Origin of the sequence: Variovorax sp. V15 (assembly GCF_041154425.1) — a bacterium.
GTDB lineage: Bacteria > Pseudomonadota > Gammaproteobacteria > Burkholderiales > Burkholderiaceae_C > Variovorax > Variovorax guangxiensis.
In genome coordinates this window covers 6545503-6602787 of the sequence record NZ_AP028659.1, presented here as the reverse complement: position 1 = coordinate 6602787, position 57285 = coordinate 6545503, and the positions used below count along the sequence as shown (strand labels likewise).

The window sequence follows — 57285 nt, the reverse complement described above, 5'->3', positions numbered from 1 at the left end:
GAGCTGCACATACGTCATTTCGCTGATTGCGGCGGCGATGCGCTTCAGCGCGGGCGCGCGTAGCCCGACTCGATCCAGGCGCTCGCGCTGCTCGCCGTGAGCCTGAACCCGGGCGACACGCTCACGCTGGCGAGTTCGCTGTCGTCCGCATCGTCGAAGGCCGTGAGCGTGGCCGTGGGATTGTCCTCGTCGGGCACGATGGAAAGCGCCACGCGCACGCGCCGGTCGTCGCGCGCGGTGACGGTCACGCTCTTGTTGAGCGTGGCGTGCAGCTGCTGCTCGTGGCGGCGGATCACTTCGGCGGCGGTCTTCACCAGCGTGGAGAAGGCGGGCGCGTCGAGCGGCTTGGGGTTCTTCTTGTCGCGGCCCATGGTCCAGGGGCCGACGAGGGCGGGCTCGGGGTCGCCGTGGCGGGTCATCTCGACGGCCCAGCCGTCGTCTTCCTCGTTCTTGATGATGCGGGCGGTCCAGCGGTCGTCGCGCCAGAGGCGGTCTTCCTGCAGGGGGAGGATGTCGGAGTCTGTGGTGGGTTCGGTCATTCGGTTGCTGTCGTTCTGGCGCGAGGCATTTTCGCTTCGGTCCCGGCACTGTCGATATGGCGCGCGAGACCCTCTGCCAGCGCATCGAAGGCGGCGCGGCAGCGCGGGCTGCCGCGCAGGTCCTCGTGCATCGTGACCCAGGTGTCCAGCTTCAGCGATAAGGCGCGCGGCATCAGCCGGACCAGCCGGGGCTCGCGGCTGGCCAGCGCCACCTGGCAGATGCCGATGCCGGCACCAGCGCGGATCAGCGCCAGCTGCGTGAGATCGCTGTCGGTGCGCAGCGAGAAAGTGTCTCGCGTGAAGCCCGTGAGCGACTTGCCCGCGTTGCGCACGAAGGCCGTGGGCTGGTCGTACCCGATCAGCGAATGGGCGGCCAGCTCTTCGAGCTTGCGCGGCGTGCCGTGGCGTTCGAGATAGTCGCGATGCGCATGGAAGCCCAGCTCGATGTTGCCGATGCGGCGCGCCACCAGCTGTTCCTGCCTGGGGCGCACCATGCGCACGGCGATGTCGGCCTCGCGCCGCAGCAGGTCCTGCACGCGGTTGGTCGACACCAGCTCGACCTTCAGCGCCGGGTGCGTCTCGCGAAGCCCCGCGACGATGGACGGCAGCACTTCCGCGCAGACGACCTCGCTGGCCGATACGCGCACCACGCCGCGCACGCCTTCGCCCTGGCTGCTGGCGGCGCGCTCCAGCGAGGCGGCCGTGCTTTCCATGGCCTCCGCATGCGTGCGCAGCGCCAGCGCCACCTCGGTGGGCAGCAGCCCCGTCTGCGAACGCGTGAAGAGCACGGTGCCCAGAGCCTCCTCGAGCGCCGCCACGTGGCGCCCGACCGTGGGCTGGGTGATGCCGAGGGCGCGCGCCGCGCCCGAGAGCGAGCCCTCGCGCAGCACGCTCAGGAAAGTGCGGTAGAGCTCCCAGCCGATGTTCGAGGTCATACATAAATGTATGGCCGATAGCTCATGTTCGGCAATTCCAATAGAGCAGGCGCGGTTCCAGAATTCTTCCATCGGCAACAACTTCTGGAGCATTCCATGGCAAACGACACGGTCCTGGTTCTCGGCGCAACGGGCGGCATCGGCGGCGAAGTGGCCCGCCAGCTGCGCGATGCGGGCTGGCAGGTGCGCGCACTGAAGCGCGATACGCAGGAAGGAAAGCGCGACGGCATCACCTGGTTCGCAGGCGACGCGATGGACGAGCAGGCGGTGCGCCGCGCAGCCGCGGGCTGCTCGGTCATCGTGCATGCGGTCAACCCGCCGGGCTACCGCAACTGGTCGCAGCTGGTGCTGCCGATGCTCGACAACACCATCGCCGCCGCCAGGGCAGAAGGCGCGACCATCGTGCTGCCCGGCACGGTCTACAACTTCGGTCCCGACGCCTTCCCGCTGCTGTCCGAGGACTCGCCGCAGCGCCCGCTCACCCGCAAGGGCGCGATCCGCGTCGAGATGGAACGGCGCCTGGAAGAGGCCAGCCGCCAGGGCGCGCGCGTGCTGATCGTGCGCGCCGGCGATTTCTTCGGCCCGAAGGCGGGCAACAACTGGTTCTCGCAGGGGCTGGTGAAGGCGGGGCAGCCCGTGCGGGCCGTGAGCTATCCCGGCAGCCCCGGCGTCGGCCACCAGTGGTCTTACCTGCCCGACGTGGCGCGCACCATGGTCGAGCTGCTCGCACGCCGCGACAGGCTGGAGCGCTTCGCGCGCTTCCACATGGCCGGCCACTGGGACGCCGACGGCACGCGCATGAGCGATGCCATCCGCAAGGTGGTGGCGCGCCGTACCGGTGCCAGGGTCGGCGTGTCGGCCTTCCCGTGGTGGCTGCTGACGCTGGCCTCGCCCTTCGTCGTCACCTTCCGGGAGATGCGCGAGATGCGCTACCTCTGGCGCAAGCCTGTGGGCATGGACAACGCGAAGCTGGTGGCCTTCCTCGGCCGCGAGCCGCACACGCCGCTCGACGAGGCGGTGGAAGCTGCGCTCGACGGCATGGGCTGCCTGGCCACCGTGCCGGTGGCGGCCGCGGCCTGACCGGCGCCGCTCAGAACACCGACAGCCCCGTGCGCGCCACGAAGAGTTCGAGCGCCTTCATGCCCAGCAGCGAATTGCCGGTGGCGTCGAGCGCGGGCGACCACACGCACAGCGTGAGCCTGTCGGGCACCACGGCCACGATGCCGCCGCCCACGCCGCTCTTGCAGGGCAGGCCGATGGAGAAGGCCACGTCGCCCGCCGCGTCGTAGGTGCCGCAGGTGAGCATCAGCGCGTTGATGCGGCGCGTCTGCCGCTCGCCCGTGACCTCGGGCTCGCCGTCGAGCGGGTGCGCCCCGTCGCGGCACAGGAAGGCCGCGGCGCGCGCGAGCTGGCGGCAGCTCATGCGCAGCGCGCACTGGTGGAAGTAGGTGTCCAGCACGGTCTCGACGTCGTTGTCGATCTTGCCGAAGCTCTTCATGAAGTTGGCCAGCGCGATGTTGCGAAAGCCGGTGTCGGCCTCCGACTGCGCCACCTCGTCGTCGAAGGCGACGGGCTCGCCGCACAGGCTGCCCATGAGCGCGAGGATGTCGGCCTTCGCGCTGCCGCCCGCGGCCCTGGCCTGGCTCACCAGCCGGTCGGCCACCGCGATGGCGCCTGCATTGATGAAGGGGTTTCGCGGCTTGCCCTGTTCGTTCTCCAGTTGCACCAGCGAGTTGAACGGATTGCCCGAGGGCTCGCGGCCGATGCGCTCCCACAGAGCGTCGCCCATGCGCTGCATGGCGAGCGTGAGCGTGAAGAGTTTCGACACGCTCTGGATGGAGAAGGGCGTTTCGAAGTCGCCCGCGCCGGCTTCCTCGCCCTCGCAGGTGCGCAGCGCGATGCCGAACTGCCGCGCATCGACGCGCGCGAGCGCCGGGATGTAGCTCGCGACCTTGCCGCCCTGGCCGAGCTGGGGGCTCAGGGTGGCGACGATCTCGTCGAGGACGGGCTGGAACCAGGTGGCGGTGTTGCCGTTGCTGCTGCTCATGCGCTGCGTTGTACCGCAGGCCGCCGGTTCACCAGCACGATGCCCAGTGCCACGCCGACCAGCGCCACGATCAGCTGCGCCGTGAGCGGCTCCTTCAGCAGCGCCACGCCGAACACCAGCGCGAACAGCGGCGTGAGAAAGGTGAAGGACGACATCTGCGTGGCCGGGTAGTGCCGCAGCAGCCACATCCATGCGAGGTAGCTGGCGAAGGCGCCCACCACCGTCTGCAGGCCGATGGAGGTCCAGGCCCAGGCGGAATACGAGAAGCCCCAGTGCTCGCCCAGCACCAGCGAGAGCACCGGGCACGCCGCCGCCGTGACCGCCACCTGGTAGAACAGCGTCTTCTCCGCGCTGGCCGTGGCCAGGCGCGTGGTGCGCAGCGTGAGCGTGGTCAGGCCCCAGAGCATGCCGGCCGCCAGCGCCATGCCGTCGCCGATGAGCTGCGACGAGCTCATGTGGGCGAAGCCCTCGCTGAAGGCCAGCACCACGCCCGAGAACGCGATGAAAAGCCCCAGCCACTGGAAGCCGCGCAGCCGCTCCGCCGGCACCCAGCGCGGCAGCAGCAGCGACACCCAGAAGGGGGCGGTGTAGAGGAACACCGTGAGCCGCGATGCGCTGGTGTGCTGCAGCCCCAGGTAGATGCCGGCGAACTCGCCCGCGAACAGCATGCCCGCCAGAAGCCCGGGCCACAGCGTGCCGTCGCGCTCGAAGAGCGGCACGCGCCGCCACACGCACCACAGCCACAGCAGCACAGTGGCGCCGACCATGCGGATCGAGGCCTGCCACATCGGCGGCACCTCCGCCACGGTGGTCTTGATGAGGATCTGCTGCAGGCCCCAGAAGGCACAGCAGGCGATGAGCAGGCCGATGGCGAGGCCGTCGAGGTGGGTCTTGCGCTGGATCATTCGGATCGGGTCGTTCGCGGCGAGGAGCCGCCGGATTCATCCGATGATCGTATCGCGGCGGCGTGTTCGGCGTGCGCGCAAGGCTTCCCGGCCTCTATCTCGGCGGGGCCACCGGATAGGGCGGCTTGCCCCGCGTGCCCGTCATCAGGTCGGGCACCACGGTTTCCACGTCGGCCACCGCGCGCGCGGCGCGCTCCAGCTTCCTGGCGAGCGCCGCGTCCGGCACGCAGCCCTGCAGGTACACCCAGCGGCGCTGGATGATGACCCAGACGCTGCTTTTCTTCACCCCCGGCACGGCCAGCAGCGCGGCGCGCACCTTGGGTGCGAGCGGCTTGTCGTAGCGGTAGGCGTTGCTGTCGGCGCACTTGCCGGCCAGCCAGCAGGTGGTGCCGCGCTCCAGCCTCGAATGGGTCTGCAGGCGACGCTCTTGCGCCGTGTAGAACGGGCCCTCGGGCACGGCGCAGGCCGGCAGGCCCGAGGAGAGCTGGAAGAACGGGTCGTCGAACCAGTTCTGCTTGACCGGCCCGTTCGCTTCCTGCGCCGTGCCGGCCTGCGCGGCGAGCAGCAGGACAAGCAGGAGCGCAGGACGATGCGTCACAAGGGATGCTCCGTGTAGAAGCGACCGCCGTGGAAGAGCAGCGGCGATGCGCCCGCGTCGTGCGAGCAGCGCTCCACCTCGCCGACGAAGATCACGTGGTCGCCCTCGTCGTAGCGGCTGCGGTTGAAGCACTCGAAGCTGGCCGCCGCGCCCACGAGCACCGGCGCGCCGCCCAGGCCCTCGGTGAAGGCCACGTCGGCCCAGCGGTCGATGTTCTTGGTGGCGAAGCGCTCGGCCAGCGCCTTCTGGTTGGCCGCGAGGATGTTCACCGTGTAGTGCGAGCCGGCGCTGAGCGCGGGCATCGAGCCGGCCGCGCGCGACAGGCTCCACAGCACCAGCGGCGGCGTCAGCGACACCGAGTTGAAGGAGTTGGCCGTGAGGCCGACCAGCGTGCCGTTCGCCGCGCGCGCGGTCACGACGGTGACGCCGGTGGCGAACATGCCGAGGGCTTCACGGAACTCGTCGGACGAAAAGGAGGGCGGCTGGGCCCGGCGGGGAGTGGTCACTGAAAAAAGACGCAAAGGCTTGAAGGCGGAGGGCCATTTTGGCTCAGTGCCCGCCGGCCTGCCCGAGCGGGTCCATCAACTCGTCGACCAGCCGGGTATAGACGGCGGCCGCCGGCGAAGGCGTGCGCGCCGCCAGCGTGACGAGGCTGTAGTGCGTCTGCATGCGCTCCAGGCCCGCCACCGGCAGGGGAACAAGGGTGTCGGTGTCGTGGCCCGGCACGGGGGCGACCGGCGCGAGGATCACCGCGTCGGCGGTGAGCGCCAGGTGCCGCAGCGTGCCGGCGTCGTCGCAGGTCACGTTGAACACGCCGCGGTCGCCGCGCGGAGCGGCCCGGTCGAACTGCTGCGCCACCTCCGCCGGCAGGCGCGGGCCGGCGACGGGATACGCCATGAGCTTCTCGAGCGTCGTCGGCTGGGGCTTGAGCTTCAGCAGCGGGTGCTTTGCTCGCACGAAGAAAGACACCGGCAGGTTGGGCAGCCGCGAGAGCTTCAGCCCGGGCTGAAGCTTCGTCAGGTCTCGCGTGTCGGCGACGAACAGATCGAGCTCGCGGCGGTGCAGGCGCTCGCAGAGGGTGGCGGTATCGGCCACTTCCATGCGCATCTGCAGCTGCGGGTGGCGCTGCGTCATGAGCGACAGCGCCGCGCGGCCCAGCGTCCCGGCGGCGAAGGGGCCGAAGCCGACCGCGAGGCTGCCGATGGCAAGGCCTTCGAGCTGCAACACGTCACGCGCGATCTGCTGCGCGTCGGCCAGCAGCTCGCGGGCGCGCGCCAGCACCAGTTCGCCGGCCTGGGTGAAGCGCACGCTGCCGTAGGCGCGGTCGACCAGGCGCGCCTGCAGGTTCTCTTCGAGGTTCTCGATGCTGCGCGAAAGCGCCGGCTGCGAGAGATGCACCGCCTGGGCCGCGCGGCCGAAGCTGCCCTGGTCGGCGAGGGCGACGAGATGCTGGAGCTGGCGCAGCTGCATTTTGCGTTTTGCTTCAAAAGGAAGCGCATATTTTGCATTTGCCAATGGTTCTGGCGCTTCGCATCATTGCCGGATGAAATCTTCCTCGCCCGCTCCTTCTTCCTTCTCCGTTGCGCTCGTCGCCCTTGCATGCGCGCTGGGCGCGCCGTCGGCCTCCTTTGCGCAGACCGCGCCCAAGGCGCCCGAGCCCTCCACGCTGCAGGCCAACGCCGAGATGGCGAAGACGCTGCCCTTTGCCAACCGGCAGGACTTCGAGGACGCGATGCACGGCTTCGTCGGCACCGTGCCCGATGCGCTGGTGCCGGGCTCCGGCGCGCGCCCGGTGTGGAACATGAAGCCCTACGACTTCCTCAAGGCCGAGGCGCCGGCCGACACCGTAAATCCGAGCCTGTGGCGCCAGGCGCAGCTCAACGCGATCCACGGGCTCTTCAAGGTGACCGATCGCGTCTACCAGGTGCGCGGCTTCGATCTCGCGAACATGACCATCGTCGAAGGCGACAGCTCGCTGATCGTCATCGATCCGCTGCTGGCCGCCGAGACCGCGCGCGCCGCGCTCGAGCTCTACTACCAGCACCGTCCGCGCAAGCCGGTGGGAACGGTGATCTACACGCACGGCCATGCCGACCACTTCGGCGGCGTGAAGGGCGTGATCGACGAGGCCGACGTGAAGGCCGGCCGCGTGCAGGTGCTCGCGCCCTCGGGCTTCATGGAAACGGCGGTGGCCGAGAACATCCTCGCGGGCAACGCGATGAGCCGGCGCTCGCAGTACCAGTTCGGCACGCTGCTGCCGCCGGGCCCGCGCGGGCAGGTCGACACCGGCCTGGGCAAGGCGCTGGCGCGCGGCACCATGTCGCTGATCGCGCCCACGTCCACCATCGACAAGACCACGGAGGAGCGCACCATCGATGGCGTGCAGTTCGTCTTCAGGCTGGTGCCGGGCTCCGAGGCGCCGTCGGAAATGCTCATGTACCTGCCGCAGTTCCGCGTGCTCAACATGGCGGAGGACGTGACGCACAACATGCACAACCTCTACACCATCCGCGGCGCGGAGGTGCGCGACGGCAACCTGTGGTCGAAGTACATCGATGAGGCGCGCGTGGCCTTCGGCGGCAAGGCCGAGGTGCTGATCGCCCAGCACCACTGGCCCACCTTCGGGCAGGACCGCATCGTCGACCTGCTGAAGAAGCAGCGCGACATGTACAAGTTCATCAACGACCAGTCGCTGCGCCTGCTCAACCAGGGCTACACCGCGGCCGACATCGCCGAGACGCTGCGCATGCCCGCGAGCCTGGAGCAGGAATGGTCGGCGCGCGGCTACTACGGCACGCTGCGGCACAACGCCAAGGCCGTGTACCAGAAGTACCTGGGCTGGTACGACGCCAACCCCGCCAACCTGAACCCGCTGCCGCCTGTGGCCTATGCGAAGAAGACGGTCGAGTACATGGGCGGCGCCGACGCGGTGCTGGCGCGCGCCCGCGAAGATTTCAGGAAGGGCGAGTTCCGCTGGGTGGCCAGCGCGATGAGCCAGGTGGTGTACGCCGACCCCGCCAACCGCGCGGCCCGCGAACTGGGCGCCGACGCCCTGGAGCAGATGGGCTACCAGTCGGAGGCCGGCACCTGGCGCAGCGCCTATCTGGTGGGCGCGATGGAGCTGCGCAACGGCGTGCCGAAGATCGCAGCCGGCAACAGCGCCAACGCTGATTCGCTCAAGGCCGTGAGCAACGACCTGTTCTTCGACTTCCTCGGCGTGCGGCTGAACGCGGCCAGGGCCGAGGGCAGGAAGATGGCCATCAACTGGAACTTCACCGATTCGAACCAGCAGTTCGTGCTGACGCTGGAGAACTCCGCGCTCACGCACATCGCCGGGCAGCAGCCGGATGCCGACGCCACCGTGACGCTGAGCCGCGCCACGCTGGACGCGATCACACTGAAGGAAACCAGCTTCCCGGCGGCGGTGCTCGCGGGCAAGGTGAAGATCGACGGCGACCGCACGAAGCTGGCGGAGCTGATGTCGATGCTCGACACCTTCGAGCCGATGTTCCCGGTCGTCGAGCCCCGCGCTCAGCCGAAGAACCAATAGCAGACAGCGATGGCGGCCACCACGCCCGCCAGCTCGGCCAGCAGCGCGCACGACACCGCGTGCCGCGTGCGCTGGATGCCCACCGCGCCGAAGTACACCGCCAGCACGTAGAAGGTGGTCTCGGTGCTGCCCTGGATGGTGGCGGCCACCAGCGCGGGGAAGCTGTCGACGCCGTGGCTCTTCATGGTCTCGATCAGCATCGCGCGCGCCGCGCTGCCCGAGAAGGGCTTGACCAGCGCGGTGGGCATGGCGTCGACGAAACGCGCGTCGAAGCCCACCGCCGTCACCAGCCAGCGCAGGCCGTCCAATGCGAAGTCGAGCGCGCCCGAGGCGCGCAGCACGCCGATGGCGCACAGCATCGCCACCAAGTAGGGCAACAGGTTCTTCGCGATGTCGAAGCCTTCCTTCGCGCCCTCGATGAAGCATTCGTACACCTTGATGCGGCGGATGGCGCCCGCCAGCAGGAACACGACGATCACGCCGAACAGCGTCAGATTGCCCAGCAGCGACGACAGCGAGGCGATGGCCGTCGCCGACAGCGTGCCCAGCAGGGCCATGAATCCGCCCAGCAGCAGCGCGCCCGGCACCAGGTAGGCCAGCACCACCGGGTCCCACAGCCGCAGGCGCTGCGCCACCGCCACCGACAGCAGCCCGACCAGCGTGGAGGCGCTGGTGGCCAGCAGGATAGGCAGGAACACCAGCGTCGGGTCGCCCGCGCCCTGCTGCGCGCGGTACATGAAGATGGTGACCGGCAGCAGCGTCAGCGACGAGGCGTTGAGCACCAAAAAGAGGATCTGCGCGTTGGTGGCCGTTACCGGGTCGGGGTTCAGGCGCTGCAGCTCGCGCATCGCCTTCAGGCCGATGGGCGTGGCGGCGTTGTCCAGCCCCAGCGCGTTGGCCGCGAAGTTCATCGTGATCAGCCCGAGCGCCGGATGCCCCGCCGGCACGCCCGGCATGAGCCGCCGGAAGAGCGGCCCCAGCAGCCGCGCGAGCCAGCCCACCAGCCCCGCCGCCTCTGCGATGCGCAGGAAGCCCAGCCACAGCGTGAGCGTGCCGAACAGCAACACCATCACCTCGACCGCCAGCCGCGCCATCGCGAACAGGCTTTCGACCAGCGCCGCGAACACGGTCGGATCGCCCCCCACCAGCCAGCGCACCAGCGCCGCCAATGCCGCCACCCCGAAGAAACCAAGCCACAAGCCGTTGAGCACGCTTCTTTTCCTTTTGTTTCGCTTCGATGATAGGCCCGCCATCCGGGCCCGCCGCGAGCTACAGTTCGGCCCATGCGCGCCTCCACCGTCCGCCGATTCGCCGCTCTCGTCCTGGGCGCCGCCGCCCTCTGGCTGGCGGGTTGCGCGAGCCTGCCGCCGCCGCAGCCGCGCCCGGTGGTCACGGCTGTCACCGACGTGTCGCAGACAGAACTGGGGCAGCTGGCGGCCAAGGGCACGCCGGGCGGCTCGACCTCGCTTTCGGGCTTCCGGCTGCTGCCGGAGGCCGCCTTCGCCTTCGACGCGCGCATCTCGCTCGCGCGGCATGCCGAGAAGTCGCTCGACGTGCAGTACTACCTGATCCAGAAGGACGACGTCGGCCTGCTGTTCCTCAAGGAGCTGCGCGAGGCCGCGGCGCGCGGCGTGCGCGTGCGGCTGCTGGTGGACGACCTCTACACGGGCGGCGAGGACGAGGTGTTCAGCACGCTGTCGGCCTTCCCGAACATCGAGGTGCGGCTGTTCAACCCGCTGCCGTCGCGCGCGAGTTCGCTGGCCACGCGGCTGCTGTTCTCGCTGACCGATTTCGGCCGCATCAACCACCGCATGCACAACAAGCTGCTGGTGGCCGACAACAGCTTCGCGGTCTCGGGCGGCCGCAACATCGCCAATGAATACTTCATGCGCAGCACGGCGGCGAACTTCATCGACATGGACGTGCTGTCCAGCGGCCCGGTGGTGCGCCAGATGTCCGAGGGCTTCGACCGCTACTGGAACAGCGAGCACGTGCGCCCCATCGAGCAGATCGCGCCGCTGCGCATGCCCGTTGCGCAGGCGCAGAAGCGCTTCGACGAGATCGCGCGCACCGCGGTGCCCGACGTGGCCATGCACCAGCGCGACGTGCTCGACAAGTCGCCGGTGGGGCAGCAGCTCATCGCCGGCAACGTCGAGCGCTACTGGGCACCGTCGACGCTGTTCGTGGACGACCCCGAGAAGATCACGCGCAAGGCCGAGGCCGCCTATGAGGGCAGCGTGACCGAGGGGGCGCTGAGCGTCATCAATTCGGCCAGGCGCGAGGTGAAGATCGGCTCGCCGTACTTCATCCCGGGTGCGCGCGGCATGGCGATGATGAAGAAGGCCATCGAGCGCGGCGGGCGCATCACGGTGGTGACGAACTCGCTGGGCGCCACCGACGAGCCCCTGGCCTATGCGGGCTACGAGCGCTACCGCGCCGACATGCTGAAGATCGGCGTCACCATCTACGAGATCGCGCCCACGCTCACCGGCAAGTCGGGGCGTTTCGGCGACTTCGGCAAGTCGATCAGCCGGCTGCACGCCAAGCTGGCGATCGTCGACGACGAGCGCTTCTTCATCGGCTCGATGAATCTCGACCACCGCTCGGCCGCGGTCAATACCGAGATGGGGCTGGTCATCGACAGCCCCGAGCTGGTGAAGGACTACGACAGGCTCATGAGCGGCGAGCGCGTGAACCTCGGCTACCGGCTGCGGCTCGCGCCCAACGGCCGGCGCGTGCAGTGGCTGGAGTACGACGACGCCGGCGGCGACATCGTCCACGAGGACGAGCCCGGCGAATTCCTCTGGCTGCGCTTCAAGAACTGGCTGCTCCTGCCGATCGTGGGCGAAGAGCTGCTGTAGCGGTTCCTTCGTCGATGCGCGCCCGCGGCGCGCCTGCGGCCATGTAATACGGCTTGCACACTGGCCCTCTAGATTGCGGCGTCCCACGACACAACAACCAGAGGGATTCCCAGATGCGCACCACACTCACCGCGGCCCCCGCGCCGCGCGCCATGCGCGAACTGCGCTGGCTGGCCGGCCTGGCCTGCACCGCCATCCTGCTGCAGGGCTGCAACGGCGGCGGCAACAACCAGTCGATCGTCCTGGGGCCCCCGGCGGCCCCGGCACCCGCTCCGGCCCCAGCGCCGGCTCCCGCCCCCCAACCCGACGCCGCCTCGGCCGACGCCAACCTGCAGGCCACCTGGGTGGAGATCGGCGACAACAACGCGGCCATCGCGCGCGCAATCACCAGCTACGCCGCACCGTCGGCCGACACGACGGCCGACGCCAACGCCGTGTGCCCGCAGATCACGATCGACGGCAAGGTCACGCGCATGACCCTGCGCGTGGGCGCCGGCACCATGGCGCTGCGCACCACGGCCAGCGACCCGGCCGATTCGAAGCCTTCCGCCTTTCCCGTCTCGGCCTGCGAGACCACGCTGCCGGCCGACGCGAAGCAGGCCGCCATCGGCAGCCGCACGCTGCCGATGCCCAAGGCCGAGCCGCAACGTGTTCTGGTGCTGGCCGACACCGGCTGCCGCCTGAAGAAGGCCGACAAGGCCTACCAGCCCTGCAACGACAGCACCGTGTGGCCCTTCGCTCCGCTCGCGGCCACCGGCGCGGGCTTCAACCCCGACCTGGTGCTGCACATCGGCGACTACCACTACCGCGAGAACGCCTGCCCCGACGACATCGCCGGCTGCAAGGACAGCCCCTGGGGCTATGGCTGGGACACCTGGCAGGCCGACTTCTTCAAGCCGGCCGCGCCGCTGCTGGCCAAGGCGCCGTGGATCGTGGTGCGCGGCAACCACGAGGAATGCGCGCGCGGCGGCCAGGGCTGGATCCGCTTCCTCGATCCGCGCCCGTACTCCGACAAGCGCTCGTGCAACGACCCGGCCAACGACAGCACCGGCAACTATTCCGAGCCATACGCGGTGCAGCTGGGCACCGGCTCGCAGATCATCGTGTTCGACTCGGCCAAGGCCGGCAAGGCGGCGCTGGCGACGAACGATCCGCAGTTCATCGCCTACCAGAAGCAGTTCCAGACCGTCGCGACGCTGGCCGCCAAGCCTGGCATCACGACCACGATGTTCACCAACCACCACCCGATCCTGGCCTTCGCGCCGGTCGCGGGCCAGACCCCGGCGCCGGGCAACCTCGCGCTGCAGTCGGTGATGAGCAACCTCAACCCCAAGGCCTACTACCCGAGCGGCGTGCACGTCGCGCTGCACGGCCATGTGCACGACTTCCAGGCGCTGAACTTCGCCACCGACCATCCCGCGACGCTGGTGTCGGGCAACGGCGGCGACAACCTCGACGTGGCGCTGCCCGATCCGCTGGCACCCGGCACCACGCCCGCGCCGGACGTGACGGTCGACCGCATCACGCACCATGCCAGCTTCGGCTTCATGCTGATGGAGCGCAAGGCCTCGCCCGGCGTGGGCTGGACCTTCAAGGCCTACACCGTGGCCGGCAAGCTGCTCGCCACCTGCGTGCAGACCGGGCGCACGCTGGCTTGCGACAAGACGGGCTTCCTGACGCCGTGACGATGCGTGCTGCGCTGGCGATGGCGGCCGCCTGCCTGGGCTGGCCGGGCGTGACTGCCGCCGCCGCCACCACCGTGGAGATCAACCCGGGCGGCCCGCCGAGCGTGGTCGTCGAACGCATCGGCGCCACGCCCAAGGTCTCCGCGCGCATCGATCCCACCGAGGCCACCTTCAGGCCCGACCCGGCGCTGGCCGCGCTGGGCAAGCGCATCTTCTTCGACACGCGTCTCTCGCAGCCGCAGGGCACCTCGTGCGCGAGCTGCCACGATCCGCTGCGCGCCTTCACCTCGACGCTGAACGCGGCCTCGCTGGCAGGCCCGCGCACGCCGCAGGGCAGCCGGCCGGGGCGCTTCAGCGCGCGCACGGCGCCGTCGCTGCTGTACGTGCGCTACGTGCCGCGGCGGCACTTCTACCAGGACGACGACGCGCCCTTCGCCTCGCCCTTCGGTGGCCTCTTCGCCGACGGCCGCGCCGACACGCTGGCCGAGCAGGCGCGCGGCCCGCTGTTCGACCCCGACGAGATGAACAACGCCTCGCCGCAGAGCCTGCTGCGCAAGCTGCGCGGCACCGACCTGGCTCCCGCGATGTCGCTGGCCTTCGGGCCGCGCGTGCTGCGCGACCCGGAGCAAGCCGTGAAGGGCATCGGCCAGGCTTTGCAGGCCTACCTGCAGAGCGACGAAATGGCGCCCTTCAGCTCGCGCTTCGACGACTACCTGCGCAAGCGCACGCCGCTGAGCCCGCAGGAGATGCGCGGCCTCGCGCTGTTCAAGAACCCCGACAAGGGCAACTGCATGTCGTGCCACACGCTGTCGGACACGGCGAGCCGGCCCGAGCGTTCGCTCTTCACCGACTTCGGCTACGACGCCATCGCCGTGCCGCGCAACCTCTCGCTGCCGGCCAACCGCGATCCGCGCCGCTTCGACAACGGCCTGTGCCGCACCGCGGCGCAGCTGCGCTGGCCGGAGCCGAACCAGTGGTGCGGCTACTTCCGCACGCCGGGGCTGCGCAACGTAGCGGTGCGCCAGAGCTTCATGCACAACGGTGTGTTCACCACGCTGCGCGACGCGGTCGCGTTCTATGCCACGCGCTCCACCGACCCTGCGAAGTGGTACCACGGCAGGCCGACCTTCGACGACGTGCCCGCCGCCTACCGGGGCAACATCAACGTCAACTCCACGCCGATGAACCGTCGCCCCGGCACCACGCCCGCGCTGACCGACGAGGAGATCGACGAGATCAGCGCCTTCCTCGGCACCCTGACCGACGCACGCTATGTGGCGGCCATGCCGAAGCCGGCCATGAAGTAGCAGCCAAGGTCATCTCCGGCGCGGCAAGGTGCGTTACATTCCTCGCAAGAGTGTGAACTTTTGTCACAGACGCATTCATTTCCGGAGACTTCGACCATGACCGTTCCCGTGCCGCGCGAGTCGATTGCGCCGCTTTCCAACAGCCGTCGGCGTGCGCTGACCGGGCTGGCCGCCGCCACTGCCGCCGCCGGCCTCGGCTTTCCGGCGCTCGCGCAGAACCGGCCGCTGCGCGTGGGAACGACCTTCGACAACAGCAGCGTCGAGAAGGCCAACGGCCAGGGCCTGTACCAGGGCTCCAGCGCCTTCTTCAATGCGCTGAACAAGGCTGGCGGCATCAACGGCTCCAAGGTCGAGCTCGTGATGGCCGACGACACCTTCAAGCCCGACGTGGCCAAGGCCAACGCGCTGGCGTTCGAGAAGGACAGCTCCGTGCTCGCGCTGGTGCATCCCCTGGGCACGCGCCAGACGGCCGAGGTGATGGATGCGGTGCCCGGCATGGCCGTGGTGGGGCCCATCACCGGCACGATCTCGCTGCGCAAGAAGAACTCGCCCAACACCTTCTGGGTGCGCGCCAACTACGACCAGGAAGTCGAGAAGCTGGTGAGCACCGCCGCCGTGCTGGGCCAGAGCCGCATCGGCCTCGTGCATTCGAACGATCCGCTGGGGCAGTCGGTGCTGGCCGCCTTCAAGGCCGCGCTGGCGAAGGCGAAGCTGGAGCCGGCGGTGATCGCGACCACGCCCAACACGACCAGCATGGAAGTGGGCCCCGCCGCCGAAGCCATCGCCAAGGCCAAGCCTCAGGTGGTGGTGGTCGGTCTGGCCGGCACGGCGCCGGTGTTCCTGAAGGCGTTGCGCGAGGCGGGCAACAGCAGCTCGGCCTACGGCCTCTCCATCACGGCCAGCGCGCTGTCGGCCATGGGCGACCTGGCCAAGGGCCTGGGCTTCGTGATCGTGGTGCCCTCGCCGTACTCGACCAAGTTCGAGATCGTGCGCCGCTACCAGGCCGACATGGTGGCCAACGGCGTCAAGGACTTCTCGCTCACCAGCCTGGAGGGCTACCTGAACGCGGCGGTGCTCGCAGAGGGCATGCGCCGCGCGGGCGGCTCGCTCACCCGCGCATCGGTGATGTCGGGGCTCGCGAGCATCGAGAACTTCGACCTGGGCGGCGTGAAGATCAACTACGGGCGCACCAACCGCGAAGGCGGCCAGTTCGTGGACGTGGCCGTCATCGGCAGCCGCGGCCAGATGCTCAGCTAGGCCGCCGGGCGTGAAAGCGGGAACGGACAGCCGAACGCAGAAGGAATACAAAAACTACGCAGAAGTCGCAGAAGAAATCGAAAACTTTTTGGTTTTCCTTTTGCGACCTTCGCGAAACCTTCGCGCCCTCTGCGTCCGGCTGCCCGCTCCCGAATTTCAGACCCCGACCCCGAGCAGCCCCTCGAGCAGCGACGCGTCCTCCGCCAGCTCCGCACTGAGCCCCGCGTGCACCACGGTGCCACGCTCCAGCACGATCGCCTTGTGCGTCATCTCCAGCGCGAGCACCGGGTGCTGCTCCACCACGATCGACGCGAGCCCCTCCGATTCGCACAGCCGGCGGATCGCCGTCGCCAGTTCCTCCACGATGATCGGCGCGAGGCCCTCCATGGGCTCGTCGAGCAGCAGCAGCTTCGGGTTGGTCATGAGCGCGCGGCCGATGGCGAGCATCTGCTGCTCGCCGCCCGAGAGCTGGTTGCCGTAGTTGCCGCGACGCTCGCGCAGGCGCGGGAAGAAGTCGTAGACGCGCTTGAGGTTCCAGCCGCCGAGCCGCGAGATGACGGTGAGGTTCTCTTCGACCGTGAGCGAGGGGAACACCTCGCGCTCCTGCGGCACCCAGCCCAGCCCCGCGCGCACGCGCTGGTGCGAGGGCCAGCGCACGATGTCCGTGCCCTGCCAGCGGATCGCGCCCTGCATCACGCGGGTGTTGCCCATCAGCGTCTCGAGCAGCGTGGTCTTGCCCACGCCGTTGCGCCCGAGGATGGCAAGGCTCTCGCCCTGCTGCAGGGAGAAATCGAGCCGGTCGAGCACCACGGCGTTGCCATAGCCGGCGGTGACGTTGTCGAAGGCGAGTGCTTCAGGCATGGGTGTGTGGGTGGTGATGGAGGTGCGAGCTGCCCAGGTAGACCTCGCGCACGCGCGGATCGGCGCCGATGTCCGAAGGCGTGCCCTCGGTGAGGATGCGTCCGCCCACCAGCACCGAGATGCGGCGGGCGAAGCGGAAGACCAGCTTCATGTCGTGCTCGATGAAGAGCACGCTGATGTCCGCGGGCAGCGCCGCGATGGCTTCGAACAGCTCGCCGCTCTCGTCCTGCGGCACGCCGGCGGCGGGTTCGTCGAGCAGCAGGATGCGGGGTTTGGCCGCCAGCGCGAGCGCGATCTCGAGCAGCCGCTGCTTGCCGTAGGCCAGCTCGGCCACGGGCACGTCGGCGAGGCCGTCGAGCTTCAACGTGCGAAGCAGCGCATGCGCCTCGTCGAACACCGCGGTGCAGCCCTTCAGCGGCCGCCACCAGGTGGCGCCCAACCCTTCGCGCTCGCTGATCGCCAGCACCACCGACAGCAGCGGCGTGAGGCTGGGAAAGAGCGTGTTGATCTGGAAGGTGCGCGCCAGGCCCATTCGGGCGCGCTTGTCGCCGGGCAGCCGCGTGATGTCGGTCCCGCCCATGTGGATGCTGCCGCTGGTGGGCTTGAGCACGCCGGTCAGCAGGTTGATGAGCGTGGTCTTGCCGGCGCCGTTGGGGCCGATCAGCGCCTGCCGCGCGCCGGGTTCGAGCGAGAGGTTCACGTCGGCCACGGCCTGGAAGGCGCCGAAGCGCACGCCGAGGTCTTGCGTGCGCAGGGTGTTCGTTGTCGTCGTCGCGGTGCTCATCGTGCCTTCCCCGTGCGCACGAAGCGCGAGAGCGCGCCCATGATGCCGCCGCGCCCCAGCATGACCGCCGCGATCAGGAAGATGCCGAGCCAGAACATCCAGTACTGCGGGTTCATGTCGGCGAACCAGTCGTGCACCAGCATGTAGACGATGGCGCCGATCATCCCGCCATAGAGCCGCCCCGTGCCGCCGAGCACCAGGATGATGAGCACCTCGGCCGAGCGGTTGAAGCCGATCGATTCGATGCCGACGAACTGCGTGGTCTGCGCCAGCAGCGCGCCCGCCACGCCCGCCACCGCCGCCGAGAAGGCGTAGGCCATGCGCAGCCGCGCCTCCACCGGCGAACCGATGGCCGTCATGCGCTTGCGGCTGTCGTGGATGCCGCGCAGCGCCAGCCCGAACGGCGAGCGCAGCACCAGCCGCACCAGCAGGAACATCGCGAGTACCACGCCGAAGGCGTAGCCGAACGCGGTCTTGCCGTAGAGGTCGAATTCGAAGAGGCCGAGCACCGGCGCGATGACCACGCCCTGCAGCCCGTCGGTGCCGCCGGTGATGCCCGAGAGGCGGTTGGCCAGCTCGTAGAGCAGCACGCACACGCCGATGGTGATCATCAGCCGCGTGAGGTCGGCGCCGCGCACCACCAGGTAGCTCAGCGCATAGCCCAGCGCGCCGCACACCGCGAGCGCGAACACCAGGCCGCTGAGGGGCTCGCTCCAGCCGTATTTGGCGAGCAGGCCGGCCGCGTAGGCGCCCGCGCCGAAGAAGGCGGCGTGACCCACGGTGAGGATGCCCGCGTAGCCCAGCGCCATGTCCAGCGACACGGCGAACAGGCCGAAGATCAGGACCTGGCTCATCAGCGTGAGCTTGTCGGGCAGCAGGAAGAAGCTGGAGGCCAGCGCCAGCCAGAAGGCGGCTTCGGCGATGCGCAGCTGCGCCGGGGAGAGGTTCAGCAGGGCCTTCGTCATCATGCGAGCCCCTTCTTCGCGACGATGCCGTTCGGGCGCACCAGCAGCATGACGATCATGAAGACGTAGATGAGAAATGCGCCCGCCTCGGGCAGGTAGTACTTGCCCGCCACGTCGACGATGCCCACCAGCAGCGCCGCGATGAAGGGCCCGGTGACGGTGCCCGCGCCGCCCACGCAGACCACCATCAGGAAGTAGACGAGGTACTTGAGCGGGAACGAGGGCTCCAGCCCCAGCATGCCCAGGCTCAGCGCGCCGCCCAGGCCCGCGAGGCCGCAGCCCAGCGAGAAGGTCAGGAAGAAGAGCCGCTGCACGTGGATGCCGGTGCCGCCGGCCACGCGCTGGTTGTCGACCGCCGCGCGCACCATCGCACCGTAGCGCGTCTTGCCCAGGCCCAGCAGCAGGGCGGCCAGCACGAGCACGCCGCAGACGATCAGGAAGAGCCGGTAGCGGCCCACTTCCAGGCCTGCCAGCGACACCTGCCCGTCGAGCGCCGGCGGCAGCGTGAAGGGCTGCATCGTCGGGCCGAAGAAATAGGTGAAGGCGGCGATGGACACGAACACCACGCCGATCGACAGCAGCACCTGATCGAGCGGATGCGCGCGGTACAGGCGCCGGTAGAACACGAACTCCAGCACCGCGCCCAGCACGGCCGCCGCCACGAAGGCAGCAGCGAGCGAGAGGCCGAAGCCCAGGCCGAACCGGCTCATCAGCACGCTCGCGGCATAGCCGCCCACCATCGCGAAGCTGCCGTGCGCGAGGTTGACGAAATTCATGAGCCCCATCGTGATGGACAGGCCCACGCCGATGAGGAAGAGGAGCATGCCGTAGGCCACTCCGTCGAAGATCACGATGCCCATGAATTTCCCGCTTGCTGACTCGCTGGCTGAATGACTGAACGATGGGGCTGTCGAGCGCCTGTCCCTGCTTACTTGGCGGCCGCGCCTTCCTTCGCCGGGTCCTTCACGCGCTCGAACTTGTCGAACTCCACGTTCACCAGCTGGCCGTTCACGCGCTCGGTCTTGCGGATGTAGACGGTCTGCACGATGTCGCGCGTGGCCGGGTCGATCTCGATGGGGCCGCGCGGGCTCTCGAAGCTCAGGCCCTTGAGCGCGTCCATGAACTTGTCGCCGGCGGTGTCGCCCTTGGTCTTGGCCAGCGCGAGGTCGATGGCGGCCATGGCGTCGTAGGCGGTCACGGCGAAGTAGCTCGGGCGCAGCTTGGTGCCGTTGTCGGCGGCGAAGTCCTTCACGAACTTCTGGTTCTTCGGCGAGGGGTGCGCGAAGGAATAGTGGTGGCTGGTGACCAGGCCCAGCGCCACGTCGCCGGTGGCGTCGAGGTAGCTGTCGTCGGTGGCTTCGCCGGTGGCGTAGAGCTTGATGCCGGCCTGCTCCATGCCGCGCTCCTTCCACACCTTGAGGAAGGCCGGCGGCATCACGCCCGAGGGGAAGAAGAAGAACACGGCCTGGGGCTTGGCGTCCTTGATGCGCTGCACGTAGGCCGAGAAGTCGGGGTTGTTCATCGGCGTGCGCACCTCGCCCGAGACCTTGCCGCCACCGGCGGTGAAGGTCTTCTTGAAGGCGGTCTCGGCGTCGACACCCGAGGCGTAGTCCGCGACCACGGTGTAGGCGTCCTTGATGCCTTCCTTGAGCATGTAGCGCGCCATCGGGTCGGTGACCTGCTGCACGGTGAAGGACAGGCGCGCCACGTAGGGCGAGCTGGTGGTGATGGCCGACGAGGCCGCGTTCATCACGATGGTCGGGATCTTCGCCTGCGTGGCGATGGCGCCCACGGCGTAAGCGTTGGGGCTGAAGTCCAGGCCGGTGAGCACGCTCACCTTGTCGCGCACGATGAGCTCCTGCGCGATGCGCTTGGCGGCGTCGGGCGCGGGGCCGGCGGTGTCCTTCTTGATGATCTCGACCGTGCGGCCGCCCACCTTGCCGCCGTGCTCCTTCAGGTAGAGCGCGATGCCAGCGTCGAACTGGCGGCCGTAGTCGGCGTACGGGCCCGAGTAGGTGGCGATGAGGCCGATGCGCAGCGGCTCGCCGGCGGCCTGCGCGGTCGCTCCCAGCAGGCCGAAGCCGGCCAGCAGCAGGGTCGAGAGGATGGTTCTCTTGGTCATCGTCGTCATGGGAAAACGCCTTTCAGGTGGAGTGGATGCGCCCCTTCGGGCGCCGCTGTCATGTAACCGGATGTGCAAACAAAGCGGGCGATGATGCCCGAGCCAGGCGTCAGACCTGCGTATCGGGCACGCGCACCGTGAGGCCATCGAAGGCCGCGGTGATGCCGAGCTGGCAGCTCAGGCGCGAGCCGGGCCGGCGCTCGGACGCCACGGCATCGAGCAGCGCGCTCTCCATGTCGTCGGGCGGCGGCAGCAGGTCGATGAAGGCGTCGTCCACGTAGACGTGGCAGGTGGCGCAGGAGCAGCAGCCGCCGCACTCGGCGTCGATGCCGCGCACGTTGCCGCGGATGGCGGTCTCCATCACGCTGGCGCCGACCTTGGCGTCGACCGAACGCGTGGTGCCGTCCTTGAGGATGTAGTGGATCGTGGGCATGGGTTCTAGAACATGTCGAAGTACTCGCGGTGTTCCCACTCGCTGACTTCGAGGTTGAAACGGGCGATCTCCGCTTCCTTGATGTGGCAGAGGTAGTCGACGAAGGTCTTGCCCATCTGCGCGTTGAGCATCTCGTCCTGGCGCAGGCAGGCGAGGGCGTCGCTCAACGAGCGGGGCAGCTGCTCCGCCGGCGTTTCGTACGGTGCGTCGGCAGAGGGGCCGGGGTCGATCCTGTTGCGGATGCCGTCCAGGCCCGAGAACAGCTGCGACGCCAGGTACAGGTACGGATTGGCCGTCGGCTCGCCCACGCGGTTCTCGATGCGCGTGGCCGCCTGGCCCGGGCCGCCGAGCACGCGCAGCATCGCGCCGCGGTTGTCCTTGGCCCAGATCGCGCGGTCGGGCGCGAGCGAGAAGGGGCGGTAGCGGCGGTAGCCGTTGATGGTGGGGCTCGCCAGCGCCGCGGCGCCGCAGGCGTGCGCCTTGAGGCCGCCGAGGTAGTGCATGCCGGTCTCGCTCAGCGGCTGGCCGCTCGAGGCCTCCGGCATGAAGGCGTTGACGCCGTCGCTCCTGCGGCGCAGCGACTGATGCAGGTGCCAGCCGCTGGACATCACGTTCGGGATCTTCGGCCGGCACATGAAGGTGGCGTGCAGCCCGTGGCGCTGGCAGACCTGCTTGATGGCGCTGCGCAGCAGCACCATGGTGTCGGCGGGCGTGACGCCAGCGGTGGGGCCGAAGGTCAGTTCGAACTGGCTGGGGCCGAATTCGATCTCGAGCGAGCGCAGCGGCAGGCCCAGCGCCATGAGTTGCGAGCGCAGCAACTCCATCAGCCCGTCGACGCGGTCGTAGCGCAGCTCGGTGAGGTACTGGTGGCCGTGCGACAGCAGCGACACGCGCGGCGGCTCGCCGGGCTGGCCCGAATCGGCCAGGCCCATGCGGGCGTCGTCGAGCCTGAAGACGTGGAACTCCACCTCCAGGCCGGCGATGAAGTCCAGCCCCAGCTCGTCGAGCTGGCGCACCGCGCGCTGCAGGATCTGCCGCGTGGCGAAGGGGCAGGGCTTGCCGTCGGCCATGTAGGCGTCGCACATCACCCAGCCGGTGCGCGGCGACCACGGCAGGACCTTGAAGGTGGCCGGGTCGGCCACGATGGTGAAGTCGGCGCCGCCCTGCAGGCCCTCCATGGCGAAGCCGCCGCCCTGGGTGAACACCGGGAACACGGTCTTGTGCGAGGTGTCCTTGGCCAGCAGGGTGGAGGTGAGGTTGACGCCCTCCCAGAGGGCCGAGCGCGCCTCGGCCGCGACCAGCGTCTTGCCGCGCAGGATGCCGTGCTGGTCGGGCCAGGCGAAGCGCACGAGGTCGACCTCGCCGCCGTCGATGCGGCGCACCAGTTCCCTGGCCTGCGCGTGCTGGTCTTCGCTCCAGAGGCCGAAGCGGTCGACGAATGTGTGGCTCGTCATGGCGTGTGCTCAGGCTGCGGCCAGGCGTGCGGAGGCCCAGTCGGACTTCAGTCGCCGCGCGCGGTCGGCGTCCTGCCAGTAGGCCTCGGTGGCGGCCTCGTCGGCGACGTTGCGGCCGATGCCGTCGATGGAGGGCGGGCCGGTCATGGCGCTGGCCTGCGCGGCGTCGATGACCATCGGCGCGCCTTCGCCGGCCAGCGTGGCCTCGATCGCCTTCACCAGCACGCGGCGGTAGGCAATGATCCCCTTGTCGGTGCTGCCCAGGTGCTCGCGGGTGCGGTCTTGAATAGGGCCCTGCGACTCCACCGCCCACTGGTCGTGCACGTTGATGTCGTCGCCCATGCCGGTGTAGGTCTCGGTGAGCTGCTCCTCGACGCTATAGCCGTAGTTGTTGCGCTTGTTCTTGCGCGAGGTGTAGTCGGGCAGCTCGTAGAGCTTCAGGCGCTGCTCGCGCATCTGCTGCTTGTCGACCGGGCCTGTGAAGCTGGTGAAGATGGCGTACCAGTAGCAGTGCGTGTCGTCCACCGGCACGTGCCACTGCGAGATGGTCATCTCGGAGCTCATCGGGATCACGAAGGCCTGCGGGAACACCAGGTTGGTCACGCGCACGTGGGTGGTGTCCTCCGACAGCTTGCGCAGCGCCTTCAGGCGGAAGCCGTAGTCGGTGGGCTCGACGCTGATGTCGGGCCGGTCGTATTCGCGCAGCACCTTGGTGATGGGCATGTCGGAGTCGGCCGAGGCGCCGCGGAACTGCTTGCCGTAGCTCCCGGAGGTGTCCTCGTCCTCGAAGAAGCGGTGCAGGTACGAGGCGTGCGCCGGGTCGATGCCCACCTCGAGCGCCTGCAGCCAGTTGCACTCGAACAGGCCCTTGAACGCGAAGGTGTGGCTGTCGGGCGCGACGAAGCAGTCGAACTCGGGGAAGGCGGGGGGCTCGCCCTCGCCGATGTAGGCGAAGACCACGCCGCTCTTCTCGACCACCGGGTAGGCCGACTGCTTGATGCGGGTGCACAGCTTGCTGGTGGCGGGCTCGGCCGGGGTCTCGAGGCAGTTGCCCTTGGCGTCGAACAGCCAGCCGTGGAAGGCGCAGCGAATGCCGCCGTTCTCGAGCCGGCCGAAGGCGAGGTCGGCGCCGCGGTGGGGGCAGTCGCGGTCGAGCATGCCGAGCTGGCCGCTCTCGTCACGGAACAGGACGAAGTCCTGGCCCATGAGCTTCACCGGCTTGACCGGGCGCGGGCCTGCCAGTTCGTCGGCCAGGGCCACCGGCTGCCAGTAGCGGCGCAGCAGCTTGCCGGCGGGCGCGCCGGGTCCGACGCGGGTGATGAATTCGTTCTGCTCTGCGCTGATCATCGTGCGGGCTCCATCGTGGGGACTGTGGAAAGAGGCTTGCAGCCATTGCATGCAACTGTATGCATTGTCTTGGTGATCCTCGATCCGGGTCAAACTTTCATCTGCCAAATTGCCCCAATATGGGGCCTGCAAACGCCAAAATCAGGGTAAACGCTGAGCGTATCGTCGGTTTTTGACACTTCTTGTGAAGAGATGCATGCAACAACCGAGCCAGAGTAAATACGCTGCGTGCAATGTGGGGCCCGTCTCCTAGAATCCGCCCATGGACTCCCAACAATCCCGCGTGCTCGTGCAACTGCGCGACATGATCCTCAAGGGCGAATTCGGGCCCGGAGAGCGGCTGGCCGAGATCCCGCTGGCCGAGAAGCTCGAAGCCTCGCGCACCCCGGTGCGGCTGGCGCTGGCCAGCCTGGAGCACGAAGGGCTGATCGAGCAGTCCCCCAGCGGCGGCTACCAGATGCGCCGCTTCACCTCGCAGGAGGTGGCCGACGCCATCCGCGTACGCGGCGTGATCGAAGGCTTCGCCGCGCGCCTGCTTGCCGAGGACGGCGCCTCGCGCCAGCTGCTGCGCGACCTGAAGGAATGCCTGGAAGACGGCGACCGCGCCGTGAACAAGCCCAGCATGGAGATCGACGACTACGCTGCCTACGTCGAGATGAACGACCGCTTCCACAAGCTGATCATCGAAGGCTGCGGCAACCTCGCGCTCAAGCGGGTGATGGACATGCTCGGCGGCCAGCCCTTCGCTGCCCCGAGCGCGATGCTGCCGATGCAGTCGTCGATGGAAGAAGGCCAGCAGTGGATGCGCCAGGCGCACCGCACGCACCATGCGATGGTGCAGGCCATCGAGCGCGGGCAGGGTTCGCGCGCGCAGGCGCTGGGCGAGGAGCACGTCGAGATCGCGCGCATGAACCTCGACTACGCGCTGGAGCGGCCCGAGCTCGCGGCCGAGCTGATGCCGGGCATCAAGCTGGTGGCGAAGGGCCGCGGCGGCGCCTGAATCTCCGACGCTGGCGGTGCGGCAGCTCAGCTGCTGAGCGCACGCCTCGGCGTTACCACCGCCTCCACCGCCGCGCCCACTGCCAGCAGGCGGTGATCGGTGTTGCCGATGCTGGCCACCATCAGCCCCACCGGCGCGGTGCCCGCGTCATGGCAGGGCACCGAGAGCGCGCAGCCGTCGAACAGGTTCACCACCGCGGGGTTGCGCAGCATGCGGCCGTTGATCCGGTAATAGGTGTCATCGTCCTTCAGCACTTCGGCGATCGGCGGCGCGATGTCGGGCGTGGTGGGCATCAGCATTGCGTCGTAGCTCGCGGCCACGGTGTTGATCGAGCGGATGAACTGCCGGCGCAGCGCCTGCAGCTGCAGGTAGTCGGGCGCGGTGATGGTCTCGCCGGTCCTGATGCGGGCCAGCACGCGCGGGTCGTACCTGGCGGCGCCGGTCTTGATGAGCTCGCGGTGCCAGGTGAAGGCTTCGGCGGCGGTGATCATCCCGCGCGGGTTGATGGTCGGCGCCTTCGCGAACTCGGCCATCGGCAGCTCCGTGATCGTCGCGCCCGCGGCGGAGAGCTTGGCCAGCGCCGAGGCGAAGGCCGCAGCCACGGGCGGCGAGAGTTCGTCGAGGAAGAAGGTCCTGGGCACCGCGAAGCGCAGGCCGCGCATCGGCAGCACGCGCAGCGGGCGCGGCAGCTCGGCGGCGAGCACGGAATCGAGCAGGGCGCAGTCTTCCACCGTCCACGCCATCGGACCGGCCGAGTCGAAGGAGGTCGACAGCGGCAGCACGCCGTCCAGCGGAACGCGCCGCTGCGTCGGCTTGAAGCCCACCAGGCCGTTGAGGGCGGCCGGAATGCGCAGCGAGCCGCCGGTGTCGGTACCGATGGCGCCGGCTGCCATGCCATCGGTCAGCGAGATCGCGCCGCCGGAGGTCGAGCCGCCGGGGATGCGGCCGGTCGCGCGGTCGTAGGCGTTCTTCGGCGTGCCGTAGTGCGGGTTGATGCCCAGGCCGGTGTATGCGAACTCGACCGTGTTGGAACGCCCGATGACGATCGCGCCCGCGCGCCGCAGCCGCTCGACCACGATGGCGTCGCGCGCGGCCGGCGGCTGGCCGGCCAGCACCACCGAGCCGCCGAGCGTGGTGACGCCGGCCTCGTCGAACAGGTCCTTCAGCGAGATGGGGATGCCGGCGATGGGCGAGGCGGCGGGGCGGCCGCCCTTGCGTTCGGCGTCGAGCCGCGCGGCGGCGGCGCGTGCCGAATCGGCATGCACGCGGATGAAGGTGCGGGCGCCTTCGCCGGCGGGGTTCTGGATGGCGGCCAGCGCTTCTTCCACGAGCTGGCCGCTGCTGAGGCCGCCGGCGGCGAGGCGGCGCGACATCTCGGCGATCGAGAGCTGCCCCATGGCCCGGCCTCCGGTCGCCTCGACCGGCTTCTGGGCGAAAGCCCGCGGCCAGAAGGAGGACAGCCCGGCGGTCGCGGCTGCGCCGGCGGCCTGCTGCAGGAAGTGGCGACGTCGTTGTTGTTGCTGCTGCGTCATGGCACGCTCCCCCATCCGGTCGGATGGAATCGGGCCAGTCTACACAGCCATGGCGGCGAACGCGTTGCCGGCCGTTACCGCTGCTGGTGCCGGGCGCCGGGCACCTCGATCAGCAGCTGGGGCTTGTAGCCTTCCTGTTCGCCGTTGCGCGCGTAGCCCAGGGGGTTGGCAACCACGCGGCAGCCGTTCTTCACGTAGTCGGACGGGCAGTGCAGGTGGCCGTGCAGCCAGAGCTGTGCATGGGGCAGCAGCTCGTCGAGCGCGTTGCAAAAACCTGCGGTGCCGGGTGTCAATCCGTAGCGCGGATCGCCGCTCTCGAGGCTGGGCGCGAAGTGGGTGATGGCGACCGTGGTCCCGTCGAATGGCTCGGCCAGCGCCTGCTTGAGCCAGTCCTGGCAGGCCAGCCCCTGGTCGCGCAGCTGCGCGGCGAGGAACAGCTCACCGTTACGCATGGTGGCTGCTTTTTCAAGATAGAAATCGGCCGCGCGCATGGCCTTGCCGCGCTTCTTGAGTGCTTCGGCGAGGCTGTCTGTCGGCTCGGCGAGCGCGTCGAAATCGGCCCAGAGCGTGGTGCCGACGAAGCGGACGCCTTCGATTACCCGGGTTTCGCGCTCCAGCCAGATGATGTTGAGCTCGTCGCAGAGGGCGCGCAGGCGCTGGTGGGTCTCGTCGAAGTCGACGTTGTCGTATTCATGGTTGCCCGGCACGTAGATCACCGGCACCGGCCAGCCCTTGCGGGGGGAGAAGCGGCCCAGGCCGAAGTCGGTGTCGGTCAGGCGGGAGCCCTGCTGGTAGGAGCCGATGTCGCCCGCCAGGATCAGCATGTCGGCGCCGGGCAGGGGCTCGGCTCGGAAGCGGGGATGGGACTCCAGGTGCAGGTCGGACAGCAGTTGCAGCTTCATCGTCGAGCCAGTCTAGTGAATTGCCCCATGCGTGACACGCATAAGGTTTGGCTTGATCTTCTAGGGTTAACCCTTATTCTTGGAGCATCAACCACTCCAGCGCAGCCACGAGCCGCGCACCATCATGTTCAGCCTCATCGCCCAAGTGGCCCGCTTCTTCCGTTCTTCCAGCGCCAATGCCCCGGCCAGCCACGCCGCCGCACTGATGGAAAGCGCCGACATGCGCGCCGGCCGCGGAGCCCATCACGCCCAGGAGCTGCGCGCCGCAGCCAGCGCCTGGCTCAGCGTCGTCCGCTGATCCGCATATAGATAGCGCAACAGGTCAGTCGGGCACCTTCTGTCCGAGGGCCGAGCCGGCGAAAGCCGCGGCTGCCGAGCGCAACAGCGCATTTCGCAGCCATTCGTGAGAATGCCCGTGCTGGGCGCGCCGATGCCAGATCGCATCCACGTGTACCGGCGGCTGGTCGAAGGGAAGGTCGCGCAGTACCAGCTGGTCGTCGATGCCGGTCACGGTCACGAAGTGGCGGGGCAGCACGGTCAGCAGATCCGAATTGGCGACCACCCTGCCTGCGGTGAAGAACTGGTTCACCGTCACCACGATGCGCCGCTCGCGGCCCATGGCGCCCAACGTCTGGTCGATGAAGCCGTAGGGCCGGCCCGAGAAACTCACCAGCAGGTGGCGGGCGGCACAGTAGTCGTCCAGCGTGAGGGGCGCATCCGCCAGCGGATGGCCCCGCCGCATCACGCATACATATTGGCCCAGGTAGAGCCGCTGGGTCTCGAACGGAACCCCTACCCCCGACTGCCCCCGCGCCGCGAGGCTCGCGATCACCGCCGGGAAGTAGCCGACCGCCATGTCGACCTCTTCCTGTTCCAGCATGCGGCGCGGATCGCGCGTGGTCAGCGGCAGCACGCGCAGGGAAATGGCCGGAGCTTCCTTTTCGGCGATCTGGACCAGGCCCGGGATGAGCTCCGCCGCGGTGGCATCGGCCATCGCCAAGAGGAACGTCGTGTCGGCCGTGCCGGCATCGAATTCGCCGGGGGCCAGCGTGTGCTGCAACTGGCGCAGGGCGTCCCGCACGGTCGGCCAGAGGGCGAGCGCGCGAGGGGTGGGCTCGACGCCTGCGCCGGAGCGGCGCACCAGCTCGTCGCCCAGGACTTCGCGCAGGCGTCGCAGCGCATTGCTTACCGCCGGCTGGGTGATCGACAGGTTGCGAGCGGCTCGCGTGAGGTTGCGTTCGGCCATCACCTCGTCGAAGACGCGGAGCAGGTTGAGGTCGAGCGTGCGAAAGTTGACGTCCATCAGCCTTGTGAATGATAAACATCAGAAAGATAAAGTGGATAAACACTGGGGTAATCCCTAATATCACCCCATCGGCCTTGTTCGCCACCACTGATTACCAATGTCCCAGGAGGGATGCATCATGACCAGCTTCGTTCACGTTGAGCAACCTACCGTCCACCCCGGCGTCCGTCGCGCCGAGGTCCTGTTCGGCCAGATCCAGGCCGCACGCGCAGGCGCCAATGGCGCCCGCCCGCTGATCGCCCTGTTGATCGTCGCCATCGCGGCGGCCGTCCTTGTGGTGACCGAGTCGCTCGTTTCCAACTGGAACGACGGCGGCCTGCTTGCTGCCTGGACGGTGTTCTGCATTGCAGCCATCGCCTTGTTCGCGCTGTTCGCCGGCTCGGTCCGCCAGAGCAGCCTCGCCGCCGCGTGGCGCGCAGCTGCCGAACGCCGTGCCGCGGCGCGTGCCGACGCCCGCTTCCTCGCCACCGCTCAAAGCGACCCGCGCGTGATGCAGGAACTGCAGGCCGCCATGTGGCGCCAGCAATCGGAAGGCACCGTGCCCGCAGCCGAAGCCGCCAAGATCGATGCACTGGCCCGCATGAGCGCCCGCTCGCAGGAAGTGCGCATGCCCACGCTGTACGAAGCGATGCGCCGCATGAACAGTTCGCGCTACTACTAAGCAGCAGCGATTCGCCAATAAAGAAAGCCGCCTTCGGGCGGCTTTCTTTATTTATGAGGGGAGGCGCACGGCCGCTGCGCAAAAAGTGCGAAAGAGTAGACAGAGTCTCAAAATCTGTCATATACTCGTGGGCTTCGCTGCTGAATGCCTCCTGGTGTTCAGGTCTTGCAGGTTCTTAGGGGCTTGTTGGACGGAGTGAAGAAAAGTCTTCGAAAAAGTTGACGCGGTTTGAAAAAACAGTGCATAATCGAAGGCTTCGCTGAAACGAACTGCTTCAGCGACTTGCGATGAAAGTTGCGGGTTGCGAAAAAAGTTGGCGGATGTAAAAAGCCAAAATAGTTTGGTTGATTTGAAAAAATCGTGCTAGACTGCAAGGCTTCGCTGAAATGACTTCGGCGGCTGACAATGAAAGTTGTGAGCTGCGAATAATGAAGAAATGAAAAGCGAAAAAAGTTTGGCGATTCTTTAAAAATCGTGCTAGACTACAAGGCTTCGCTGATCGCAGCAAGCAAACGAAGTAAACGACAAGTTGCTTCGGTGATCGTTAAAAAATTACAGCCGATAAGCGTGGGCGTTTGAAGGTAATTGCACAAGTTCTTCGGAACAAGTCGCAAGACTTAAAACGCTCATGAGAATAGAAGTGAAGTTCACTTCAATTCCGTTTTTGTGAGTTTTGCTCCATCGCGAGATGGGGCGCAAAAATCAAGATCGAACTATAGAGTTTGATCCTGGCTCAGATTGAACGCTGGCGGCATGCCTTACACATGCAAGTCGAACGGCAGCGCGGGAGCAATCCTGGCGGCGAGTGGCGAACGGGTGAGTAATACATCGGAACGTGCCCAATCGTGGGGGATAACGCAGCGAAAGCTGTGCTAATACCGCATACGATCTACGGATGAAAGCAGGGGATCGCAAGACCTTGCGCGAATGGAGCGGCCGATGGCAGATTAGGTAGTTGGTGAGGTAAAGGCTCACCAAGCCTTCGATCTGTAGCTGGTCTGAGAGGACGACCAGCCACACTGGGACTGAGACACGGCCCAGACTCCTACGGGAGGCAGCAGTGGGGAATTTTGGACAATGGGCGCAAGCCTGATCCAGCCATGCCGCGTGCAGGATGAAGGCCTTCGGGTTGTAAACTGCTTTTGTACGGAACGAAACGGCTCTTTCTAATAAAGAGGGCTAATGACGGTACCGTAAGAATAAGCACCGGCTAACTACGTGCCAGCAGCCGCGGTAATACGTAGGGTGCAAGCGTTAATCGGAATTACTGGGCGTAAAGCGTGCGCAGGCGGTGATGTAAGACAGTTGTGAAATCCCCGGGCTCAACCTGGGAACTGCATCTGTGACTGCATTGCTGGAGTACGGCAGAGGGGGATGGAATTCCGCGTGTAGCAGTGAAATGCGTAGATATGCGGAGGAACACCGATGGCGAAGGCAATCCCCTGGGCCTGTACTGACGCTCATGCACGAAAGCGTGGGGAGCAAACAGGATTAGATACCCTGGTAGTCCACGCCCTAAACGATGTCAACTGGTTGTTGGGTCTTCACTGACTCAGTAACGAAGCTAACGCGTGAAGTTGACCGCCTGGGGAGTACGGCCGCAAGGTTGAAACTCAAAGGAATTGACGGGGACCCGCACAAGCGGTGGATGATGTGGTTTAATTCGATGCAACGCGAAAAACCTTACCCACCTTTGACATGTACGGAATTTGCCAGAGATGGCTTAGTGCTCGAAAGAGAGCCGTAACACAGGTGCTGCATGGCTGTCGTCAGCTCGTGTCGTGAGATGTTGGGTTAAGTCCCGCAACGAGCGCAACCCTTGTCATTAGTTGCTACATTCAGTTGGGCACTCTAATGAGACTGCCGGTGACAAACCGGAGGAAGGTGGGGATGACGTCAAGTCCTCATGGCCCTTATAGGTGGGGCTACACACGTCATACAATGGCTGGTACAAAGGGTTGCCAACCCGCGAGGGGGAGCTAATCCCATAAAACCAGTCGTAGTCCGGATCGCAGTCTGCAACTCGACTGCGTGAAGTCGGAATCGCTAGTAATCGTGGATCAGAATGTCACGGTGAATACGTTCCCGGGTCTTGTACACACCGCCCGTCACACCATGGGAGCGGGTTCTGCCAGAAGTAGTTAGCTTAACCGCAAGGAGGGCGATTACCACGGCAGGGTTCGTGACTGGGGTGAAGTCGTAACAAGGTAGCCGTATCGGAAGGTGCGGCTGGATCACCTCCTTTCTGGAAACAGGCAATTTAATTTAAACGCCCACACTTATCGGTTGTTGGAAGAAGTCGAGATCGTCAAGGTCATCGATATGGGTCTGTAGCTCAGCTGGTTAGAGCACCGTCTTGATAAGGCGGGGGTCGTTGGTTCGAGCCCAACTAGACCCACCAAATCTTCTGATATCTCGTGTGAGAGTTGAGGGGGATTAGCTCAGCTGGGAGAGCACCTGCTTTGCAAGCAGGGGGTCGTCGGTTCGATCCCGTCATCCTCCACCAACAACTCGATGCTTACTCAACACCAAAGCGGCTTCCTGCGAAAGCATGAGGCTTCTTTGTTGTTGATCAGGATCTCTTGATCAATCGGCTGTTCTTTAAAAATTCATAGAGTCGAATCAGCGCTGCTGATGGAAACCGCACATTCGTAAAGGTTTAGTGCGGACCGTGCCATCAGCAGCAAGAATTTTTGATTGCGTCAAAAGAAACTTCAATTTCGAATCAAATCGATTTTTGAAGACGGCATAACGCGTCAGGTGAAAGACCTGGCAATTCCTTGATTGGCTTTGGTTTCCGTGAGGAAACGTCAAAGTTATAGGGTCAAGTGAATAAGAGCACGTGGTGGATGCCTTGGCAATGATAGGCGACGAAGGACGTGATAGCCTGCGATAAGCTTCGGGGAGCTGGCAAATTAGCTTTGATCCGGAGATTTCCGAATGGGGAAACCCACCGAAAGGTATCGTTATCTGAATACATAGGGTAACGAGGCGAACCGGGTGAACTGAAACATCTCAGTAGCTCGAGGAAAAGACATCAACCGAGATTCCGAAAGTAGTGGCGAGCGAAATCGGAGAAGCCTGTTAGTGATAGCACAAGACATAACGGAACAGCTTGGAAAGGCTGGCCATAGCGGGTGATAGCCCCGTACGTGAAATGACCTGTGTGGTACTGAGCTAACGACAAGTAGGGCGGGACACGAGAAATCCTGTCTGAATATGGGGGGACCATCCTCCAAGGCTAAATACTCATCATTGACCGATAGTGAACTAGTACCGTGAGGGAAAGGCGAAAAGAACCCCGGGAGGGGAGTGAAATAGATCCTGAAACCGCGTGCTTACAAAAAGTAGGAGCCCGCAAGGGTGACTGCGTACCTTTTGTATAATGGGTCAGCGACTTACATTCAGTGGCAAGGTTAACCGAATAGGGAAGCCGTAGAGAAATCGAGTCCGAATAGGGCGATCAGTCGCTGGGTGTAGACCCGAAACCAAGTGATCTATCCATGGCCAGGATGAAGGTGCCGTAACAGGTACTGGAGGTCCGAACCGACTAGTGTTGCAAAACTAGCGGATGAGCTGTGGATAGGGGTGAAAGGCTAAACAAACTTGGAAATAGCTGGTTCTCTCCGAAAACTATTTAGGTAGTGCCTCAAGTATTACCTTCGGGGGTAGAGCACTGTTTTGGCTAGGGGGTCATGGCGACTTACCAAACCAAGGCAAACTCCGAATACCGAAGAGTACAGCTTGGGAGACAGAGCACCGGGTGCTAACGTCCGGACTCAAGAGGGAAACAACCCAGACCGCCAGCTAAGGTCCCTAAAATTGGCTAAGTGGGAAACGAAGTGGGAAGGCTAAAACAGTCAGGATGTTGGCTTAGAAGCAGCCATCATTTAAAGAAAGCGTAATAGCTCACTGATCGAGTCGTCCTGCGCGGAAGATGTAACGGGGCTAAGCCAGTTACCGAAGCTGCGGATTTGCAATTTATTGCAAGTGGTAGGAGAGCGTTCTGTAAGCCTGTGAAGGTGCGTTGTAAAGCGTGCTGGAGGTATCAGAAGTGCGAATGCTGACATGAGTAGCGTTAAAGGGGGTGAAAAGCCCCCTCGCCGTAAGCGCAAGGTTTTCTACGCAACGTTCATCGGCGTAGAGTGAGTCGGCCCCTAAGGCGAGGCAGAGATGCGTAGCTGATGGGAAACAGGTCAATATTCCTGTACCGATTGTTAGTGCGATGTGGGGACGGATCTTAATAGGTCATCCGGGTGTTGGATATCCCGGTTTAGATGGATGTAGGCGTGCATTAGGCAAATCCGGTGCACATATACCGAGGCCATCGATCGAGCCAGCTTGCTGGTGAAGTGATTGAACGAGGTTCCAGGAAAAGCCACTAAGCTTCAGCTAACAACGACCGTACCGCAAACCGACACTGGTGCGCGAGATGAGTATTCTAAGGCGCTTGAGAGAACTCAGGAGAAGGAACTCGGCAAATTGACACCGTAACTTCGGAAGAAGGTGTGCCCTATTAGTGTGAAGTGAACAACGGAGCATGAACGGGTTGCAAAAAATCGGTGGCTGCGACTGTTTATTAAAAACACAGCACTCTGCAAACACGAAAGTGGACGTATAGGGTGTGACGCCTGCCCGGTGCTGGAAGATTAAATGATGGGGTGCAAGCTCTTGATTGAAGTCCCAGTAAACGGCGGCCGTAACTATAACGGTCCTAAGGTAGCGAAATTCCTTGTCGGGTAAGTTCCGACCTGCACGAATGGCGTAACGATGGCCACACTGTCTCCTCCTGAGACTCAGCGAAGTTGAAATGTTTGTGATGATGCAATCTCCCCGCGGAAAGACGGAAAGACCCCATGAACCTTTACTGTAGCTTTGTATTGGACTTTGAACAGATCTGTGTAGGATAGGTGGGAGGCTTTGAAGCAGGGTCGCTAGATCTTGTGGAGCCAACGTTGAAATACCACCCTGGTGTGTTTGAGGTTCTAACCTAGGTCCATTATCTGGATCGGGGACAGTGCATGGTAGGCAGTTTGACTGGGGCGGTCTCCTCCCAAAGCGTAACGGAGGAGTTCGAAGGTACGCTAGTTACGGTCGGACATCGTGACGATAGTGCAATGGCATAAGCGTGCTTAACTGCGAGACTGACAAGTCGAGCAGATGCGAAAGCAGGACATAGTGATCCGGTGGTTCTGTATGGAAGGGCCATCGCTCAACGGATAAAAGGTACTCTGGGGATAACAGGCTGATACCGCCCAAGAGTTCATATCGACGGCGGTGTTTGGCACCTCGATGTCGGCTCATCTCATCCTGGGGCTGTAGCCGGTCCCAAGGGTATGGCTGTTCGCCATTTAAAGAGGTACGTGAGCTGGGTTTAAAACGTCGTGAGACAGTTTGGTCCCTATCTTCCGTGGGCGCTGCAGATTTGAGGAAGCCTGCTCCTAGTACGAGAGGACCGGAGTGGACACACCTCTGGTGTATCGGTTGTCACGCCAGTGGCATTGCCGAGTAGCTAAGTGTGGAAGAGATAACCGCTGAAAGCATCTAAGCGGGAAACTCGTTTCAAGATGAGATCTGCCGGGGCCTTGAGCCCCCTGAAGAGTCGTTCAAGACCAGGACGTTGATAGGTCAGGTGTGGAAGCGCAGTAATGCGTTAAGCTAACTGATACTAATTGCTCGTGCGGCTTGACCCTATAACTTTGATCAGTCAGATCAAGGTGTTATGCCAAGTTGACGCATTCAAAACAATTCGCCAAAACTGATTCCAAACTCTATGAATTCGTCTGATTGATCATGTGATCAGCCAGACAACCCTTTATGCCTGATGACCATAGCGAGTTGGTCCCACTCCTTCCCATCCCGAACAGGACAGTGAAACGACTCAGCGCCGATGATAGTGCGGGTTCCCGTGTGAAAGTAGGTCATCGTCAGGCTCTTACAGCCCCAAAAACCCCCGGTCCATCGCGATCGGGGGTTTTTGCTTTGTTGCACAGCACAAACAAGAAAAAACGCCAGGAGACGGCCTAAGACAGGCTACATAGCGACTACGAGAGCTGAATTACTCGCGGCGCTAACTGCCCAACCCCGCAGCCAGCCGACTTGGTAGCCTATGCCGCTCTGCTGAGAAGTGCGCACAAATAAAAAAGCCCGATGGATTTCCATCGGGCCTTTGCTTTTTTGGAAGCAGCTTGCTATCAAGCAGCCAAGCGCTGCTCAATCGCAGCCTTGGTCTCCGGAAGCTCCTTCGGGAGATGATGCTCAAGCTGCTTGAACAGCTCCGCATGCAGCTTCAACTCGGCTTGCCATGCGGCTTTGTCGATACTCGTCACAGTAGCGAATTGCTCCGCGCTGAAATTCAAGCCAGTCCAGTTCAGATCCTCATAGCGCGGACTCACGCCGGTGATGTGATCCACGCCTTCGGTCTTGTTACCTTCGACACGATCGATCATCCACTTCAGCACACGCATGTTCTCGCCATAGCCTGGCCAGACGAACTTGCCATCAGCTCCCTTGCGGAACCAGTTGGTCGTGTAGATCTTCGGCAACTTCGCGCCAGCAGCTTCCAGCTTCTTGCCCAGATCGAGCCAATGCTGGAAGTAGTCGCTCATGTTGTAGCCCATGAACGGCAGCATCGCGAACGGGTCGCGGCGCACCACGCCTTGCTGGCCGGCTGCTGCAGCGGTGGTCTCCGAACCCATGGTCGCTGCCATGTAGACACCCTCGACCCAGTTGCGTGCCTCGGTCACCAGCGGCACGGTGGTCGACCGGCGGCCACCGAAGATGAACGCGTCGATCGCCACACCCTTCGGATCGTCCCAGGCATCGTCCAGCGCGGGGTTGTTCGTCGCGGCCACGGTGAAACGCGAGTTCGGGTGCGCAGCCTTGGCGCCGGTTTCCTTCGCGATCTGCGGGGTCCAGTCCTTGCCTTGCCAGTCGGTGAGATGCCCGGGCAGCGTCTTGGTGTCCTGCTCCATGCCTTCCCACCACACGTCGCCATCATCGGTGAGTGCCACATTCGTGAAGATCACGTCGTGGTGCAGGCTGTCCATGCAGTTCGGATTGGTCAGCATGTTGGTGCCGGGCGCCACGCCGAAATAACCAGCTTCCGGGTTGATCGCATAGAGGCGACCGTCCTTGCCGGGCTTGATCCAGGCGATGTCGTCGCCGATGGTCGTAACCTTCCAGCCTTCGAAGCCCGCAGGCGGCACCAGCATCGAGAAATTCGTCTTGCCGCAGGCGCTGGGGAAAGCCGCCGCCACGTGGTATTTCTTGCCCTCGGGACTCGTCACGCCGAGGATGAGCATGTGCTCGGCCAGCCAGCCTTCATCGCGGCCCATGTTGGAGGCGATGCGCAGCGCGAAACACTTCTTGCCCAGCAGCGCGTTGCCGCCGTAGCCCGAGCCGTAGCTCCAGATCTCGCGCGTCTCGGGGTAGTGAACGATGTACTTGGTCTTGTTGCACGGCCAGGACACGTCCTTCTGGCCAAGCTCGAGCGGTGCACCCACGGTATGCACGCAGGGCACGAACTCGCCGTCGGCGCCCAGCACGTTGTAAACGGCCTTGCCCATGCGGGTCATGATGCGCATGTTGACCACCACGTAGGGCGAGTCGGAAAGCTCGATGCCGATGTGCGCGATCGGCGAACCCAGAGGGCCCATGCTGAACGGCACGACGTACATCGTGCGGCCCTTCATGCAGCCGTCGAACAGCGGCTGCAGGGTCGCGCGCATCTCGGCGGGAGCCATCCAGTTGTTGGTGGGGCCGGCGTTTTCCTTCTGCTCGGAGCAAATGTAGGTGCGGTCTTCCACGCGCGCAACGTCGCTCGGGTCGGACACCGCGAGGAAGGAATTGGGCCGCTTGGCGGGGTTGAGCTTCTTGAAGGTGCCGGCGTCGACCAGTTGCTGGCACAGGCGGTCGTACTCTTCCTTGCTTCCGTCGCACCAGTGGATGGCTTCGGGTTTGCACAGCGCGGCCATGTCGGCCACCCAGGCAATCAGTTTCGCGTTCTTGACGTATGAGGGCGCCTGAATGGTGAGGCCCTTCATCGTGGGTGCGTTCATCGGAAAATCTCCTAAGTTGAAAAATCGTCTTTCCGAACGGGACGCCGCGCCAGCTCAGGCACGGAGGTCCGTTTGAGAAAACGTTTCGCTTCGGGAGATTGCGTCAGCGCGGGCCGCACCGCCCGCGGACAAAGGCGCTAACGCCTGTCAGCGTCAGGCCATGTAGACGGCGATGGATGCCAGCAGCAGCATCAGCACGCCGCCAGCCAGCGGAAGCACCAGCGGCATCAGGTGAACGACCGACTCGACAGCGTCATGTTCGACGGCCGCGCTGTGGCTCGGCTCGACGGGAGTGGGATTGGACATCGGGAAATTCCTCGAATACGCAATTGACAAACTGATGGCATTTTACCGGCGGGCCGTCCGGAGCCGTTCTAGGGGGATGCGAGCCCCCAAACAGCGCCTTGCGGGCTTGATCTTGCAGCTCAATGCTGCTCTTCGGCCTCGAAGCCGGCGTCCTTCAGCGCGGACAGCACGCTGGCCAGGTGGGCCCGTCCGCGGGTCTGCAGGACCAGCTCGACATCGACATTCTGCGCCGCCAGCATGGTGAAGGCGCGTTGGTGATGAACCTCGTCGACGTTAGCGCCCGCTTCGGCCACAGTGGCCGTGATGTGGGCCAGCGAGCCCGGCACGTCGCGTGCGCTCACCCGGATGCGCGCCAGCCGCCCCGCCCGAACCATGCCGCGCTCGATGATGGCCGCCAGCAGCAGCGGATCGATGTTGCCACCCGACAGCACCAGACCCACGCGCTTGCCCCGGAAGCGCTCGGGGTGCCGTATCAACGCCGCCAGTCCGGCGGCACCCGCACCCTCGACCAGGGTCTTTTCGATCTCCAGCAGCATCAGCACGCCCTGCTCGATATCGCCTTCATCCACCAGCAGCAGGTCGTCGACCTTGCTCCCGATGATCTGCTGCGTCAGCACACCGGGTGTACCGACCGCGATGCCTTCGGCGATGGTGCTCGAGCCCTGCGCATGGTGGGTACCCTTGACGGCGTTGACCATCGCCGGAAAGCGCGTGGTCTGCACGCCGACGATCTCGATGTCCGGCTTGCGTTCGCGCGCGGCTACTGCCATGCCCGCGATCAGCCCGCCGCCACCGACCGACACCACCAGCGCGTCGAGATTGGAAACGGCGTCGAGCATCTCCAGCGCCACGGTGCCCTGGCCGGCGATGATCGCTTCGTCGTCGTAGGGATGCACGAAGGTCAGCCCCTCGCGCTGCGCAAGCTCGAAAGCATGGGTGCGCGCCGCTTCCAGCGTGTCGCCGTGCAGCACCACCTCGGCGCCGAAGCCGCGCGTGCGTTCGATCTTCACGCCGGGCGTGAAGCGCGGCATCACGATCAGCGCCCGAAGCCCGAGGCGTTGCGCGTGATAGGCCACACCCTGCGCATGGTTGCCGGCAGACATGGCGATCACTCCGCGTGTACCGTTCTCGGAAAGATCCACCAGCTTGTTGCATGCCCCCCGCTCCTTGAACGAGGATGTGAACTGCAGGTTCTCGAATTTCAGGAACACCTGAGCGCCGACGATTTCCGAAAGGGTGCGCGACTCCACGCACGGCGTGTTGAGCACCTGCCCCTGGAGCCGCGCCGCGGCGCGTTCGATTTCCTGGATTCCGACCATGGCGCGCATTGTGGCTGGAATCGCACCCATCAGGGTTTTTCCCGTTTCACGGTCTTCCCGAAGCCAAAAGTCTGCGTTATGGTCTCTCCGAAATTGTCCTCGTTGGAGGTTGCCTGATGGTCAAGCGTGCGGGTGTCGATGTCGTGGCTGCTGCGGTACGCGGGCAGGCATTGCCGTCGCCCGGACTCAAGGAGGCACCGGTGCTCGAGCTCATGTGCTCGCACTTCGTGCTCACGCTCGCAGCCAAGCAGGGGCCGCGCTTCAACGTGCGGCGCGATATCAACGGGCTGCTCTCGCTCACCGGGCGGCATCTCGTGTGGCCTGCCGCGGTACTGCAGCGGCTGCGCGAATTCCTCGGCCGACGCTGTGCCGGCAACGAAGCCTGGAAGGGCGTCGAAGACTTCGATGGCCGCACGCTGCTGGAGCGTCACGGCGTGTGGCGCGGCCCGTACGAGGAAGGCACGCTCTTCTTCTATCTCGACGAATACGCGAAGGACCAGCCCAAGGACCTGCTTTCGGTGCTGGCCGTCACGCGCGACTGGCTCACGCACGCGCTGCGCAAGCAATCGACGCTGGTCGAGAAGAACATCGACGCGCTCGCGGGCCTGCTGCAGCTCAACAAGGCCGAGCGTGCGCTGCTGCTGTACGGCACGCTCGCGCGCTACCAGCGCGACCTGCGCTCGCTGCTGGTCGAGTTCAAGGTCAACAACGCGCCCGAGGCCTATGCCGCCATCGCCGACATCGCCGGCGTGAACGCGAGCGACGTGGGCGAGGCACTGCGCGCCGGTTCGCGGCTCGAGCGCATCGGGCTCGTCGAGAACCTCATCTCCGAGCACAACATCACCGACCTCGCCGACCTCATGAAGGTCAGCGAGAAGCTGCCGCCGGTGCTCATGCGCGAGTACCGCGACCACAACGAGCTGATGGCCGTGTTCACGCGTCCCTCGGCCAAGAGCGCGCTTACGCCGCAGGACTTCTCCTTCGTGCAGGAGGACGCGCAGATGCTCGTCACACTGCTGCGTGCCGCCGTCGCGCGCAAGGAGCCGGGCGTCAATGTGCTGCTCTACGGCCCGCCAGGCACCGGAAAGACCGAGCTCGCGAAGGTCGTGGCGCAGGCCGCCGGGCTCGAGCTCTTCGAAGTCGAGTACGCGGACCGCGACGGCAACTCGCTCAGCGGCCGCGACCGCTACCGCTCTCTGCAGATCGCGCAGGTGTTCCTCAAGGGCAGCGCACAGGCGGCGCTGCTGTTCGACGAGGTCGAGGACGTGTTCCCGCCCATCAGCACCGAGGCCGCGCAGTTCATGGCGCGCGCCGAGCAGATTCCCGCGCCCACCAGCGGCAGCGTGAGCGGCAAGGCCTGGGTCAACCAGATCCTGGAGGCCAATCCGGTGCCCACGCTGTGGGTCACCAACCGCATCGAGCAGATCGACCCGGCCTTCCGCCGGCGCTTCGCCTATCACCTCGAGCTCAAGTCGCCGCCGCCCGGCGCGCGCGAGCAGCTCGTGAAGAAGACGCTCGAAGGCGTGGTCGTGTCCGAAGCCTTCACCGCCAAGCTCGCGGAACGCAAGGGCCTCACGCCCGCGCAGATCCGTACGGCGGTGCGCTTCGCCGGACTGGCCGGCGCCGAAGGCGCCTCGATGGAAGCGCTCATCGAACGCCAGCTGCGCAATGCCGACCTCGCGCTCGGCACCGCCGATGCCGCGCGCGGCGAACGCCGCAGCGTCACCACCTACGACCTCGACATGCTCAACGTCGAGACCCGCTTCGAGATCCCGCGCATCGTCGAGGCGCTGAAGGCGCGCGGCCACGGCACGCTGTGCTTCTACGGCGCGCCGGGCACCGGCAAGACGGCGCTGGCCGAGCACATCGCCCGCTCGATCGGCCGCCCGCTCATCGTGAAGCAGGCCAGCGACCTCATGAGCAAGTACGTCGGCGAAACCGAGCAGAACATGGCCGCCATGTTCCGCGAGGCCGAGACCGAAAAGGCGGTGCTGCTGCTCGACGAGGCCGACAGCTTCCTGCAGGACCGGCGCGGCGCGCAGCGCACCTACGAGGTCACCGAGGTCAACGAGATGCTGCAGGGCATGGAGCGCTTCAACGGCGTCTTCGTCTGCACCACCAACCTGCTCGACCGGCTCGACCAGGCGGCGCTGCGGCGCTTCACCTTCAAGATCAAGTTCATGCCGCTCACCGCGGCGCAGCGCGAGCGCATGTTCGTCACCGAGGCGCTCGCGGGCGACGCCGAGCTCATGACGGCTGCCATGCGTTCGCGCCTCGCAGCGCTGGGGCAGCTGTGCCCGGGCGATTTCGCGGCGGTGAAAAGGCAGACCGATATCCTGGCCACGGAGTTCTCCGCGAGCGAGTTCCTGGACCAGCTCGAAGCCGAGCACCGCATCAAGCCCGAAGTGCGCGAATCGCGCGGCATGGGCTTCGTGCAGTAGCTCAGGCTCCAGCGGCAAGCCGAAGGCGCGGGCGGCCGTCGCCGCGCAGAACGAAAACATCCGCCCGCCATCGCGGGCACGAGGAGGAGCGCATGGTGGGATCTCGCAAGGTCGACGACGCGCGGCGGCTGCCGCTTCCAGGTGCATGGGCTGCCGCCGGCGCGGCGCTCGCTGCCGCGTTCCTTCTGGCGGGCTGCGGTGGCGGAGGAGGAGGGGGCGGCGGCGGTGGCTTGCCGGTCGGCCTGATCCCCGGCGCCACGACACCACCGGCAACAACTCCCCCGAGCAGCGGCGACGGCATCGTCGCCTCGGCCACCGTCGCGGGACTGTGCGCATCGCCGCGCAGCGGCATCAACCCGGACACCAATGCGGCCTACCCCGACCGCGGCGGCACGCTCGACAATGAAAAAAGCTGGGTGCGCGGCTGGATCGACGAAACCTACCTCTGGTACGGCGAAGTGCCCACCACCCTCAAGGCCGCCGACTACGCCACGCCCATCACCTGGTTCAACGTGCTCAAGACGACGGCCACCACGCCCTCGGGCCGCGCCAAGGACCGCTTCCATTTCACTTACGACACCGAGGTGTACCGCCAGCTCACGCAGGGCGGCGTCTCCGCCGGCTACGGCATGGAGACGGCCGCTATACGCAGCTCGCCGCCGCGCGACATCCGCATCGCCTTCGTCGAGCCGAACTCGCCCGCCACCAATGCTGGCCTGCTGCGCGGCGCGAAGATCCTCACCATCGACGGCATCAACGTCGTCAGCAGCACCGGCACGGCCAACGTCAACGCGATCAACGGGGCGCTTTCGCCCAAGGCCATCGGCGAATCGCACACCTTCACCTTCGAGGTGAACGGCGTCGCGCAGTCGCCGGTGCAGCTGACGGCCGCGAAGATCACCAGCACGCCGGTGCAGAACGTGCAGGTCATCGACACCGGCAGCGGCCGCGTGGGCTATCTGCTGTTCAACGACCACATCACCACGTCCGAGACCCAGCTCATCAATGCGGTGAACACCTTCAAGCAGGGCGCCGGCATCCAGGACCTGGTGCTCGACATGCGCTACAACGGCGGCGGCCAGTTGCTCATCGCCAGCCGGCTGGCCTACATGATCGCGTCGCCGTCGGTGACCGCCGGCAAGACCTTCGAGCAGCTGGTCTTCAACGACAAGAACCCGTTCCACCTCACGGTCGCGCAGACGCTCACGCCCTTCACTGCCACCAGCCGCAGCGGCCAGGCGCTGCCCACGCTGGGCCTCTCGCGCGTGACCGTGCTCACCGGTCCCGACACCTGCTCGGCGAGCGAGTCGGTCGTCAACAGCCTGCGCGGCGTGGGCGTCACCGTCAATCTCGTCGGCGGCACCACCTGCGGCAAGCCCTATGGCTTCTATCCACAGGACAACTGCGGCACCACCTACTTCGCGATCCAGTTCAAGGGGGTGAACCAGAAGGGCGAGGGCGACTACGGCGACGGCATGGTGCCCAATGCCGGCTGTGTCGTGGCCGACGACTTCAATCACCAGCTCGGCGACAAGGCCGAGGCGCGGCTCGCTGCCGCACTCGCGCTGCGCAGCTCGGGCTCCTGTTCCGTCTCCGCCAAGACGACCGTGCAGGGCCTGGAGAAGGCGACCGAGCCTGAAGCGGAGCAGCCCTATCTGCGAGGCCGCTCGCCGCTGCGCGAGAACCGCCTGGTCGGCGTGCCCGATCCGGCCTGAGACACCGCGCCGCCCGAGCAGTTCTGAGCGCTGCCAGGGCCTCCTTCGGCTCGCGGAAAACCCCTAGCGCTGGCGCTTGCCACCCCCGTCGCTCGCGCCGTAGAGTGGGTGAAACGTTTGCGCAAAGCTTTGCGCAAACGTTTGTATCTCGGAGCGGCAGGACTTGCCCCACCTGAGAACCAACTTCCTAGTACCAGGAGAGACACGATGCGCAAATGGATCGGGGCGATGTTGATCGCCGTCATCACGACGTTGGCGGGCTGCGGAGGCGGCGGGAACGGAGGCTCGGGCATCGGCCTCGGTCCGGGCTGGGGCGCTGGGGGCGGTGGTGGATCGGGCGGCGGCAGCGCCGGTCCGCAGAAGATCATCATCGACAGCGACTACAACACCATGAGCGACGACGGCCAGCTCGGCGTGATGGCCGCGCAGCTGCAGGCCGAGGGCAAGGTGCGGGTCATGGGCATCAGCGTGGTCTCGGGCAACCAGTGGCTCAAGCAGGGCGTGGCCGACGCGCTGATGTCGGTGGAGCGCCTGGGCGTGGGCGACCGCATCGGCATCTACTCGGGCGCGAACTACGCGCTGAACCACACCTTTGCCGACGTCGAGGCCGAGATGGCCGCCGGTGCCGGCGGCGATGGCTACCTCGGCGCCTGGGGCGGCCCCGAGCCCAAGACCGATGCCGACCTCAAGCCCTCGCCCGACGGCTTCGCGAAGCACACGGTGCTGCAGCGCAAGACGGCTGTCGACTTCATCGTCGACACCGTGAAGGCCAACCCCGGCGAGATCACCATCCTGGCCATCGGCCCGCTCACCAACATCGCGCTCGCGGTGAAGCAGAACCCCGAGATCGTCCCGCTCATCAAGAAGATCATCTACATGGGCGGCGCCATCGACGTGCCCGGCAACACCACCAAGGCGGCCGAGTTCAACTGGTGGTTCGACCCCGACGCGGCGCAGTTCGTGGTGCGGCTGCCCATTCCGCAGGTGGTGGTGCCGCTGGATGTGACCGACACCGTGTTCCTCACCAAGCCCATCTACGACCGCGTCGCGCACCCGGCCAAGCCCACGGCCGTGACCGACGTGTTCCAGAAGCTCAACGGCTACGGCTTCGACGGCAAGAACGGCTTCGAGACCAACCCGAACTACACGCAGAACATCTGGGACACGCTCACGCTGGCCTACCTGATCGACCCGAGCTACGCCACGCAGACGGTGGACCGCTACGTCGACGTCATCGCCAAGCCGGGCGCGGCGGACAACGGCCGCTCCATCGGCTATTCCTCGCAGCCCGCGGGGCCGACGCTGCAGAAGATGACGGTGGTGAAGAAGTTCGACAACGCGCGCTTCTTCGAGCTCTACGTCGACCTGCTCACGCGGCCCGTGCCCGTGGTGTTGCCCCTGACGTCGAACTGAGCGGCGTCATAAGCCGCGCTTATCCAAACGCAACCGGGAGACCCGTTCCCGGCAGGCGCCGTCCTTCGGATACTCGCCCACGTCCGCTTTCCCGCGGACGCACAACGATTCCGACAGAGACGCCGCCGTGCCTTCCCCCATCACCGCCATCGACAGCCACGCCCATGTGTTCGCGCGTGGCCTGCCCCTGGCGGCGACGCGCCGGCACGCGCCTGACTACGAGGCGACGCTGGCCGAGTACCTCTCGCTGCTCGATGCGCACGACGTCTCGCACGGGGTGCTGGTGCAGCCCAGCTTCTTCGGCACCGACAACGGCTTCCTGATCGACGCGCTGCGCGCGGCCCCCACCCGCCTGCGCGGCGTCGCGGTGGTCGATCCGCTGGTGGACGACGCCACGCTGCAGGCCATGGCCGAGTCCGGCATCGTCGGCATCCGCCTCAATATCGTGGGCATGCCGCTGCCCGATCTCGCCCGGCCCGACTGGCAACGGCTCTTCACCCGCGTGAATGCGCTGGGCTGGCATGTGGAGTTGCACCGCGAGTCGCGCGACCTCGCGCTGGCCGCGCAGCCTGTGCTCGATGCCGGATGCGCGTTGGTCGTCGACCATTTCGGTCGGCCCGCATCGGCGCCCGCCGACGATGAAGGCTTCGCCTGGCTGCTCGGCGCCGCGGACTGCGGGCGCATCTGGGTCAAGCTCTCGGCCGCCTACCGCAACTGGCCCGCGTCCACCGATGTCTGCGCGCATGACGCCGCGCAGGCGCTGCTGAAAGCCTTCGGCCCCGAGCGGCTGATGTGGGGCAGCGACTGGCCCCACACCCAGCACCGCGAGATCGCCGACTACACAACCGCCCACGCGACGCTCGCCGGCTGGGTGCCCGACGCCGCCGTGCGCCGACGCATCCTGGTCGACACGCCGGCGCTGCTTTTCAAGTTCAAGACAGGAGACATCAGAGATGACCAATGAAATCACCCGCGCGCGGCTCTTGCGCGCCGTCCCGCTCGCGCTCGCCGGCGCAGCCCTGCTGATGGGCAGCCTGGGCGCGCATGCCCAGGCGTGGCCGTCCAAGCCCGTGCGGCTGGTCGTGAGCTATCCGCCGGGCGGTACGGTCGACGCAGTGGCGCGCATCGTGGCGCCCAGGCTCTCGGCGAAGCTGGGCCAGCCGGTGGTGATCGACAACCGCGGCGGCGCGGGCGGCGCCATCGGCGGCGACCTCGTCGCCAAGAGCGCGCCCGACGGCTACACCGTGCTGCTCGACGCCTCCAACCACGCGCAGAATCCGGCGCTGCGCAAGATGCCCTTCGACACGCTGCGCGAACTGGCGCCGGTGTCGCTGCTGGTGAAGGTGCCCAACGTGCTGGTGGTGAACCCGTCGGCGCCGTTCAAGAGCGTTGCCGACCTGATCGCGCAGGCCAAGGCGAAGCCGGGCGGCATCAACTACGCATCGTCGGGCAACGGTTCGGCGCAGCATCTGGCGGGTGAGCTGTTCGCATCGATGGCGGGCGTGCAGATGACGCACGTGGCCTACAAGGGCGGCGGCCCGGCGCTCACCGACGTGATGTCGGGGCATGTGCCGGTGTTCTTCGCCAGCCTGGCTTCGAGCATGCCCTTCATCAAGGACGGCAAGCTGCGCCCGCTGGCCGTGACCGGCAAGGCGCATGCGCCCGCGCTGCCGCAGCTGCCCACCGTGGCCGAGGCCGGACTGCCCGGCTACGAGGTCTACGAATGGAACGCGGTGTTCGTGCCGGCCGGCACGCCCGCGCCGGTGGCGGAGCGCCTGTCGAAGGAATTCGCCGCCGCGCTCAAGGACCCGGAAGTGCGCAGCCGGCTCGAAGCGCTGGGCGCCGAGGTGATCGGCTCCAGCCCCGCCGAGCTCGACAGCTTCCGCCGCGCCGAGATCGCCAAGTGGACCAAGCTCGCGAAGGACAACAAGATCCAGCTCGATTGAGGCCGCAGCCTCAGCCGCGCAGCATGGTCGCGAACGCGTCGGCGAAGGTGGGCCGCGAGCGCGCCAGCCACAGCGCCGACAGCTCGAAGGCCGGCAGCCCCGCGCCGTCGCGCACCTCGGCGTAGCGCACGCCTTCGTGCCGCAGCGCGCGCACCGAGCGCGGCAGCAGCGACCAGCCCAGCCCGGCCGCCACGCAGGCCAGCACCGTCAGCGTGCGATTGGCGTCCTGCACCACCCGCGTCTCGTGGCCGGCACGTCGCAGCGCGCCCAGCAGCTGTGCGCGCAGGGCGGGAATCTGCTGCTCCGGGAACCACACCAGACCGTGCCGCGCGACATCGGCGAGCGACACGCAGCCGTCTTCGTCGAGCGGCCACGCGGCGGGCAGCGCGGCGATCAGCGGCTCCTCGCCCAGCCGCAGCTCGTGCACCCGCGCCGTGACCGACACCGGCGGATGCAGCAGCGCGATGTCGATGCGCCCGCCTTCCAGCGCCGCCACCTGCTCGGCGTTGCTCATCTCGCGCAGCACCACGTCGAGCTGCGGATGCTCGGCGCGCAGCCGGCGCAGCGCATTCGGCAGCACCTCGTAGACCGCATGCGTGACGAAGCCGATCGTGAGCCGTCCCGCGCGTCCTGCCCCCATCGCACGGGCACGCTCGGTGGCCGCATCGCCATAGGCCAGGCTGGCGCGCAGGTCGTCGATAACGGCCTGCCCCGCATCGGTGAGCGCGGCGCCGCGGCGCGTGCGCGTGAAGAGCGGCGTGCCGAGTTCCTTCTCGAGCCGGTTCAGCGTCTGCGTGAGCGCCGGCTGCGCCAGGCCCAGCCGCTCGGCCGCCTTGGTGAGGCTGCCCGCCTCGGCGATCGCGACGACGCAGCGCATCTGGCGGGTGTCCACGGCGGTGCCCCGTTCTCTCTTTCAGGCCGTCAGAAGGCTTCGCAGACGCGCAGCACCTCGCTGCCGTAGGCCTCGAGCTTCTTGGTGCCGATGCCGCTGATGCCCTGCAGGTCCTCCAGCGAGGCGGGCGCGCGCTCGGCGATGGCCGCCAGCGTGGCGTCGTGGAAGATCACGTAGGCCGGCAGGTTGTGCTCCTTCGCCACCTCGGCGCGCCAGGCCTTGAGCGCGTCGAAGCGCTTGCGGCCCGTCTCGTCGAGCTTGGCGGCGGCCGGCGGCGGTGTGCCCTTGGCGGCCTTCTCGCGCCGGGGCTTGCGCTCGGCAGGCGACGACACCGATTCGCGCAGCGTCACCGGCGTCTCGCCCCTGAGCACGGCGCGCGAACCCTCGGTGAGCTTCAGCGTGTTGAAGGCCTCCGCGTCCACCGCCAGCGCGCCGGTGGCGATCAGCTGGCGCAGCACGCCGCGCAGCGCCACCTCGCTGAACTCCGCGCCGATGCCGAAGGTGCTGATGCGCTCGTGGCCGAACTGCTTGACCTTCTCGGTCGTCTTGCCGCGCAGGATGTCCATGATGTGCCCGGCGCCGAAGCTGATGCCGCTCAACTGCTGCACGCGGTAGATGGTGCTCAGCAGCTTGCGCGCGGCATCGGTGCCGTCCCACACCTGCGGCGGGTTCAGGCAGTTGTCGCAGTTGCCGCAGGGCGTGCTCTTCTCGCCGAAGTAGCCCAAGAGGCGCACGCGCCGGCAGTCGCTCGCCTCGGCCAGCGAGAGCAGGGCGTCGAGCTTGCCGCGCATCACCTGCTTGAATTCCTCGCCGGCGGGGCTCTCGTCGATCATGCGGCGCTGGTTGACCACGTCCTGCAGGCCGTAGGCCATCCAGGCGTCGGCGGGGCCGCCGTCGCGGCCGGCGCGGCCGGTTTCCTGGTAGTAGCCCTCGATGTTCTTGGGCATGTCGAGATGGCCGACGAAGCGCACGTCGGGCTTGTCGATGCCCATGCCGAAGGCGATGGTGGCGACCATCACGATGCCTTCCTCGCGCAGGAAGCGGTCCTGGTGCTGCTGGCGCACCGCGGCGTCGAGGCCCGCGTGGTAGGGCAGGGCGTTGATGCCCGCGTCGCGCAATTGCACCGCCACGTCTTCCACCCGTTTGCGCGACTGGCAATAGACCACGCCCGCGTCGCCCTCGTGCTCGCGCTCGATGAAGCGCAGCAGCTGCGTGGTGGCGTCCTTCTTCTCGACGATGGTGTAGCGGATGTTCGGCCGGTCGAAGCTGGAGACGAACTGGCGCGCGTCCTCCAGCTGCAGCCGCTCGACGATGTCGGCCCGCGTGAGCGCGTCGGCCGTGGCGGTGAGCGCGATGCGCGGCACGCCCGCGTAGCGCTCGTGCAGCACGGTGAGCGCGCGGTACTCGGGGCGGAAGTCGTGGCCCCACTGGCTCACGCAATGCGCCTCGTCGATGGCGAAGAGCGACAGCTTGCCGCGCTCCTTCAGCGAATCGAGTTGCGACAGGAAGCGCGGCGTGTTCACGCGCTCGGGCGCCGCGTACAGCAGCGTGATCTCGCCGCGCAGCATGCGGCGCTCGACATCCTGCGTCTCTTCCCAGTCGAGCGTGGAGTTGAGGAAGGCCGCGCTCACGCCGGCCTCGTGCAGCGCGCCCACCTGGTCGTGCATCAGCGCGATCAGCGGCGACACCACGATCGCCACGCCCTTGCCCGCGCGCTGCCGGGCGATGGCCGGGATCTGGTAGCACAGCGACTTGCCGCCGCCCGTGGGCATCAGCACCAGCGCGTCGCCGCCGGCCACCACGTGGTCGACGATGTCCTGCTGGGCCCCCCGGAACTGCGCATAGCCGAAGACCTCGTGGAGGATGTCGGAGGGGGCGCTGCTGCCGGAGATGTCGATGGGTTGGGGGGCGAGAGAGGACACGGGCGGCGGGCGGGGGGAGGTCGGAAGGGAGGGGAAAGAGGGCGGCCGTCGATTGTCCCCCAGCGCCACAGATATGACTGTGGCACGAGGTTTGCAATGGTTGCTGCCGTCCTGCGTCCCTCCTGTCTAGACAGCAAAAAGGTGCATTTCCCAAGCAAATGCACCAGAAATGGCCTTTCGGGTTATCCTGTATATACAAGTTGGGGCGCCTGGCAACAATGCGAGGCGTGCGTTACCCGGCCATCGGGCCCGCCGCCGAGCCTTTTTCCCTCAAAGAACAGACCCAGGAGTACCCATGGTCAAGACGGTAGTTGTGAAGTTCGCCTCGCTGGTTGCAGCGGGCGCATGTGCGGCAGGCATGGCCGGAACGGCCGCCGCCCAGGATCTGACGAAGATCTCGCTCGGCATGTCCGGCTGGACCGGCTTCGCGCCGCTCTCGCTGGCGGACAAGGCCGGCATCTTCAAGAAGAACGGCCTGGACGTCGAACTCAAGATGATCCCGCAGAAGGACCGCCACCTCGCGCTGGCATCCGGCGCCATCCAGTGCGCGGCCACCACCGTCGAGACGCACGTGGCCTGGAACGCCAACGGCGTGCCGATCGTGCAGATCTTCCAGATGGACAAGTCCTACGGCGCCGACGGCCTCGCGGTGCGCGGCGACGTCAGCAAGTTCTCCGACCTCAAGGGCAAGACCATCGGCGTCGACGCCCCCGGCACCGCGCCCTACTTCGGCCTGGCCTGGATGCTCAGCAAGAACGGCATGTCGCTGAAGGACGTGAAGACCACCACGCTGTCGCCGCAGGCCTCGGCCCAGGCCTTCGTGGCCGGCCAGAACGACGCCGCCATGACCTACGAACCCTACCTCTCGACGGTGCGCGCCAATCCCGCCGCCGGCAAGATCCTGGCCACCACGCTCGACTACCCGATGGTGATGGACACCGTCGGCTGCGCGCCCACTTGGCTCAAGGCCAACGCCAAGGCCGCCGCCGCGCTCACCAAGTCGTACTTCGACGCGCTGGACATGATCAAGGCCGAGCCCGAGAAGTCGAACGAACTGATGGGCTCCGCCGTGAAGCAGAGCGGCGAGCAGTTCGCCAAGTCGTCGGCCTTCCTGCGCTGGCAGGACAAGGCGGCCAACCAGAAGTTCTTCGCGGGCGAACTCACCAGCTTCATGAAGGAAGCCACGCCCATCCTTCTGGAAGCCGGCGTGATCCGCAAGGCGCCGGAAGATCTCTCGGCCACCTTCGATGCAAGCTTCGTCAAGTAAGGCCTGTCAGATGTCGCAGATGCCGTCCGCCATGGTGGCCGCAGCGCCAGCCTCGAGGCCCGCAGCGGTGCCTGTCGTCGCGCCCGCGCGCCGCCGCGCGCTCGCGCCACTGGAGCCCATCGGCACGCGCGCCCGCGTGTTGCTGGGGCTCGCCTTCTTCGTCGTCTTCGTGCTCGTGTGGGCCATCGCCACGCTCGGCGGCTTCGTGCCGCCGACCTTCCTCGCGAGTCCGCCGACCATGGTCAAGGAAGGCTGGCTGCTCTTCACCGAGTACGGCTTCATCGGCGACATCGGCATGACCGTGTGGCGCGTGTTCGGCGGCTTCCTGCTGGCGGCCGTGTTCGCCGTGCCGCTGGGCATCGCCATGGGCACATGGAAGGCCGTGGAAGCCTTCTTCGAGCCCTTCGTGTCCTTCTGCCGCTACCTGCCGGCCTCGGCCTTCATTCCGCTGCTCATCCTGTGGGCGGGCCTGGGCGAGATGCAGAAGCTGCTGGTGATCTTCATCGGCTCCTTCTTCCAGATCGTGCTGATGGTGGCTGTCACCGTGGGCGGCGCGCGGCGCGACCTCGTGGAGGCCGCCTACACGCTGGGCGCCAACAGCCGCGGCATCGTGGCGCGCGTGCTCATTCCGGGCGCGGCGCCGGGCATCGCCGAGACGCTGCGCCTGGTGCTCGGCTGGGCATGGACCTACGTGATCGTGGCGGAGCTGATCGGCTCCTCCTCGGGCATCGGCCACATGATCACCGACAGCCAGGCGCTGCTGAACACCGGCCAGATCATCTTCGGAATCATCGTGATCGGCGTCATCGGCCTTTTGTCCGACTTCGCCTTCAAGGCAATCAACCGCCGTCTCTTCGCGTGGGCAGCACTGTGATGTCGCAGAACCAACTTTCCATCCAGGGTGTCTCTCGCGTCTTCACCGGCGCCAAGGGCCAGCGCACGCAGGCGCTGCAGCCGATCGACTTCGAGGTGAAGGAGAACGACTTCGTCACCATCCTCGGCCCCTCGGGCTGCGGAAAATCGACGCTGCTGCGCATCGTGGCGGGGCTCGACTTCCCGACCACCGGGCAGGTGCTGCTCGACGGCCAGCGCATCGAAGGCCCCGGCGCCGACCGCGGCGTGGTGTTCCAGAGCTACACGCTCTTTCCGTGGCTCACGGTGGCGCAGAACATCCGCTTCGGCCTGCGCGAGCGCGGCATGAGCGAGGCCGATCAGAAGGAGCGCAGCGAATTCTTCATCGCCAAGGTCGGCCTGCGCGGCTTCGAGAACCACTTCCCGAAGCAGCTCTCGGGCGGCATGCAGCAGCGCACGGCCATCGCGCGCGCGCTGGCCAACGACCCCAAGATGCTGCTGCTGGACGAACCCTTCGGCGCGCTCGACAACCAGACTCGCGTGCTCATGCAGGAGCTGCTGCTGGGCATCTGGGAGTCGGCGCAGAAGACGGTGCTGTTCGTCACGCACGACATCGACGAAGCGATCTTCATGGCCAACCGCGTGGCGGTGTTCAGCGCGCGGCCCGGGCGCATCAAGACCGAGATCGCGGTCGACTTCCCGCACCCACGCAGCTACACCATCAAGACCTCGCCGGAGTTCATGGAGATCAAGGCGCGCCTGACAGAAGAAATCCGCGCCGAATCGATGGCCGCGGCGGAGCATTGACGAAGACACGATGAAACGCGACCTGCCGACCCTCGCGCTCTACGCGCAAGTCATGGATCACATCTCCCGCAAGATCCAGGACGGGACGTGGCCGCCCGGCCACCGCCTGCCGTCGGAGCACGAACTGGTCGCGCAGTTCGGCATGGCGCGCATGACGGTGAACCGCGCGCTGCGCGAGCTGGTGGAGCAGGGCCGCATCGTGCGCGTGGCGGGCGTCGGCAGCTTCGTGGCGGAGAACAAGCCGCAGTCCACGCTGCTGCAGATCGCCAACATCGCCAGCGAGATTCGCCAGCGCGGGCACGACTACCGCTGCGAGATGATCGCCGTCGAGCGCCTCGCCGCCTCGCCCGACGTGGCCGCCTGGCTCGACAAGCGCGCCGGCGACTCGGTGTTCCACAGCGTGTGCCTGCACCTGGAGAACGGCACCCCGGTGCAGCTGGAGGAGCGCTTCGTCAACCCGCAGGTGGTGCCCGACTACCTCGAGCAAGACTTCTCGGCGATGCCGCCCAGCGAGTACCTGGTGCGCAACGTGCCCTTCGACCAGATCGAGCACGTCGTCGACGCCGTGCTGCCCAACGCCGAACAGGCCGAGCGCCTCGCGATAACGCCCACCGACCCCTGCCTGCTGCTCACGCGCCGCACCTGGTCGCGCAACGTTCCCGTGACGTGGGTGCGCTGCCTGCACCCCGGTTCACGCTACAGCCTGGGAAGCCGCTTCAAGGCCGACGGCAACCCCAGCTTCGGCTGAAGCAATGAACTCTCCCCCAGTCTTCGCGCACTTCGTGTCGCTTCGCCAACCCCCTCGCCGGGGGCAACACCTGCGGCCCGGCAAAGCCGGTTCCGCGGTGTTCCGCGAAGGGCCGTAGGTCTTTTTTAACGTCGTCATCGGCTTCGATTTCACTCGCAACTACTTGTATAGACAGGTTCACATGACAAGCAAACATACCGCCAACCCAGAAGCCTCCCTGATCCTCACGCCCGGCAAGGTCGGCCTCGCCACGCTGCGTCGCATCCAGGCCGGCGGCGTGCGCCTGTCGCTCGATGCGTCGGTGCGCGAGGGCATGCAGCGCGCCGAGGCCGCCGTGCGCCACATCGTCGAGAACGACCAGGTGGTCTACGGCATCAACACCGGCTTCGGCAAGCTCGCGAGCACGCGCATCGGCAACGACCACCTGGCCGAACTGCAGCGCAACCTGGTGCTCTCGCACAGCGTGGGCACGGGCGAGCCGCTGGCCGCGCCTGTCGTGCGCATGATCCTCGCGACCAAGGCCGTGAGCCTGGCGCGCGGCCATTCGGGCGTGCGGCCCGCGCTGGCCGACGCGCTGCTGGCGCTGTTCAACGCGGGCGTGATGCCGCGCATCCCGGCCAAGGGCTCCGTGGGCGCCTCGGGCGACCTCGCGCCGCTCGCGCACCTCGCCTGCGTGCTGATCGGCGAAGGCGAGGCGACGCTGGCCGACGGCCGCGTGGTGAGCGGCGCCGAAGCGATGAAGCACATCGGCCTCGAACCCTTCGTGCTCGGCCCGAAGGAAGGCCTGGCGCTGCTCAACGGCACGCAGGTGTCGACCGCGCTCGCGCTGGCCGGCCTGTTCGGCGCGGAAGACGTGTTCGCCTCGGCGCTGATGTCGGGCGCGCTGTCGCTCGAAGCCATCCAGGGCTCCATCAAGCCCTTCGACGCGCGAATCCACGCCGCGCGCGGCCAGCCGGGCCAGATCGCCGTGGCGGGCGCGGTGCGCACGCTGCTCGAAGGCAGCGAAATCGTTCCCTCGCACGCGGACTGCGGTCGCGTGCAGGATCCGTATTCCGTGCGCTGCATCCCGCAGGTGATGGGCGCTTGCCTCGACAACCTCGCGCACGCCGCGCGCGTGCTGGTGATCGAGGCCAATGCCGCGTCGGACAACCCGCTGGTCTTCACGGACACGGGCGAGGTCATCTCGGGCGGCAACTTCCACGCCGAGCCCGTCGCCTTCGCGGCCGACATCGTGGCGCTGGCCGTGAGCGAAGTCGGTGCGATCTCCGAGCGCCGCCTCGCGCTGCTGCTGGACAGCGGCCTGTCGGGCCTGCCGCCTTTCCTGGTGCGCGACGGCGGCCTGAACTCCGGCTTCATGATCGCGCAGGTCACGGCCGCGGCACTTGCGTCGGAGAACAAGTCGCTCGCGCACCCCGCCAGCGTCGACAGCCTGCCGACCTCCGCCAACCAGGAAGACCACGTGTCGATGGCCACCTTCGCGGGCCGCCGCCTGGCCGACATGGTCGACAACACGGCTGTTGTCGTCGGCATCGAAGCGATGGCCGCCGCGCAGGGCATCGAACTCAAACGCAAGCTCAAGAGCTCGCCGCTCGTGGAGGCCGAATTCGCCGCCATCCGCCAGAAGGTCGCCTTCCTCGAAACCGACCGCTATCTCGCCCCCGACATCGAAGCCATGCGCCAGTGGGCGCTGAAGGCCGAGCTGCCGGCCGCGCTGCTCGACATCCTGCCCAGCCACTCGTAAAACACCCCCCGATTAGGAGAACCCGCCATGAACGCTCCCGACAAATTTGCCCTGAACACTGCCACCGACCCGCGCCACGACCCGACGCGCGTGATCCGCGCCCCGCGCGGCAGCGAGCTCAACTGCAAGAGCTGGCTCACCGAGGCTCCCTTCCGCATGCTGCAGAACAACCTCGACGCCGAGGTGGCCGAGCGCCCGCAGGACCTGGTGGTGTACGGCGGCATCGGCCGCGCCGCGCGCGACTGGGCCTGCTTCGACCAGATCCTCGCCTCGCTGAAGGAGCTGAACGACGACGAGACGCTGCTCATCCAGTCGGGCAAGCCCGTCGGCGTCTTCAAGACGCACGAGAACGCGCCGCGCGTGCTGCTGGCCAATTCCAACCTCGTGCCGAAGTGGGCCAACTGGGAGCACTTCAACGAACTCGACCGCAAGGGCCTCTTCATGTACGGCCAGATGACGGCCGGCAGCTGGATCTACATCGGCAGCCAAGGCATCGTGCAGGGCACCTTCGAGACCTTCGTCGAAGCCGGCCGCCAGCACTACAACAACAGCCTCGCGGGCAAGTGGATCCTCACGGCCGGCCTGGGCGGCATGGGCGGCGCGCAGCCTCTGGCTGCCACGCTGGCGGGCGCGGTGTCGCTCAACATCGAATGCCAGCAGTCGAGCATCGACTTCCGCCTGCGCACTCGCTACGTCGACAAGCAGGCGCGCGACATCGACCACGCCTTCGAACTCATCAAGCAGCATTGCGACGCGAAGGAAGCCGTGTCGATCGCGCTGCTGGGCAACGCGGCCGAAATCCTGCCCGAGCTGGTGAAGCGTGCTAAGGCCGGCGGCCTGAAGCCCGACCTCGTGACCGACCAGACCTCCGCGCACGACCTGATCAACGGCTATCTGCCGGCCGGCTGGACCGTGCCGCAATGGCAGGCCGCCATGAAGGACGCCCCGCAGCATGACGCACTGAAGAAGGCGGCAGCCAGGTCGTGCGCCGTGCACGTGCAGGCCATGCTCGACTTCCAGGCCATGGGCATCCCCACGGTCGACTACGGCAACAACATCCGCCAGGTGGCCTTCGACGAAGGCGTGAAGAACGCCTTCGACTTCCCCGGCTTCGTGCCGGCCTACATCCGCCCGCTCTTCTGCGAGGGCAAGGGCCCGTTCCGCTGGGTGGCGCTCTCGGGTGACCCGGAGGACATCTACAAGACCGACGCCAAGATCAAGGAGCTGTTCCCCGAGAACAGGCACACGCACCGCTGGCTCGACATGGCGCGCGAGCGCATCGCGTTCCAGGGCCTGCCGGCGCGCATCTGTTGGCTGGGCCTGGGCGAGCGCCACATCGCGGGCCTGGCGTTCAACGAGATGGTGAAGAACGGCGAACTGAAGGCGCCCATCGTCATCGGCCGCGACCACCTCGACACCGGCTCGGTCGCCAGCCCCAACCGCGAGACCGAAGCCATGAAGGACGGCACCGACGCGGTGAGCGACTGGCCGCTGCTCAACGCGCTGCTCAACACCGCAGGCGGCGCCACCTGGGTCAGCCTGCACCACGGCGGCGGCGTGGGCATGGGCTATTCGCAGCACTCGGGCGTGGTGATCGTTTGCGACGGTACCGACGCGGCCGCCAGGCGCATCGAGCGCGTGCTCTTCAACGACCCGGCCACGGGCGTGATGCGCCATGCCGACGCGGGCTACGACATTGCCGTCGCCACCGCGAAGAAGCAGGGCCTGAAGCTGCCGATGGTGAAGTGAGGGCGGGCGCCGCCGCGAAGAACGGCGGCACCTTAAGCCGAAGGTAGAAAGAAAAAGCAGGCCCATTCCCACTCGATGGGAATACGGGCTTGGAAGTGGGAACGGCGGGCAAGATACTGCACGCCGGTTCCATTCATCCGATCGACCGCATGACGACCCCGACCGACGCCCCCGCCAACGACCGCGCGCTGTTCGTGCTGTCGGTGCTGGCGCAGAGCAAGGCGTCGATGACGGCGGCCGAGCTGGTGCGGGCCACGGGCCTCTCGCAAAGCACGCTGTACCGGCAGATCGCCACCTTGCGTCGCTGGGGCTTCGTGATGGAGTCCGACGGCCGCTACTCGCCAGGCCCGGTGAGCGTGCAGCTGGCCACCGGCTTCGACGGCAACTCCGACCTCGTGATCGCGGCTCGCGCCGACATGCGCGCGCTGGCACAGCAGTCGCACGAGAGCGTGGCGCTGGTCACGGCGGTGAACGAGCGCGTCGTGTGCCTGGAGATGATCGACAGCGAACAGTCGCTGCGCTGCTCCTTCGACCGCGGCCGCAGCGTGCCCGCGCGCGACGGCGCCAGCGCCAAGTGCCTGCTGGCCCACATGCCGATCGACCAGCGCGACGCCCTGCTCGACGGCCTCGGCGAAAGCCCCGAGCGCCGCGCCGAGCGCGCCGCCGAACTCGACGCCATCCGCGAGGCCGGCCATGCCGTGACCCACGGCGAAGTCGACGCCGGCGTGTGGGGCGCGAGCGCGCCGGTGCTGGCCCCGGGCCGCCGCCTGCGCGGCGCAATCACGCTGATGGCACCGCTCACGCGCGTCGAGGGCATGGAAGCTGCATTGCTGCACATGACCGTCGTCACGGCGGCGCGCATCTCGCGGGCGCTGCAGTAGCCACGCCGGCTCTTCTTTCTTTTCTTTCCCTCTCACCTCCACTCACACCACGAAAGCCCATCGCCATGAACACCCGCCGCTCCATCGTCGCCGCCGCACTCTCCGGCCTTGCCATCTTCGGTTTCGCGGGTGCCGCGCATGCGCAGGGCGAGCCGCTGCGCGTGGCCACCGACGC

At 66.6% G+C, this 57285-nt stretch carries 46 protein-coding genes, 2 tRNA genes and 3 rRNA genes (1 of these 51 only partly in view); 27 read left to right on the top strand and 24 right to left on the bottom strand.

The window, feature by feature from the left end; translation table 11 throughout:
- Positions 1-44: 44 nt before the first annotated feature.
- Together ACAM57_RS31150 and ACAM57_RS31145 are read right to left on the bottom strand one after the other, a co-directional pair.
- Positions 45-539, bottom strand: coding sequence for a hypothetical protein (locus ACAM57_RS31150; RefSeq protein ID WP_369660108.1), 495 nt, complete (start codon positions 537-539; stop codon positions 45-47).
- Positions 536-1474, bottom strand: coding sequence for a LysR family transcriptional regulator (locus ACAM57_RS31145; RefSeq protein ID WP_369660107.1), 939 nt, complete (start codon positions 1472-1474; stop codon positions 536-538). The genes ACAM57_RS31150 and ACAM57_RS31145 overlap by 4 nt, the downstream gene beginning before the upstream one ends.
- Before the next feature lie 96 nt (positions 1475-1570).
- Between ACAM57_RS31145 and ACAM57_RS31140 the strand changes: the two genes are divergently transcribed.
- Positions 1571-2554, top strand: coding sequence for an SDR family oxidoreductase (locus ACAM57_RS31140; protein ID WP_369660106.1), 984 nt, complete (start codon positions 1571-1573; stop codon positions 2552-2554).
- Positions 2555-2564: 10 nt separating this feature from the next.
- Here ACAM57_RS31140 and ACAM57_RS31135 read toward each other — a convergent pair whose 3' ends face one another.
- The 5 genes from ACAM57_RS31135 to ACAM57_RS31115 all read right to left on the bottom strand — a co-directional run bounded on the left by ACAM57_RS31135 (position 2565) and on the right by ACAM57_RS31115 (position 6494).
- On the bottom strand, positions 2565-3521 hold the full coding sequence (locus tag ACAM57_RS31135; protein WP_369660105.1) for a glutaminase: 957 nt from the start codon (positions 3519-3521) through the stop codon (positions 2565-2567).
- Positions 3518-4426 (bottom strand): DMT family transporter, encoded by a 909-nt coding sequence (locus tag ACAM57_RS31130; protein ID WP_369660104.1) that lies wholly within the window; start codon positions 4424-4426, stop codon positions 3518-3520. Before ACAM57_RS31130 ends, ACAM57_RS31135 begins: the two co-directional genes overlap by 4 nt.
- 94 nt (positions 4427-4520) lie before the next feature.
- Positions 4521-5024, bottom strand: coding sequence for a BON domain-containing protein (locus ACAM57_RS31125; protein WP_126020511.1), 504 nt, complete (start codon positions 5022-5024; stop codon positions 4521-4523).
- Positions 5021-5530, bottom strand: coding sequence for a flavin reductase family protein (locus ACAM57_RS31120; protein ID WP_184638853.1), 510 nt, complete (start codon positions 5528-5530; stop codon positions 5021-5023). The genes ACAM57_RS31125 and ACAM57_RS31120 overlap by 4 nt, the downstream gene beginning before the upstream one ends.
- Positions 5531-5573: 43 nt before the next feature.
- On the bottom strand, positions 5574-6494 hold the full coding sequence (locus tag ACAM57_RS31115; RefSeq protein ID WP_369660103.1) for a LysR family transcriptional regulator: 921 nt from the start codon (positions 6492-6494) through the stop codon (positions 5574-5576).
- 73 nt (positions 6495-6567) lie between these two features.
- Between ACAM57_RS31115 and ACAM57_RS31110 the strand changes: the two genes are divergently transcribed.
- Entirely contained in the window at positions 6568-8574 is a 2007-nt protein-coding gene (locus tag ACAM57_RS31110; protein WP_369660102.1) for an alkyl/aryl-sulfatase, read from the top strand.
- Here ACAM57_RS31110 and ACAM57_RS31105 read toward each other — a convergent pair.
- Complete coding sequence (locus tag ACAM57_RS31105; protein WP_369660101.1) at positions 8556-9785, bottom strand: nucleoside recognition domain-containing protein; 1230 nt, start codon at positions 9783-9785, stop codon at positions 8556-8558. The two genes, ACAM57_RS31110 and ACAM57_RS31105, sit on opposite strands and share 19 nt — an antisense overlap.
- Before the next feature lie 72 nt (positions 9786-9857).
- Here ACAM57_RS31105 and ACAM57_RS31100 point away from each other — a divergent pair, with 72 nt between their 5' ends.
- The 4 genes from ACAM57_RS31100 (at position 9858) to ACAM57_RS31085 (ending at position 15684) form a co-directional block, all read left to right on the top strand.
- Entirely contained in the window at positions 9858-11435 is a 1578-nt protein-coding gene (locus ACAM57_RS31100; protein WP_184638846.1) for a phospholipase D family protein, read from the top strand.
- Between the two features lie 113 nt (positions 11436-11548).
- Positions 11549-13120, top strand: a complete 1572-nt coding sequence (locus ACAM57_RS31095) for a metallophosphoesterase (protein WP_369660100.1) — start codon at positions 11549-11551, stop codon at positions 13118-13120.
- 2 nt (positions 13121-13122) lie between these two features.
- Positions 13123-14427 (top strand): cytochrome-c peroxidase, encoded by a 1305-nt coding sequence (locus tag ACAM57_RS31090; protein WP_369662500.1) that lies wholly within the window; start codon positions 13123-13125, stop codon positions 14425-14427.
- Positions 14428-14523: 96 nt separating this feature from the next.
- A complete protein-coding gene (locus ACAM57_RS31085; protein WP_184638842.1) occupies positions 14524-15684 on the top strand; it encodes an ABC transporter substrate-binding protein in 1161 nt (386 codons plus the stop codon).
- A gap of 156 nt (positions 15685-15840) precedes the next feature.
- Here ACAM57_RS31085 and ACAM57_RS31080 read toward each other — a convergent pair whose 3' ends face one another.
- The 8 genes from ACAM57_RS31080 to ACAM57_RS31045 all read right to left on the bottom strand — a co-directional run bounded on the left by ACAM57_RS31080 (position 15841) and on the right by ACAM57_RS31045 (position 23650).
- The gene (locus tag ACAM57_RS31080; protein ID WP_184638841.1) at positions 15841-16545 is read right to left on the bottom strand and encodes an ABC transporter ATP-binding protein; all 705 of its coding nucleotides are present in this window, start codon (positions 16543-16545) and stop codon (positions 15841-15843) included.
- Positions 16538-17329, bottom strand: a complete 792-nt coding sequence (locus tag ACAM57_RS31075; RefSeq protein ID WP_369660099.1) for an ABC transporter ATP-binding protein — start codon at positions 17327-17329, stop codon at positions 16538-16540. Before ACAM57_RS31075 ends, ACAM57_RS31080 begins: the two co-directional genes overlap by 8 nt.
- On the bottom strand, positions 17326-18297 hold the full coding sequence (locus tag ACAM57_RS31070) for a branched-chain amino acid ABC transporter permease (RefSeq protein WP_369660098.1): 972 nt from the start codon (positions 18295-18297) through the stop codon (positions 17326-17328). Before ACAM57_RS31070 ends, ACAM57_RS31075 begins: the two co-directional genes overlap by 4 nt.
- Positions 18294-19154, bottom strand: a complete 861-nt coding sequence (locus ACAM57_RS31065; RefSeq protein WP_369660097.1) for a branched-chain amino acid ABC transporter permease — start codon at positions 19152-19154, stop codon at positions 18294-18296. The genes ACAM57_RS31070 and ACAM57_RS31065 overlap by 4 nt, the downstream gene beginning before the upstream one ends.
- 68 nt (positions 19155-19222) lie before the next feature.
- The gene (locus ACAM57_RS31060; protein WP_369660096.1) at positions 19223-20425 is read right to left on the bottom strand and encodes an ABC transporter substrate-binding protein; all 1203 of its coding nucleotides are present in this window, start codon (positions 20423-20425) and stop codon (positions 19223-19225) included.
- A 100-nt stretch (positions 20426-20525) separates the two neighbouring features.
- Positions 20526-20849 carry a 2Fe-2S iron-sulfur cluster-binding protein gene (locus tag ACAM57_RS31055; RefSeq protein WP_184638831.1) on the bottom strand — a complete coding sequence of 108 codons (324 nt, stop codon included), beginning with the start codon at positions 20847-20849 and terminating at the stop codon, positions 20526-20528.
- Positions 20850-20854: 5 nt separating this feature from the next.
- Complete coding sequence (locus ACAM57_RS31050; RefSeq protein WP_369660095.1) at positions 20855-22303, bottom strand: glutamine synthetase family protein; 1449 nt, start codon at positions 22301-22303, stop codon at positions 20855-20857.
- A gap of 9 nt (positions 22304-22312) precedes the next feature.
- Positions 22313-23650 carry a Rieske 2Fe-2S domain-containing protein gene (locus ACAM57_RS31045; protein WP_369660094.1) on the bottom strand — a complete coding sequence of 446 codons (1338 nt, stop codon included), beginning with the start codon at positions 23648-23650 and terminating at the stop codon, positions 22313-22315.
- Between the two features lie 262 nt (positions 23651-23912).
- Here ACAM57_RS31045 and ACAM57_RS31040 point away from each other — a divergent pair, with 262 nt between their 5' ends.
- On the top strand, positions 23913-24650 hold the full coding sequence (locus ACAM57_RS31040) for a GntR family transcriptional regulator (protein WP_126020480.1): 738 nt from the start codon (positions 23913-23915) through the stop codon (positions 24648-24650).
- A gap of 26 nt (positions 24651-24676) precedes the next feature.
- On the opposite strand, the gene ACAM57_RS31035 is transcribed toward ACAM57_RS31040, so the two are convergent.
- The gene (locus tag ACAM57_RS31035) at positions 24677-26182 is read right to left on the bottom strand and encodes an amidase (RefSeq protein ID WP_369660093.1); all 1506 of its coding nucleotides are present in this window, start codon (positions 26180-26182) and stop codon (positions 24677-24679) included.
- Positions 26183-26256: 74 nt separating this feature from the next.
- Positions 26257-27084, bottom strand: a complete 828-nt coding sequence (locus ACAM57_RS31030; RefSeq protein ID WP_369660092.1) for a metallophosphoesterase — start codon at positions 27082-27084, stop codon at positions 26257-26259.
- Between the two features lie 124 nt (positions 27085-27208).
- On the opposite strand from ACAM57_RS31030, the gene ACAM57_RS31025 reads away from it, so the two are divergent.
- Positions 27209-27382, top strand: a complete 174-nt coding sequence (locus ACAM57_RS31025) for a hypothetical protein (protein ID WP_165909565.1) — start codon at positions 27209-27211, stop codon at positions 27380-27382.
- Positions 27383-27406: 24 nt separating this feature from the next.
- Here ACAM57_RS31025 and ACAM57_RS31020 read toward each other — a convergent pair whose 3' ends face one another.
- The gene (locus tag ACAM57_RS31020; RefSeq protein WP_369660091.1) at positions 27407-28387 is read right to left on the bottom strand and encodes a LysR family transcriptional regulator; all 981 of its coding nucleotides are present in this window, start codon (positions 28385-28387) and stop codon (positions 27407-27409) included.
- 121 nt (positions 28388-28508) lie between these two features.
- Between ACAM57_RS31020 and ACAM57_RS31015 the strand changes: the two genes are divergently transcribed.
- The 6 genes from ACAM57_RS31015 (at position 28509) to rrf (ending at position 34984) form a co-directional block, all read left to right on the top strand.
- Entirely contained in the window at positions 28509-29051 is a 543-nt protein-coding gene (locus tag ACAM57_RS31015) for a hypothetical protein (RefSeq protein ID WP_369660090.1), read from the top strand.
- 710 nt (positions 29052-29761) lie between these two features.
- Positions 29762-31296 (top strand): 16S ribosomal RNA (locus tag ACAM57_RS31010).
- A 79-nt stretch (positions 31297-31375) separates the two neighbouring features.
- Positions 31376-31452 (top strand) — tRNA-Ile (locus ACAM57_RS31005).
- Positions 31453-31481: 29 nt separating this feature from the next.
- Positions 31482-31557: transfer RNA gene (locus ACAM57_RS31000), tRNA-Ala, on the top strand.
- A 316-nt stretch (positions 31558-31873) separates the two neighbouring features.
- Positions 31874-34744 (top strand): 23S ribosomal RNA (locus tag ACAM57_RS30995).
- 127 nt (positions 34745-34871) lie between these two features.
- Positions 34872-34984, top strand: a 5S ribosomal RNA gene (rrf, locus tag ACAM57_RS30990).
- Together the 16S, 23S and 5S rRNA genes with 2 tRNA genes alongside form the textbook arrangement of a ribosomal RNA operon.
- 261 nt (positions 34985-35245) lie before the next feature.
- Here the strand turns inward: rrf and ACAM57_RS30985 are convergent.
- The 3 genes from ACAM57_RS30985 to ACAM57_RS30975 form a co-directional block, all read right to left on the bottom strand.
- On the bottom strand, positions 35246-37111 hold the full coding sequence (locus ACAM57_RS30985; RefSeq protein WP_369660089.1) for a phosphoenolpyruvate carboxykinase (GTP): 1866 nt from the start codon (positions 37109-37111) through the stop codon (positions 35246-35248).
- Positions 37112-37264: 153 nt separating this feature from the next.
- Complete coding sequence (locus ACAM57_RS30980) at positions 37265-37417, bottom strand: hypothetical protein (protein WP_165909630.1); 153 nt, start codon at positions 37415-37417, stop codon at positions 37265-37267.
- Between the two features lie 119 nt (positions 37418-37536).
- A complete protein-coding gene (locus ACAM57_RS30975; protein ID WP_369660088.1) occupies positions 37537-38736 on the bottom strand; it encodes a threonine ammonia-lyase in 1200 nt (399 codons plus the stop codon).
- A gap of 116 nt (positions 38737-38852) precedes the next feature.
- Between ACAM57_RS30975 and ACAM57_RS30970 the strand changes: the two genes are divergently transcribed.
- From ACAM57_RS30970 to ACAM57_RS30950, 5 genes are all read left to right on the top strand, one after another.
- A complete protein-coding gene (locus tag ACAM57_RS30970) occupies positions 38853-41177 on the top strand; it encodes an ATP-binding protein (RefSeq protein ID WP_369660087.1) in 2325 nt (774 codons plus the stop codon).
- Positions 41178-41269: 92 nt separating this feature from the next.
- The gene (locus ACAM57_RS30965) at positions 41270-42892 is read left to right on the top strand and encodes a S41 family peptidase (RefSeq protein WP_369660086.1); all 1623 of its coding nucleotides are present in this window, start codon (positions 41270-41272) and stop codon (positions 42890-42892) included.
- A gap of 207 nt (positions 42893-43099) precedes the next feature.
- On the top strand, positions 43100-44305 hold the full coding sequence (locus tag ACAM57_RS30960; protein ID WP_369660085.1) for a nucleoside hydrolase: 1206 nt from the start codon (positions 43100-43102) through the stop codon (positions 44303-44305).
- A gap of 127 nt (positions 44306-44432) precedes the next feature.
- Positions 44433-45269 carry an amidohydrolase gene (locus ACAM57_RS30955; RefSeq protein WP_369660084.1) on the top strand — a complete coding sequence of 279 codons (837 nt, stop codon included), beginning with the start codon at positions 44433-44435 and terminating at the stop codon, positions 45267-45269.
- Positions 45259-46251 carry a tripartite tricarboxylate transporter substrate binding protein gene (locus tag ACAM57_RS30950; protein WP_126022530.1) on the top strand — a complete coding sequence of 331 codons (993 nt, stop codon included), beginning with the start codon at positions 45259-45261 and terminating at the stop codon, positions 46249-46251. The genes ACAM57_RS30955 and ACAM57_RS30950 overlap by 11 nt, the downstream gene beginning before the upstream one ends.
- Before the next feature lie 10 nt (positions 46252-46261).
- On the opposite strand, the gene ACAM57_RS30945 is transcribed toward ACAM57_RS30950, so the two are convergent.
- Together ACAM57_RS30945 and recQ are read right to left on the bottom strand one after the other, a co-directional pair.
- Positions 46262-47143, bottom strand: a complete 882-nt coding sequence (locus tag ACAM57_RS30945) for a LysR family transcriptional regulator (RefSeq protein ID WP_369660083.1) — start codon at positions 47141-47143, stop codon at positions 46262-46264.
- Between the two features lie 29 nt (positions 47144-47172).
- Positions 47173-49065, bottom strand: coding sequence for a DNA helicase RecQ (gene recQ, locus ACAM57_RS30940; protein WP_369660082.1), 1893 nt, complete (start codon positions 49063-49065; stop codon positions 47173-47175).
- 295 nt (positions 49066-49360) lie between these two features.
- On the opposite strand from recQ, the gene ACAM57_RS30935 reads away from it, so the two are divergent.
- The 8 genes from ACAM57_RS30935 to ACAM57_RS30900 form a co-directional block, all read left to right on the top strand.
- On the top strand, positions 49361-50332 hold the full coding sequence (locus tag ACAM57_RS30935) for an ABC transporter substrate-binding protein (protein ID WP_126022527.1): 972 nt from the start codon (positions 49361-49363) through the stop codon (positions 50330-50332).
- Entirely contained in the window at positions 50313-51206 is an 894-nt protein-coding gene (locus tag ACAM57_RS30930; RefSeq protein WP_206169501.1) for an ABC transporter permease, read from the top strand. The genes ACAM57_RS30935 and ACAM57_RS30930 overlap by 20 nt, the downstream gene beginning before the upstream one ends.
- Entirely contained in the window at positions 51206-51991 is a 786-nt protein-coding gene (locus ACAM57_RS30925) for an ABC transporter ATP-binding protein (protein WP_369660081.1), read from the top strand. The genes ACAM57_RS30930 and ACAM57_RS30925 overlap by 1 nt, the downstream gene beginning before the upstream one ends.
- 10 nt (positions 51992-52001) lie before the next feature.
- The gene (hutC, locus tag ACAM57_RS30920; RefSeq protein ID WP_369660080.1) at positions 52002-52739 is read left to right on the top strand and encodes a histidine utilization repressor; all 738 of its coding nucleotides are present in this window, start codon (positions 52002-52004) and stop codon (positions 52737-52739) included.
- A gap of 181 nt (positions 52740-52920) precedes the next feature.
- Positions 52921-54480, top strand: a complete 1560-nt coding sequence (gene hutH / locus ACAM57_RS30915; protein WP_369660079.1) for a histidine ammonia-lyase — start codon at positions 52921-52923, stop codon at positions 54478-54480.
- Between the two features lie 27 nt (positions 54481-54507).
- The gene (gene hutU / locus ACAM57_RS30910) at positions 54508-56229 is read left to right on the top strand and encodes a urocanate hydratase (protein WP_369660078.1); all 1722 of its coding nucleotides are present in this window, start codon (positions 54508-54510) and stop codon (positions 56227-56229) included.
- Between the two features lie 149 nt (positions 56230-56378).
- Positions 56379-57110: an IclR family transcriptional regulator gene (locus tag ACAM57_RS30905; protein WP_126022522.1), complete on the top strand. Its 732-nt coding sequence runs from the start codon at positions 56379-56381 to the stop codon at positions 57108-57110.
- A 65-nt stretch (positions 57111-57175) separates the two neighbouring features.
- A protein-coding gene (locus tag ACAM57_RS30900; RefSeq protein WP_125952686.1) for a transporter substrate-binding domain-containing protein crosses the window boundary here: on the top strand, positions 57176-57285 show its 5' portion. The gene runs 643 nt beyond the window's last position; the window shows 110 of its 753 coding nt (coding positions 1-110); it begins with the start codon at positions 57176-57178; the stop codon falls past the right edge of the window.

Bases quoted from the DNA above. Each gene is read 5' to 3' on its own strand.
- ACAM57_RS31150 (WP_369660108.1), bottom strand. From the start codon at position 539: ATGACCGAACCCACCACAGACTCCGACATCCTCCCCCTGCAGGAAGAC.
- ACAM57_RS31145 (WP_369660107.1), bottom strand. From the start codon at position 1,474: ATGACCTCGAACATCGGCTGGGAGCTCTACCGCACTTTCCTGAGCGTG.
- ACAM57_RS31140 (WP_369660106.1), top strand. From the start codon at position 1,571: ATGGCAAACGACACGGTCCTGGTTCTCGGCGCAACGGGCGGCATCGGC.
- ACAM57_RS31135 (WP_369660105.1), bottom strand. From the start codon at position 3,521: ATGAGCAGCAGCAACGGCAACACCGCCACCTGGTTCCAGCCCGTCCTC.
- ACAM57_RS31130 (WP_369660104.1), bottom strand. From the start codon at position 4,426: ATGATCCAGCGCAAGACCCACCTCGACGGCCTCGCCATCGGCCTGCTC.
- ACAM57_RS31115 (WP_369660103.1), bottom strand. From the start codon at position 6,494: ATGCAGCTGCGCCAGCTCCAGCATCTCGTCGCCCTCGCCGACCAGGGC.
- ACAM57_RS31110 (WP_369660102.1), top strand. From the start codon at position 6,568: ATGAAATCTTCCTCGCCCGCTCCTTCTTCCTTCTCCGTTGCGCTCGTC.
- ACAM57_RS31100 (WP_184638846.1), top strand. From the start codon at position 9,858: ATGCGCGCCTCCACCGTCCGCCGATTCGCCGCTCTCGTCCTGGGCGCC.
- ACAM57_RS31095 (WP_369660100.1), top strand. From the start codon at position 11,549: ATGCGCACCACACTCACCGCGGCCCCCGCGCCGCGCGCCATGCGCGAA.
- ACAM57_RS31090 (WP_369662500.1), top strand. From the start codon at position 13,123: ATGCGTGCTGCGCTGGCGATGGCGGCCGCCTGCCTGGGCTGGCCGGGC.
- ACAM57_RS31085 (WP_184638842.1), top strand. From the start codon at position 14,524: ATGACCGTTCCCGTGCCGCGCGAGTCGATTGCGCCGCTTTCCAACAGC.
- ACAM57_RS31080 (WP_184638841.1), bottom strand. From the start codon at position 16,545: ATGCCTGAAGCACTCGCCTTCGACAACGTCACCGCCGGCTATGGCAAC.
- ACAM57_RS31075 (WP_369660099.1), bottom strand. From the start codon at position 17,329: ATGAGCACCGCGACGACGACAACGAACACCCTGCGCACGCAAGACCTC.
- ACAM57_RS31070 (WP_369660098.1), bottom strand. From the start codon at position 18,297: ATGATGACGAAGGCCCTGCTGAACCTCTCCCCGGCGCAGCTGCGCATC.
- ACAM57_RS31065 (WP_369660097.1), bottom strand. From the start codon at position 19,154: ATGGGCATCGTGATCTTCGACGGAGTGGCCTACGGCATGCTCCTCTTC.
- ACAM57_RS31060 (WP_369660096.1), bottom strand. From the start codon at position 20,425: ATGACGACGATGACCAAGAGAACCATCCTCTCGACCCTGCTGCTGGCC.
- ACAM57_RS31055 (WP_184638831.1), bottom strand. From the start codon at position 20,849: ATGCCCACGATCCACTACATCCTCAAGGACGGCACCACGCGTTCGGTC.
- ACAM57_RS31050 (WP_369660095.1), bottom strand. From the start codon at position 22,303: ATGACGAGCCACACATTCGTCGACCGCTTCGGCCTCTGGAGCGAAGAC.
- ACAM57_RS31045 (WP_369660094.1), bottom strand. From the start codon at position 23,650: ATGATCAGCGCAGAGCAGAACGAATTCATCACCCGCGTCGGACCCGGC.
- ACAM57_RS31040 (WP_126020480.1), top strand. From the start codon at position 23,913: ATGGACTCCCAACAATCCCGCGTGCTCGTGCAACTGCGCGACATGATC.
- ACAM57_RS31035 (WP_369660093.1), bottom strand. From the start codon at position 26,182: ATGACGCAGCAGCAACAACAACGACGTCGCCACTTCCTGCAGCAGGCC.
- ACAM57_RS31030 (WP_369660092.1), bottom strand. From the start codon at position 27,084: ATGAAGCTGCAACTGCTGTCCGACCTGCACCTGGAGTCCCATCCCCGC.
- ACAM57_RS31025 (WP_165909565.1), top strand. From the start codon at position 27,209: ATGTTCAGCCTCATCGCCCAAGTGGCCCGCTTCTTCCGTTCTTCCAGC.
- ACAM57_RS31020 (WP_369660091.1), bottom strand. From the start codon at position 28,387: ATGGACGTCAACTTTCGCACGCTCGACCTCAACCTGCTCCGCGTCTTC.
- ACAM57_RS31015 (WP_369660090.1), top strand. From the start codon at position 28,509: ATGACCAGCTTCGTTCACGTTGAGCAACCTACCGTCCACCCCGGCGTC.
- ACAM57_RS30985 (WP_369660089.1), bottom strand. From the start codon at position 37,111: ATGAACGCACCCACGATGAAGGGCCTCACCATTCAGGCGCCCTCATAC.
- ACAM57_RS30980 (WP_165909630.1), bottom strand. From the start codon at position 37,417: ATGTCCAATCCCACTCCCGTCGAGCCGAGCCACAGCGCGGCCGTCGAA.
- ACAM57_RS30975 (WP_369660088.1), bottom strand. From the start codon at position 38,736: ATGGTCGGAATCCAGGAAATCGAACGCGCCGCGGCGCGGCTCCAGGGG.
- ACAM57_RS30970 (WP_369660087.1), top strand. From the start codon at position 38,853: ATGGTCAAGCGTGCGGGTGTCGATGTCGTGGCTGCTGCGGTACGCGGG.
- ACAM57_RS30965 (WP_369660086.1), top strand. From the start codon at position 41,270: ATGGTGGGATCTCGCAAGGTCGACGACGCGCGGCGGCTGCCGCTTCCA.
- ACAM57_RS30960 (WP_369660085.1), top strand. From the start codon at position 43,100: ATGCGCAAATGGATCGGGGCGATGTTGATCGCCGTCATCACGACGTTG.
- ACAM57_RS30950 (WP_126022530.1), top strand. From the start codon at position 45,259: ATGACCAATGAAATCACCCGCGCGCGGCTCTTGCGCGCCGTCCCGCTC.
- ACAM57_RS30935 (WP_126022527.1), top strand. From the start codon at position 49,361: ATGGTCAAGACGGTAGTTGTGAAGTTCGCCTCGCTGGTTGCAGCGGGC.
- ACAM57_RS30930 (WP_206169501.1), top strand. From the start codon at position 50,313: ATGCAAGCTTCGTCAAGTAAGGCCTGTCAGATGTCGCAGATGCCGTCC.
- ACAM57_RS30925 (WP_369660081.1), top strand. From the start codon at position 51,206: ATGTCGCAGAACCAACTTTCCATCCAGGGTGTCTCTCGCGTCTTCACC.
- hutC (WP_369660080.1), top strand. From the start codon at position 52,002: ATGAAACGCGACCTGCCGACCCTCGCGCTCTACGCGCAAGTCATGGAT.
- hutH (WP_369660079.1), top strand. From the start codon at position 52,921: ATGACAAGCAAACATACCGCCAACCCAGAAGCCTCCCTGATCCTCACG.
- hutU (WP_369660078.1), top strand. From the start codon at position 54,508: ATGAACGCTCCCGACAAATTTGCCCTGAACACTGCCACCGACCCGCGC.
- ACAM57_RS30905 (WP_126022522.1), top strand. From the start codon at position 56,379: ATGACGACCCCGACCGACGCCCCCGCCAACGACCGCGCGCTGTTCGTG.